56 protein-coding genes and 6 pseudogenes (1 of these 62 only partly in view) are annotated in these 56,040 nt (G+C 73.3%); 38 read left to right on the forward strand and 24 right to left on the reverse strand.

Going from position 1 to position 56,040, the window contains the following annotated elements; translation table 11 throughout:
- Positions 1-161 precede the first annotated feature (161 nt).
- Both BJF81_RS11830 and BJF81_RS17605 read left to right on the forward strand, forming a co-directional pair.
- Entirely contained in the window at positions 162-1,670 is a 1,509-nt protein-coding gene (locus tag BJF81_RS11830; RefSeq protein ID WP_143780820.1) for an HNH endonuclease signature motif containing protein, read from the forward strand.
- Entirely contained in the window at positions 1,607-2,122 is a 516-nt protein-coding gene (locus BJF81_RS17605; RefSeq protein ID WP_143780821.1) for a hypothetical protein, read from the forward strand. Before BJF81_RS11830 ends, BJF81_RS17605 begins: the two co-directional genes overlap by 64 nt.
- 20 nt (positions 2,123-2,142) lie before the next feature.
- Here BJF81_RS17605 and BJF81_RS11835 read toward each other — a convergent pair whose 3' ends face one another.
- The 4 genes from BJF81_RS11835 to BJF81_RS11850 all read right to left on the reverse strand — a co-directional run bounded on the left by BJF81_RS11835 (position 2,143) and on the right by BJF81_RS11850 (position 6,865).
- Positions 2,143-3,411, reverse strand: coding sequence for an acyltransferase family protein (locus tag BJF81_RS11835; protein ID WP_075958515.1), 1,269 nt, complete (start codon positions 3,409-3,411; stop codon positions 2,143-2,145).
- A 77-nt stretch (positions 3,412-3,488) separates the two neighbouring features.
- Entirely contained in the window at positions 3,489-4,424 is a 936-nt protein-coding gene (locus BJF81_RS11840; RefSeq protein WP_075958516.1) for an aldo/keto reductase, read from the reverse strand.
- Between the two features lie 55 nt (positions 4,425-4,479).
- A complete protein-coding gene (locus BJF81_RS11845) occupies positions 4,480-5,280 on the reverse strand; it encodes a DUF72 domain-containing protein (RefSeq protein ID WP_075958517.1) in 801 nt (266 codons plus the stop codon).
- Positions 5,281-5,386: 106 nt separating this feature from the next.
- Positions 5,387-6,865 (reverse strand): DEAD/DEAH box helicase, encoded by a 1,479-nt coding sequence (locus tag BJF81_RS11850; protein ID WP_075958518.1) that lies wholly within the window; start codon positions 6,863-6,865, stop codon positions 5,387-5,389.
- Between the two features lie 285 nt (positions 6,866-7,150).
- Between BJF81_RS11850 and BJF81_RS18075 the strand changes: the two genes are divergently transcribed.
- The gene (locus tag BJF81_RS18075; RefSeq protein ID WP_158068676.1) at positions 7,151-7,294 is read left to right on the forward strand and encodes a hypothetical protein; all 144 of its coding nucleotides are present in this window, start codon (positions 7,151-7,153) and stop codon (positions 7,292-7,294) included.
- Positions 7,295-7,562: 268 nt separating this feature from the next.
- Here BJF81_RS18075 and glpK read toward each other — a convergent pair whose 3' ends face one another.
- The 3 genes from glpK to BJF81_RS11865 all read right to left on the reverse strand — a co-directional run bounded on the left by glpK (position 7,563) and on the right by BJF81_RS11865 (position 11,748).
- Positions 7,563-9,122 (reverse strand): glycerol kinase GlpK, encoded by a 1,560-nt coding sequence (gene glpK, locus BJF81_RS11855; protein WP_075958519.1) that lies wholly within the window; start codon positions 9,120-9,122, stop codon positions 7,563-7,565.
- Positions 9,123-9,157: 35 nt separating this feature from the next.
- The gene (locus BJF81_RS11860) at positions 9,158-9,880 is read right to left on the reverse strand and encodes an MIP/aquaporin family protein (protein WP_075958520.1); all 723 of its coding nucleotides are present in this window, start codon (positions 9,878-9,880) and stop codon (positions 9,158-9,160) included.
- A 116-nt stretch (positions 9,881-9,996) separates the two neighbouring features.
- Positions 9,997-11,748 (reverse strand): glycerol-3-phosphate dehydrogenase/oxidase, encoded by a 1,752-nt coding sequence (locus tag BJF81_RS11865; RefSeq protein ID WP_075958521.1) that lies wholly within the window; start codon positions 11,746-11,748, stop codon positions 9,997-9,999.
- 102 nt (positions 11,749-11,850) lie between these two features.
- Here BJF81_RS11865 and BJF81_RS11870 point away from each other — a divergent pair, with 102 nt between their 5' ends.
- The 7 genes from BJF81_RS11870 to BJF81_RS11900 all read left to right on the forward strand — a co-directional run bounded on the left by BJF81_RS11870 (position 11,851) and on the right by BJF81_RS11900 (position 17,500).
- Positions 11,851-12,690, forward strand: coding sequence for a GNAT family N-acetyltransferase (locus tag BJF81_RS11870; protein WP_075958522.1), 840 nt, complete (start codon positions 11,851-11,853; stop codon positions 12,688-12,690).
- A gap of 117 nt (positions 12,691-12,807) precedes the next feature.
- Positions 12,808-13,866, forward strand: a complete 1,059-nt coding sequence (locus tag BJF81_RS11875) for a hypothetical protein (RefSeq protein WP_075958523.1) — start codon at positions 12,808-12,810, stop codon at positions 13,864-13,866.
- The gene (locus BJF81_RS19765) at positions 13,863-14,546 is read left to right on the forward strand and encodes a deoxycytidylate deaminase (RefSeq protein ID WP_237770219.1); all 684 of its coding nucleotides are present in this window, start codon (positions 13,863-13,865) and stop codon (positions 14,544-14,546) included. Before BJF81_RS11875 ends, BJF81_RS19765 begins: the two co-directional genes overlap by 4 nt.
- A gap of 19 nt (positions 14,547-14,565) precedes the next feature.
- A complete protein-coding gene (locus tag BJF81_RS11885; RefSeq protein ID WP_075958524.1) occupies positions 14,566-14,763 on the forward strand; it encodes a hypothetical protein in 198 nt (65 codons plus the stop codon).
- 49 nt (positions 14,764-14,812) lie between these two features.
- On the forward strand, positions 14,813-15,301 hold the full coding sequence (locus BJF81_RS11890; RefSeq protein WP_202817482.1) for a metallophosphoesterase: 489 nt from the start codon (positions 14,813-14,815) through the stop codon (positions 15,299-15,301).
- Between the two features lie 154 nt (positions 15,302-15,455).
- Complete coding sequence (locus BJF81_RS11895; RefSeq protein WP_158068677.1) at positions 15,456-16,259, forward strand: diacylglycerol/lipid kinase family protein; 804 nt, start codon at positions 15,456-15,458, stop codon at positions 16,257-16,259.
- 14 nt (positions 16,260-16,273) lie between these two features.
- Positions 16,274-17,500, forward strand: coding sequence for a saccharopine dehydrogenase family protein (locus BJF81_RS11900; RefSeq protein WP_075958668.1), 1,227 nt, complete (start codon positions 16,274-16,276; stop codon positions 17,498-17,500).
- Here the strand turns inward: BJF81_RS11900 and BJF81_RS11905 are convergent.
- From BJF81_RS11905 to BJF81_RS11920, 4 genes are all read right to left on the reverse strand, one after another.
- Entirely contained in the window at positions 17,469-18,686 is a 1,218-nt protein-coding gene (locus BJF81_RS11905; RefSeq protein WP_075958527.1) for a hypothetical protein, read from the reverse strand. The two genes, BJF81_RS11900 and BJF81_RS11905, sit on opposite strands and share 32 nt — an antisense overlap.
- 9 nt (positions 18,687-18,695) lie before the next feature.
- A complete protein-coding gene (locus BJF81_RS11910; protein WP_237770220.1) occupies positions 18,696-19,487 on the reverse strand; it encodes an Lsr2 family DNA-binding protein in 792 nt (263 codons plus the stop codon).
- Positions 19,488-19,674: 187 nt separating this feature from the next.
- Positions 19,675-20,775, reverse strand: coding sequence for an NAD(P)-binding domain-containing protein (locus BJF81_RS11915; RefSeq protein WP_446740559.1), 1,101 nt, complete (start codon positions 20,773-20,775; stop codon positions 19,675-19,677).
- Positions 20,772-21,965 carry an O-succinylhomoserine sulfhydrylase gene (locus BJF81_RS11920; protein ID WP_075958528.1) on the reverse strand — a complete coding sequence of 398 codons (1,194 nt, stop codon included), beginning with the start codon at positions 21,963-21,965 and terminating at the stop codon, positions 20,772-20,774. Before BJF81_RS11920 ends, BJF81_RS11915 begins: the two co-directional genes overlap by 4 nt.
- Before the next feature lie 466 nt (positions 21,966-22,431).
- Between BJF81_RS11920 and BJF81_RS11925 the strand changes: the two genes are divergently transcribed.
- Positions 22,432-23,232, forward strand: a complete 801-nt coding sequence (locus tag BJF81_RS11925) for an alpha/beta fold hydrolase (RefSeq protein WP_075958529.1) — start codon at positions 22,432-22,434, stop codon at positions 23,230-23,232.
- Positions 23,232-23,945 carry a maleylpyruvate isomerase family mycothiol-dependent enzyme gene (locus tag BJF81_RS11930; protein WP_075958530.1) on the forward strand — a complete coding sequence of 238 codons (714 nt, stop codon included), beginning with the start codon at positions 23,232-23,234 and terminating at the stop codon, positions 23,943-23,945. The genes BJF81_RS11925 and BJF81_RS11930 overlap by 1 nt, the downstream gene beginning before the upstream one ends.
- Positions 23,946-23,968: 23 nt before the next feature.
- On the opposite strand, the gene BJF81_RS11935 is transcribed toward BJF81_RS11930, so the two are convergent.
- From BJF81_RS11935 to BJF81_RS11945, 3 genes are all read right to left on the reverse strand, one after another.
- On the reverse strand, positions 23,969-24,688 hold the full coding sequence (locus tag BJF81_RS11935) for a flavodoxin family protein (protein ID WP_075958531.1): 720 nt from the start codon (positions 24,686-24,688) through the stop codon (positions 23,969-23,971).
- A gap of 173 nt (positions 24,689-24,861) precedes the next feature.
- Positions 24,862-25,125: a hypothetical protein gene (locus BJF81_RS19770; RefSeq protein ID WP_075958532.1), complete on the reverse strand. Its 264-nt coding sequence runs from the start codon at positions 25,123-25,125 to the stop codon at positions 24,862-24,864.
- A 56-nt stretch (positions 25,126-25,181) separates the two neighbouring features.
- A complete protein-coding gene (locus tag BJF81_RS11945; protein WP_075958533.1) occupies positions 25,182-25,724 on the reverse strand; it encodes a carboxymuconolactone decarboxylase family protein in 543 nt (180 codons plus the stop codon).
- A 119-nt stretch (positions 25,725-25,843) separates the two neighbouring features.
- On the opposite strand from BJF81_RS11945, the gene BJF81_RS11950 reads away from it, so the two are divergent.
- The gene (locus tag BJF81_RS11950) at positions 25,844-27,172 is read left to right on the forward strand and encodes a bifunctional alpha/beta hydrolase/OsmC family protein (RefSeq protein ID WP_083664189.1); all 1,329 of its coding nucleotides are present in this window, start codon (positions 25,844-25,846) and stop codon (positions 27,170-27,172) included.
- Positions 27,173-27,191: 19 nt separating this feature from the next.
- On the opposite strand, the gene BJF81_RS11955 is transcribed toward BJF81_RS11950, so the two are convergent.
- Both BJF81_RS11955 and BJF81_RS11960 read right to left on the reverse strand, forming a co-directional pair.
- Complete coding sequence (locus tag BJF81_RS11955) at positions 27,192-27,476, reverse strand: zf-HC2 domain-containing protein (protein ID WP_075958534.1); 285 nt, start codon at positions 27,474-27,476, stop codon at positions 27,192-27,194.
- Positions 27,473-28,015, reverse strand: coding sequence for an RNA polymerase sigma factor (locus BJF81_RS11960; protein ID WP_075958535.1), 543 nt, complete (start codon positions 28,013-28,015; stop codon positions 27,473-27,475). The genes BJF81_RS11955 and BJF81_RS11960 overlap by 4 nt, the downstream gene beginning before the upstream one ends.
- A gap of 79 nt (positions 28,016-28,094) precedes the next feature.
- Between BJF81_RS11960 and BJF81_RS11965 the strand changes: the two genes are divergently transcribed.
- The 10 genes and pseudogenes from BJF81_RS11965 (at position 28,095) to BJF81_RS12000 (ending at position 35,377) form a co-directional block, all read left to right on the forward strand.
- Positions 28,095-28,772: a haloacid dehalogenase type II gene (locus tag BJF81_RS11965; RefSeq protein WP_075958536.1), complete on the forward strand. Its 678-nt coding sequence runs from the start codon at positions 28,095-28,097 to the stop codon at positions 28,770-28,772.
- 103 nt (positions 28,773-28,875) lie between these two features.
- A pseudogene (locus BJF81_RS21105) lies at positions 28,876-29,283 on the forward strand (alcohol dehydrogenase catalytic domain-containing protein); the annotation flags it as partial.
- Between the two features lie 63 nt (positions 29,284-29,346).
- Positions 29,347-29,981: pseudogene (locus BJF81_RS21110) on the forward strand (zinc-binding dehydrogenase).
- Between the two features lie 161 nt (positions 29,982-30,142).
- On the forward strand, positions 30,143-30,727 hold the full coding sequence (locus tag BJF81_RS11975) for a sigma-70 family RNA polymerase sigma factor (protein WP_083664191.1): 585 nt from the start codon (positions 30,143-30,145) through the stop codon (positions 30,725-30,727).
- Between the two features lie 184 nt (positions 30,728-30,911).
- A complete protein-coding gene (locus BJF81_RS11980; RefSeq protein WP_143780823.1) occupies positions 30,912-31,814 on the forward strand; it encodes a hypothetical protein in 903 nt (300 codons plus the stop codon).
- Complete coding sequence (locus BJF81_RS11985; protein WP_237770222.1) at positions 31,787-32,626, forward strand: alpha/beta fold hydrolase; 840 nt, start codon at positions 31,787-31,789, stop codon at positions 32,624-32,626. Before BJF81_RS11980 ends, BJF81_RS11985 begins: the two co-directional genes overlap by 28 nt.
- Positions 32,623-32,805, forward strand: coding sequence for a hypothetical protein (locus BJF81_RS19775; RefSeq protein ID WP_237770223.1), 183 nt, complete (start codon positions 32,623-32,625; stop codon positions 32,803-32,805). The genes BJF81_RS11985 and BJF81_RS19775 overlap by 4 nt, the downstream gene beginning before the upstream one ends.
- Complete coding sequence (locus BJF81_RS11990) at positions 32,799-33,383, forward strand: TSUP family transporter (protein WP_237770224.1); 585 nt, start codon at positions 32,799-32,801, stop codon at positions 33,381-33,383. The genes BJF81_RS19775 and BJF81_RS11990 overlap by 7 nt, the downstream gene beginning before the upstream one ends.
- A gap of 33 nt (positions 33,384-33,416) precedes the next feature.
- A pseudogene (locus BJF81_RS11995) lies at positions 33,417-34,307 on the forward strand (NAD(P)-dependent oxidoreductase); the annotation flags it as partial.
- Between the two features lie 2 nt (positions 34,308-34,309).
- A complete protein-coding gene (locus BJF81_RS12000) occupies positions 34,310-35,377 on the forward strand; it encodes a tartrate dehydrogenase (RefSeq protein WP_075958672.1) in 1,068 nt (355 codons plus the stop codon).
- Positions 35,378-35,454: 77 nt separating this feature from the next.
- On the opposite strand, the gene BJF81_RS12005 is transcribed toward BJF81_RS12000, so the two are convergent.
- Genes BJF81_RS12005 through BJF81_RS12020 form a run of 4 tightly spaced genes read right to left on the reverse strand, consistent with a single transcriptional unit; the run spans position 35,455 to position 38,830 of the window.
- Positions 35,455-36,588 (reverse strand): aminotransferase class V-fold PLP-dependent enzyme, encoded by a 1,134-nt coding sequence (locus BJF81_RS12005; RefSeq protein WP_075958540.1) that lies wholly within the window; start codon positions 36,586-36,588, stop codon positions 35,455-35,457.
- A 57-nt stretch (positions 36,589-36,645) separates the two neighbouring features.
- A complete protein-coding gene (locus BJF81_RS20360; RefSeq protein WP_075958541.1) occupies positions 36,646-37,350 on the reverse strand; it encodes an enoyl-CoA hydratase/isomerase family protein in 705 nt (234 codons plus the stop codon).
- Positions 37,347-38,144 (reverse strand): putative hydro-lyase, encoded by a 798-nt coding sequence (locus BJF81_RS12015; protein WP_075958542.1) that lies wholly within the window; start codon positions 38,142-38,144, stop codon positions 37,347-37,349. Before BJF81_RS12015 ends, BJF81_RS20360 begins: the two co-directional genes overlap by 4 nt.
- Positions 38,141-38,830 carry a GntR family transcriptional regulator gene (locus BJF81_RS12020; RefSeq protein ID WP_158068679.1) on the reverse strand — a complete coding sequence of 230 codons (690 nt, stop codon included), beginning with the start codon at positions 38,828-38,830 and terminating at the stop codon, positions 38,141-38,143. The genes BJF81_RS12015 and BJF81_RS12020 overlap by 4 nt, the downstream gene beginning before the upstream one ends.
- 213 nt (positions 38,831-39,043) lie before the next feature.
- Between BJF81_RS12020 and BJF81_RS12025 the strand changes: the two genes are divergently transcribed.
- Genes BJF81_RS12025 through BJF81_RS12045 form a run of 6 tightly spaced genes read left to right on the forward strand, consistent with a single transcriptional unit; the run spans position 39,044 to position 43,141 of the window.
- On the forward strand, positions 39,044-40,192 hold the full coding sequence (locus BJF81_RS12025; RefSeq protein ID WP_083664192.1) for an NRAMP family divalent metal transporter: 1,149 nt from the start codon (positions 39,044-39,046) through the stop codon (positions 40,190-40,192).
- Positions 40,193-40,197: 5 nt separating this feature from the next.
- Complete coding sequence (locus BJF81_RS12030) at positions 40,198-40,962, forward strand: LamB/YcsF family protein (RefSeq protein WP_075958673.1); 765 nt, start codon at positions 40,198-40,200, stop codon at positions 40,960-40,962.
- Positions 40,963-40,965: 3 nt separating this feature from the next.
- The gene (locus BJF81_RS12035) at positions 40,966-41,571 is read left to right on the forward strand and encodes a 5-oxoprolinase subunit B family protein (protein ID WP_075958545.1); all 606 of its coding nucleotides are present in this window, start codon (positions 40,966-40,968) and stop codon (positions 41,569-41,571) included.
- On the forward strand, positions 41,568-41,738 hold the full coding sequence (locus tag BJF81_RS19790; protein WP_237770236.1) for a hypothetical protein: 171 nt from the start codon (positions 41,568-41,570) through the stop codon (positions 41,736-41,738). Before BJF81_RS12035 ends, BJF81_RS19790 begins: the two co-directional genes overlap by 4 nt.
- Complete coding sequence (locus BJF81_RS12040) at positions 41,687-42,448, forward strand: 5-oxoprolinase subunit C family protein (protein ID WP_237770231.1); 762 nt, start codon at positions 41,687-41,689, stop codon at positions 42,446-42,448. Before BJF81_RS19790 ends, BJF81_RS12040 begins: the two co-directional genes overlap by 52 nt.
- 57 nt (positions 42,449-42,505) lie before the next feature.
- Complete coding sequence (locus BJF81_RS12045) at positions 42,506-43,141, forward strand: SHOCT domain-containing protein (protein ID WP_075958546.1); 636 nt, start codon at positions 42,506-42,508, stop codon at positions 43,139-43,141.
- Between the two features lie 16 nt (positions 43,142-43,157).
- Here BJF81_RS12045 and BJF81_RS12050 read toward each other — a convergent pair.
- The 3 genes and pseudogenes from BJF81_RS12050 to BJF81_RS21585 form a co-directional block, all read right to left on the reverse strand.
- Positions 43,158-44,530: pseudogene (locus BJF81_RS12050) on the reverse strand (aminotransferase class III-fold pyridoxal phosphate-dependent enzyme).
- 288 nt (positions 44,531-44,818) lie between these two features.
- Positions 44,819-45,139: pseudogene (locus BJF81_RS21580) on the reverse strand (LLM class flavin-dependent oxidoreductase); the annotation flags it as partial.
- A 3-nt stretch (positions 45,140-45,142) separates the two neighbouring features.
- A complete protein-coding gene (locus BJF81_RS21585; protein ID WP_075958547.1) occupies positions 45,143-45,469 on the reverse strand; it encodes an LLM class flavin-dependent oxidoreductase in 327 nt (108 codons plus the stop codon).
- Between the two features lie 166 nt (positions 45,470-45,635).
- Between BJF81_RS21585 and BJF81_RS12065 the strand changes: the two are divergent.
- From BJF81_RS12065 to BJF81_RS12100, 8 genes and pseudogenes are all read left to right on the forward strand, one after another.
- Positions 45,636-46,948: pseudogene (locus BJF81_RS12065) on the forward strand (ABC transporter substrate-binding protein).
- Positions 46,949-46,950: 2 nt separating this feature from the next.
- A complete protein-coding gene (locus BJF81_RS12070; RefSeq protein WP_075958548.1) occupies positions 46,951-47,934 on the forward strand; it encodes a carbohydrate ABC transporter permease in 984 nt (327 codons plus the stop codon).
- The gene (locus BJF81_RS12075) at positions 47,931-48,746 is read left to right on the forward strand and encodes a carbohydrate ABC transporter permease (RefSeq protein WP_075958549.1); all 816 of its coding nucleotides are present in this window, start codon (positions 47,931-47,933) and stop codon (positions 48,744-48,746) included. Before BJF81_RS12070 ends, BJF81_RS12075 begins: the two co-directional genes overlap by 4 nt.
- On the forward strand, positions 48,743-50,188 hold the full coding sequence (locus BJF81_RS12080; RefSeq protein WP_075958550.1) for a GH1 family beta-glucosidase: 1,446 nt from the start codon (positions 48,743-48,745) through the stop codon (positions 50,186-50,188). Before BJF81_RS12075 ends, BJF81_RS12080 begins: the two co-directional genes overlap by 4 nt.
- Before the next feature lie 8 nt (positions 50,189-50,196).
- Complete coding sequence (locus tag BJF81_RS12085; RefSeq protein WP_075958551.1) at positions 50,197-51,204, forward strand: LacI family DNA-binding transcriptional regulator; 1,008 nt, start codon at positions 50,197-50,199, stop codon at positions 51,202-51,204.
- A 616-nt stretch (positions 51,205-51,820) separates the two neighbouring features.
- The gene (locus tag BJF81_RS12090) at positions 51,821-52,756 is read left to right on the forward strand and encodes a hypothetical protein (RefSeq protein WP_237770225.1); all 936 of its coding nucleotides are present in this window, start codon (positions 51,821-51,823) and stop codon (positions 52,754-52,756) included.
- 54 nt (positions 52,757-52,810) lie between these two features.
- Positions 52,811-53,341: an acyl-CoA thioesterase gene (locus tag BJF81_RS12095; protein WP_075958552.1), complete on the forward strand. Its 531-nt coding sequence runs from the start codon at positions 52,811-52,813 to the stop codon at positions 53,339-53,341.
- 5 nt (positions 53,342-53,346) lie between these two features.
- Positions 53,347-53,979: a hypothetical protein gene (locus BJF81_RS12100; RefSeq protein ID WP_075958553.1), complete on the forward strand. Its 633-nt coding sequence runs from the start codon at positions 53,347-53,349 to the stop codon at positions 53,977-53,979.
- Between the two features lie 10 nt (positions 53,980-53,989).
- Here the strand turns inward: BJF81_RS12100 and BJF81_RS12105 are convergent, their stop codons facing one another.
- Positions 53,990-55,636 carry an esterase/lipase family protein gene (locus BJF81_RS12105; protein ID WP_075958554.1) on the reverse strand — a complete coding sequence of 549 codons (1,647 nt, stop codon included), beginning with the start codon at positions 55,634-55,636 and terminating at the stop codon, positions 53,990-53,992.
- A 109-nt stretch (positions 55,637-55,745) separates the two neighbouring features.
- On the opposite strand from BJF81_RS12105, the gene BJF81_RS12110 reads away from it, so the two are divergent.
- A protein-coding gene (locus BJF81_RS12110; protein ID WP_202817483.1) for a serpin family protein crosses the window boundary here: on the forward strand, positions 55,746-56,040 show its 5' end (the start). Its footprint extends 986 nt past the window's final position; the window shows 295 of its 1,281 coding nt (coding positions 1-295); the start codon lies at positions 55,746-55,748; its stop codon lies beyond the right edge, outside the window.

Consider the following 56,040-nt stretch of genomic DNA (forward strand, 5'->3'; position numbering starts at 1 on the left):
CTGGCATGATGTCACCCGTCAACTACGAGCAGTCCACCGCAGCGTCCGTCCCGGACGCCGCGTAGCCCGAAACCCTCCACGATCTGGGGGGAACCACAGAGAAGGGGATCCAGGACGCGGCGGGGTTGTCGGCCACGGCCTGGGGGAAGTGGCGGGCACGGGTGAAGTCCCTGGTGGCCGCCGAGCTGGAGGTGGCCCTGGGCCTGGGCCGCGGAGAGGCTCGGGACATGGTGGCGGTGGCCTGTGCGCCGGACGGGATCGGTGCCCCGGTGCTGGAGGCGTTGCGCCGTGGTGAGGTCCCCTGGCATCTCGTGCGCCGGTTCTGGACCAAGGCAGGGTCGTTGCCGGTGGAGGACGTCACCACGATCGCGGCGGTGCTCTTCGGCAGCGACGTGACGTGCGCCGCGCCGGAGCGGCTGGACCCGGACGGGCAGCTGCACGGACGGGCATGGGCGGTCAAGGAGTTCTACGCCGCGCTCGACCGTGAGGTGGTCCGTGCCAAGGGCAAGGACGAGCGGTCGGCCAGGGCCGCCCGCGACGAGGCGGTCGCGGCGCGGGACGCGTGGCTGCGGGTGCACGACGACGGGACGGCGACGCTGGGCGTGCGGACTGCGTTGATCTCGGGGGTGGGGGTGTTCGCCCGGGTGGACCGGATGGCCCGGGCGTTGCGGGGGGCTGGGGAGGAGCGGTCGCTGGCGCAGCTGCGTTCGGACCTGTGCGCCAGCCTGCTGCTGCACGGCACCGTGGAGGTTCCCGAGGTCGTCGACGAGCTGGTCACGCCGCAGGACCTGGACGGCCTGGCCGCCGTCACGACGGCGACCCCACCGGTGAACCTGCAGGTGGTCGTCCCCTGGGACTGCCTGACCGGCACGGTGGCCTGCCCCCGGTGCGCGCACACCGGCCGCAGCACGGGCCGCCCGGGCCTGGAGCATCCGCACGGCCTCAGTGGTCTCGTCGGCACCCGTGACGAAGCCGGTGATGGTCGCACCGGGCTCGGGCCGTTCACCCTGGCCGACCCTGGCTGGCCTCCGCTGCCGGACTGGCTGGCCCGCAGATGCGGGGACCAGTCTGCCCGGTTGCCCTCGGCAGGGCCGCCGACCCCGCCAGGAGCCTCGCCGCCCTCGCCGGACGCGCCGCACTCTCCGCTGTCGACGGACGCGCCGCCCTCACTGGACGCGCCGCTCTCGCTGGACGCGTCGGCACCTGCGGCCGTCCCACAGGGCGGGCCGGTGGTGGGGCAGGCTCCGTTGCCGGGGGTGGCCTGGTCGGGCACGGTGGCCGAGCTGTTGGGGCTGCACCCTGCGTTCCTGACCCCCGGGCAGGCGCGGGACCTGGCGCTGGCTCCGGGGACCACGATGCACCGGATCCTGGTGGACCCGGCCGACGGGCGGTGCATCGAGCGGACGATCGCCTCCTACCGTCCCGACGCGGACATGCGCCGCCAGATCGTGGCGGCGGATGTGTACGGGCGTGGTCCGGGGGAGCGGACCCCGCCCCCGCGGTGGCAGATCGATCACGAGCACGAGTACCAGGACGGCGGGCCGACGGCCGAGACCAATCTCAACGGCAAGGGTGTCTTCTTCCACGCGGTCAAGACCGCCCGGCTGTGGTCCTCGGTGATGAACCAGCGCCGCGACCTGACCTGGACCACCCTGCTGAGGCAGGTCTGACGACCCGGGGGCACGACTACCGCCAGTACCTGGCCCGCCTCGACACCCTTGCCCCCGGTCCCCACGCGAACGCCCAGGGCCAGGCCGACCCGGCCGACCGGGTCGACCAGCGCGGCGACCGGGCCGACCTGGCCAACCAGCTGCTCTACGCCGCGATCGTCCACCGCCACTCCGGTGCCCCGGCCCGGGCCACCGACGACATCGTCGACGCCGAGGCCTACGACCTGCGCCTGGCCGGCTGGGCCAGCATCGACCCCCGGCTGGCCCTGGCCCGCGAAGGCCGCCGCGCCGACCTCAAGGGCCCGACCCCCGAACAGCTGCTCGGACTGCCCTCCACCTCGGGGGATGTCACCGTCGCACCGTGCACCGCGGACGGCACCGCCGGTAGAGCGAAGCAAGGGGACACCAGCTGGGATACCCGGCCCGGCCCCGGTGAGCCGCCGCCCTTCTGACGATGCCGTCGCGGTTCAGCTCACGAGACGGCTGCAGGGTCGCCGTAGCCGTCAGATGCCCGGTCATTGTCCGTGGTCGTGCGCTGCACCAGCAGGATCATGGCGACGAGCAGGCAGGCCACCCCGACGAGCGGAACCGGACGCGGTCCGATCCCGGCGTGCCAGGCGATCGCCGTGCCCGCGATCCCCAGCACGGTGGCCGTGAGGACGGCGGGCCGCGACGTCGACACCTTCCACGAGCGGACCGTGCGTTCCCAGGCGATCACCGGGACCAGCACCAGCCCCATGAGCAGGACGGCCAGGACGAGGTAGAACGGCCGGAGGGCCAGCCAGGCCCCGGTGCCGGCAGGGAGCAGGACGTCCGGTGCGATCAGTCCGACGAAGGTCACCGCACCGAGGGCGGGCACGTGCCACAGGTAGACGAGCAGCAGCCGGGGCCCGAGCCACCGCGTCGCCGTGCCCACCCACGGCCGGGGCGGACGTGTCCCCACGGCCCGGCCGACGAGGGTCAGCACGGCGAGCTGCGCGACGCCCACCACCGAGAGGGCCGAGTTGGGTGGGGTGAGGTTGGACACGGGCCGGTCGGCCATGCCGACGTTGGTCGCGGCGTAGGGCCCGAGCTGCACCATGACCACCAGGGTCAGCACCGCCAGCAGGAGGACGACCACAGGGACGGGCGTCGGGAGGCGCTGCACCGTCCCCCGGGCGTGCAGCACGCCGAGCTGGTGGCAGAAGAGCCACACCAGCACCAGGTTGGGCCAGCGCGCCTGCTCGTAGCCCAGGCTCCCGGAGAACCACGCGAGATCCACCAGCAGCGACCCGCCGAGGAGCACGGCGGGAAGGACCCACCACCCGGCCAGGTCGTGCACGCGCACAGCCGAGGGCCCCACGACGACGCACAGCAGGTACACCGCCATGAACCACAGGTGGTTCCCGGTCACCGCCGTCAGCCGCGCCCCTGTCCCCGGCGAGGAGATCGTCACGACCACGACCACCGCCAGGGAGACCACGACCAGGGCGAGGACGGGGCTGACGAGGCGCAGCAGCCGAGGGGCGAGGTAGTCGGTGTAGCTCCACCCCGCGGCGCCCTGCAACCGGTCGACGACCCGTGTCCCCGCGAAGCCGGCGGCCACGAAGAACAGGGGCAGCACCATGAGCACCCAGGTCAGCAGCGCGACGACCGGCCCCGCCAGCGCCGGCTCGGACCGCATCGTGCCCTCGACGACGGTCACCCTGAGGAACAGCCAGTGCAGGACGACGACGACCACCATCGACCCCGTCCGGGCCACGTCGACGACCCAGTCCCTGGCACCGTCGCCCGGGGCCTCGCCCAGGACAGGCAGGCCGGTCGGGGCGGAACCGGCGCTCAGAACCCCTCCGACGCCTCGTCCAGGCGACGCACGTCCTCGTCGGTCAACGTCGTGCTGGCTGCCGCCAGCAGCGGCTCGAGCTGCTCGGGTCGGGAGACGGACGCGATCGGAGCCGTCGCACCCTTGGCCAGCAGCCAGGCCAGGGCGACCGTCGCGGGCTCCACCCCGTGCCGACCGGCGACGTCCACCAGCACGTCCACCACCCGAAGTCCACCCGCCTCGAAGTATCGCCGGGCGGCCCCGCCCCGGGCCGCCCCCTCGAAGTCGGCCTCGCCGCGGTACTTGCCGGTGAGGAAGCCCGAGGCCAGCGCCGGGTAGGGGAACACCATGACCTGCTCGGCGGCCACGATCGGGGCGTAGTCCTGCTCGTACGTCTGCCGCGACACCAGCGACCACCGGGGCTGGACCGCCACCGGCACCGCGGCACCCTCCCGGTGCGCCGTCGCGAACCACTCACGCATCCGCTCGGGGGAGAAGTTCGACAGACCCACCGCACGGGCCCTGCCCGACCGCACGACCTCGTCGAAGGCCGCGACCTGCTCGCCCACGGGCACGTCCTCGTCGTCGAAGTGCGCGTAGTAGAGGTCGACGTGGTCGGTCTGCAGCCGCTCGAGCGACTCGTCGACCGCCGCCAGCACGTTCGCCCGTGACAACCCCTCACGGCCGGGCTTGCGGGCCACCTTGGTCGCCACGAGCACGTCGTCGCGCCGCCCCCGCGCCGCCAGCCACGAGCCGATGATCGTCTCCGACTGCCCGCCGCGCCCGTCCAGCCAGGCGGCGTACGAGTCGGCGGTGTCCACGAAGGTGCCGCCCGCCTCGACGAAGCGGTCGAGCACCGCGTGCGAGGTCGCCTCGTCGGCGGTCCAGCCGAAGGCGTTCCCGCCCAGGTTCAGGGGGAAGATCTCCAGGGGGCTGCCCGGCAGCTGCGGCATGCGTGGTCCTCTCGGGTATGCGGTGCGCTGGCAGCACTGTAGGCCCGCCGGCCGCTCACCCGCCCCAACCGCGCGGACCCCTCTCCCCGGGCCGACGTGTCGACGCCGTCACCCCCAGCAGGTCGGCCAACCGCATGGCGTCGTGCGGGGCGTGCACCTTGACGTCGTTGTCGAAGTAGACGAACACCTCCGCCTGCTCCGCCCAGCCCCGAATCCGCTCGGCCCACACGCCCAGGGCCTCCTCGCCGTACCCGCTCGTGTAGAGCTCGGTGTCCCCGTGCAGACGCACGTAGACGACCGGGGCGGTCACCACGTCGTAGTAGGGCCACAGCCCCGCGGCGTCGGCGACGACGATCCCGACCTCGTGCCGGCGGAGCAAGTCGAGCAGCTCGACGTTGTCGGCGAAGGTGGGGTGCCGCACCTCGAGCACGTGCCGCAGGGGTCGGTCCGGGTCCGGACCGGGGTCGGTCCACGCCGGCTCGCGCAGGCGGTCGTCGTGCCCCGCGGCCAGGACCGAGGCCTGGTATGCCGTGCGCGGCAGGCGCCCGAGGAAGTCGTCCAGCCGCTCGTGGTCGTACCGGAACCGCGGGGCCAGCTGCCACAGGAAGGGGCCGAGCCGGTGCTCCAGCGCCAACGGCCCGGACGCGAAGAAGTTGGCCAGCGCCGTGTCGACGTCGCGCAGCTTCTTCATGTGCGTGATGAACCGGCTGCCCTTGACCGACAGCACGGTGTCGTCCGGCGTCTGCTCCGCCCACGCCCGGTAGCTGCTGGGCCGCTGCAGCGAGTAGAACGACCCGTTGATCTCGACGGTGTCCAGGCAGCGGGAGGCATACTCCAGCTCGCGCCGCTGCGGCAGCCCTGGCGGGTAGAAGACACCGCGCCCAGGGCGCGTAGCGCCAGCCGGAGATGCCGATCCGGATGCGGTGGGTGCTCACCCCACCGACGGTAGGACAGCCGGGCCGTCAGCGACGGCCGGAACGACCTCCGCCGCTGGAGGTGGAGAACGCGACGGCCGAGCCGCTGCCGGCGCCGCTCCGCGAGCGACCCGCGCCGCCCGAGCGACCGGAACCACCGCCCGAGCGACCGCCGCCAGCCGACCGACCGGCGCCACCGCTGCCACGGCCGGAGCCGCCGGTGCGACGTCCACCGCCACCGTTGCCGCGACCGCCGCCGTTGGCGCGACCGCCGCCGTTGCCACGGCCACGACCCTGCCCCTGGCCACCGGGCTGCTCCGGCGTGGCCAGCTGCAGACCGCCGGGGACGAGGGTGCGCTCGCCGGGGGCCAGCTCCACGAGCACGGGGTGCTCGGGGTGGGCCTTGGTGATGGTCGGCCGGATGCCGGCGGCGCGGGTCAGCGAGCGGACGTCGCGGACCTGGTCGTCGGTCATGATCGTCACGACCGTGCCCGAGGCGCCGGCCCGGGCCGTGCGGCCCGAGCGGTGCAGGTAGGCCTTGTGCTCGACCGGCGGGTCGGCGTGCACGACGAGGGCCACGTCGTCGACGTGGATGCCGCGGGCCGCGATGTCGGTGGCGACCAGGGTGGTGGCGGCGCCCGTCTGGAAGGCGTCGAGGTTGCGCACGCGGGCGTTCTGGCCGAGGTTGCCGTGCAGCTCGACGGTCGGGACGCCCGCCCCGTTGAGCTGCTTGGCCAGCTTCTTGGCACCGTGCTTGGTGCGGGTGAACATCACGACCCGGCCCGGCGCGGACGCCAGGTCCGTGAGCACCGGGAGGCGGTGGCCGGCGTCGATGTGCAGCACGTGGTGGGCCATGGAGGACACCGGCGACTGGGCCGAGTCGGCGTGGTGGGTCACCGGACGGTCCAGGTATCGCTTGACGAGAACGTCGATCCCGGCGTCCAGCGTGGCCGAGAACAGCATCCGCTGTCCCTGCCGCGGCGTCCGGTCGAGAAGACGCTTGACAGCCGGCAGGAAGCCCAGGTCGGACATGTGGTCGGCCTCGTCGAGGACGGTGATCTCGACCGAGCCGAGGTCGGCGTGGCGCTGACCGATGAGGTCCTCGAGCCGCCCGGGGGTGGCCACGAGCACGTCGACCCCTGCCTGCAGCGCCCGCACCTGCGGGTTCTGGCCGACGCCGCCGAAGATCGTCAGCGTGGACAGGCCCGCGGACCGGGCGAGCGGCGCCAGCGCCTCGTCGATCTGCCGGACCAGCTCACGGGTCGGCGCCAGGATGAGGGCCCGGGGCGCGCGGCCCCGGACGGAGGAACGGCGCGCGGCCTCGCCGGCGGTCAGCCGGGTCACCAGCGGCAGCAGGAAGGCGTAGGTCTTGCCGGAGCCGGTGCGGCCCCGGCCCAGGACGTCCCGGCCGGCGAGGGAGTCGGGCAGGGTGGCGGCCTGGATGGGAGTGGGCACGGTGATGCCGCGCTCGGCCAGGAGGGAGGACAGGGAGGCGGGCACGCCGAGGTCGGCGAAGCTGGAGGTCACAGAGGAGTCTTTCGAGACGTATGCGGTGTCTCACCCGGCGCGCAGGCTCCGGTGGGGCGGCGCGACCTTGAGGGCGGCCCGGGGCCGCGCACAGATCAAGCGCCCCGAGGCGAGACGGTGCGGGGCGCTGGGACCATTGTAGCGGTCGCAGGGCCTCCTCCGGACAGCGACGGTCCGTCGCGGCATGGGGCCTACCCTGGGAGCGACGAAGGAGGAGCCCTGCCCGCCGACGACCTCCCCGACCCCCGTCCGGACCACCACCCGGACCGGCCCCGACCGCTCCTCGTGCTGGCCAAGCCCTCCCACGACGCCGAGGGGCGCGAGCAGGTCGACCGCGTGCGGCGTGCCCTGACGACGGCCGCAGGCGGTGCGCACGTGGAGGTGCGGGCCCCGGCCTCGGACGAGGAGTATGCCGCGAGCAGACCGTGAGGCTGCCGTCGGTGACGAGGTCGAGGTCGGCGGCCGCCGCGGTGTCCTCGCCGCCGGAACCGGCGTCGCCGCCGGAACCGTCCTCCGAGCCACAGGCGGACAGGGTCAGGACGAGGGTGGCTGCGCTGAGCGCGGCGAAGGTAGAGCCCCGAGGCCCGCTGGTGGGGGACCTTGGCCAAAAGTGACCATATCGCAACCTTTTCCGGGGGTATGCGTCGGGGGCGGCGACCGGTCCGGTCGCCGCCCCCGGGGGCCGGGGGAGCAGGCCTCAGCCGTCCTGCGCCTCGCCCTCGGCCTCCTCGACCGCCTCCTCGGCGCGCTCGGCGTCCTCGTCGACCCAGTCGAAGGTGCGGGTGACCGCCTTCTTCCACTGCCGGTAGAGGCGCTCGCGCTCCTCCTCGCCCATCTGCGGGCTCCACCGCTGGCCCTCCTCCCAGTTGTCGACGACGTCCTGGACCCCCTCCCAGAAGCCCACGGCGATGCCGGCGGCGTAGGCGGCGCCGAGCGCGGTGGTCTCGGCCACCTTGGGCCGCACGACATCCACGCCCAGGATGTCGGCCTGGAACTGCATGAGGGTCTCGTTGGCCACCATCCCGCCGTCCACGCGCAGCTCGGGCAGGTCGACGCCCGAGTCGGCGTTCATCGCGTCCAGGACCTCGCGGGTCTGGTAGGCCGTGGACTCCAGGGCGGCCCGGGCGATGTGGTGCTTGTTGACGTAGCGGGTGAGGCCGACGATCGCGCCCCGGGCGTCGTCCTTCCAGTACGGCGCGAACAGCCCCGAGAAGGCGGGCACGATGTAGCAGCCGCCGTTGTCGTCGACCTGGGTCGCCAGGTCCTCGATCTCCGGCGCGTCCTGGATCAGGCCGATGTTGTCGCGCAGCCACTGCACGAGCGACCCGGTGACCGCGATGGAGCCCTCGAGGGCGTAGACGGCCTCCTCCTCGCCGATCTTGTAGCAGAGCGTCGTGAGCAGACCGTTCTCGCTGCGCACGATCTCGGTGCCGGTGTTGAGCAGCATGAAGTTGCCCGTGCCGTAGGTGTTCTTCGACATGCCCTTCTCGAAGCACGCCTGGCCGAAGGTGGCGGCCTGCTGGTCACCGAGGATGCCGGCGATCGGGACCCCGAGCTTCGTGCTCTCTCCGTAGACCTCGGAGCAGCTGCGGATCTCCGGCAGCATGGACATCGGGATGCCCATCGCCTCCGCCACCTCCTCCGACCAGGACAGGGTCTTCAGGTCCATCAGCATGGTGCGGGAGGCGTTGGTGACGTCCGTGATGTGCACCCCGCCCTCGGTCCCGCCGGTGAGATTCCACACCACCCAGGAGTCGGTCGTGCCGAAGAGCAGGTCGCCGGCCTCGGCCTTCTCCCGCGCTCCCTCGACGTTGTCGAGGATCCACTTGACCTTGGGGCCGGAGAAGTAGGTCGCCAGCGGCAGTCCGCAGATGTCCTTGAAGCGGTCGGCGCCCTCCTCCAGGTCCCCGCCGGCCAGCTCGGTGATGATCTTGGAGGTGCGGGTGTCCTGCCAGACGATGGCGTTGTAGACGGGCTCGCCGGTGTTCTTGTCCCACACCACCGCGGTCTCACGTTGGTTGGTGATGCCGATGGCGGCCAGCTGGCTGTTGCTGATGTTGGCCTTCCCGAGGGCGGTGCCGATGACCTCCCGGGTGTTGTCCCAGATCTCGGCGGGGTCGTGCTCGACCCAGCCTGCCTTGGGGAAGATCTGCTCGTGCTCCTTCTGCCCCACGGTGTGGATCTCTCCGCCGTGGGTGAAGACGATGGCACGGGTGCTGGTCGTGCCCTGGTCGATCGCGAGGATGTAGTCAGCCACGATGCTGTTCCTTTCGTTGCGGTGGGACGGGGCGGTCAGGAGATGGCCGCGAAGAGCAGCGCGGCGAGGACGGCGCCCAGGAGCGGGCCGACGACGGGGACCCAGGAGTAGGCCCAGTCGCTGGAGCCCTTGCCCGGGATGGGCAGCACCGCGTGCGCGATGCGCGGCCCCAGGTCACGAGCCGGGTTGATGGCATAGCCGGTGGGGCCACCCAGGCTGGCACCGATGCCGACGACGAGCATGGCCACGGCGAGCGGGCCCAGCTCGGAGGGTGTGTTGCCGAACATGAGGACGATGAAGACGAGGACGAAGGTGCCGATCACCTCGGTCAGGGTGTTCCAGCCGTAGGAGCGGACCTCAGGGCCGGTGGAGAACACCCCCAGCTTGAGCGCCGGGTCGGCGTCCAGGTCGAAGTGCTTCTTGTAGGCCGCCCAGGCGAGCACGGCGCCCAGGAAGGCGCCGATGAGCTGGGCCACCCAGTAGGCGATCAGGTTGCCGAACGAGGCCTCGATCCCGGGCGCGAACTCCTCCGCGCCGGAGACGAACAGGCCCAGGGTGACGGCCGGGTTGATGTGTGCGCCGGTCTTGTAGGCCGCGTAGACACCGGCGAACACACCGAGACCCCAGCCGAAGTTGATCAGCAGCCACCCGCCCCCGTTGCCCTTGGTGGCCGGAAGGATGGCGTTGGCCACCACTCCGGCACCTAGGAGCAGCAGCATCGCCGTGCCCAGGATCTCGTAGAGAAAGATGTCGCCCATGCGGGTTCCTTTCGGATCGTGAGTGCGGGCACGACGTCGTGCCCGCCGTGGCGGGTAACCTAGCGCGGAACTGACCTCGCGTCACCCCGTGCGGCGCGTCGGCGGAGCCGTCGTCGTCACCCCTGCTGGGTGAGATCGAGCATCTCGACCAGCCCCCCTGCCTCGCTGCGCAGACGGGCCGCCTCCTCGTCCGTCGGCTGGTCCATGGCCGCCAGCTCGGCCTCGGCGAGGCGGCGGTAGGCCGCCACCTCGCTGCGGGTCCGCTCCTCGTCCCAGCCGAGCAGGGGGGCTGCGATCCCGGCGATCTCCTCGGCCGCGTCCAGACCACGTCGCGGGATCTCGTAGACCAGCCGGGTGCGCCGGTAGAGCAGGTCGTCGAGGTGCAGCGCACCCTCGTGCGTGCAGGCGTAGGCGATCTCGGCACGCAGGTAGGTCGGCGCCGCGGCGAGCGGCTGCGCCAAGGACGGGTCCTCGGCGATGAGCTCGAGCAGCTCGTCCATGAGGGAGCCGTAGCGGTGCAGCAGGTGGTCCGCCAGCTGCTCGGTCCACCCGTGCTCGGCGCGCCACCCGCGCATACGCTGGCGGGCGACCTGCTCGCCGACCGCGCCCAGCAGCGGGATCTCGTGCGTGACGGACGGACGGCGCCCTGCCTCGTCCTCACCCAGCGCGAAGTCGACGGCGTCCTTGGCCATCACGCGGTAGGTCGTGAGCTTGCCACCGCCGATGGTGGTCAACCCGGCGGCCGGGCTGGCCACGGTGTGCTCGCGGCTCACCTTGGCCGAGTCGGTGCCCTCCTTGGTGCCGGGCTGCAGCAGCGGCCGCAGGCCGGCATACGCTCCCACGACGTCCTCGCGGGTCAGCGTGGTGGTGAGCACCTCGTTGGCGTGCTCGAGGACGTAGTCGATGTCCTGGGACGTCGGGACGGGGTAACGCGGGTCCAGGTCCCAGGCGGTGTCGGTGGTCCCGAGGATCCAGTAGCGGGACCACGGGATGAAGAAGAGCACGGACTTCTCGGTCTGCAGGAACAGCCCGGAGTCCCCGTCGATCCGGTCCCGGGGGATGACCAGGTGGATGCCCTTGGAGGCCAGCACCTGCAGCCCGCCCTCGGTGCCGCTCAGCTGCTCGACGTCCTCGGTCCACACGCCGGTGCAGTTGATGACGTGCCGCGCGCGGACCTCCAGGTCCGTCCCGGTCTCGAGGTCGCGCAACCGGGCGCCCACCACCCTGTCTCCCTCCCGGGCCAGGTCGACCACCTGGGTGCGGGAAGTCGCGTGGGCGCCATAGCTGACGGCGGTGCGCACCAGAGTTCCGACCAGCCGTGCGTCGTCGACGGTGGCGTCCCAGTACTTCACCGCGCCGATGGCGGTCTCGTGGCGCAGCTGGGGGAACTGCTTCTTCAGACCCGCCCGGCTGGTGTGCTGATGGATCGGCAGCGCCCGGCGTCCCGGCATGGCGTTGGCAAGCACGTCATAGAGCGTCACCCCCGCCCCGTAGTAGGCCCGTTGCCAGACCCGGTGCTCCAGGGGGATGAGGAAGGCCATCGGCTTGACCAGGTGGGGTGCCAGCCGGGTCAGCAGGAGGCCACGCTCGGTGAGGGCCTCGTGCACGAGCTTGAAGTCGAGCATCTGCAGGTAACGCAGGCCGCCGTGGACGAGCTTGGTGGACCAGGACGAGGTGCCGGAGGCCCAGTCCTGGGCCTCCACCAGTGCGGTGTCCAGTCCGCGCGTGACGGCGTCGAGGGCCGCGCCGGCACCGGTGACCCCACCACCGATCACCAGGACGTCCAGCTCACGGCCGGGCTCGGTGCTGGCGCGCAGACGCTCAAGCGCCTGGTCGCGACCTTCTGGGGTCAGGGGCAGTGGTCTCACGGCGGTCCCTCCTGTGCGCTCGGCGGTCCTGCCACTGTATCGCGGGGTCGCCGCAGCGATACCGGTCCCGCTCCCACAGAGGCCGGGTGGCAGCATGGGCCCGTGCTGCGAAGCCGACGTGCTGCCCGGGCCCTGGGACCGTCGGAGGTCGACAGGGCGCTGGAGGTGTGCGCCGAGGACCCGGTCATGAACGTCTTCGTCGCCGCCCGCATCATCGAGACCCAGCTGCGGGGCGACCGGGGGCCGCTGTTCGGTCACGACCTGGAGGGGGAGGGGGCGCTGTGCTGGTGCTCGGCCAACGTCGTGCCGGTCCACGCGGGGCCTCGGTCCCTCGCGGCGTTCGCCGACAAGGTCGTCCGCCGGCGCCGCTGGGCGAGCTCGGTCTTCGGGCCGGTCGACCAGGTGCTGGATCTGTGGGCGCGTCTCGAGCCGTCCTGGGGCGCACCCCGGGAGGTGCGCGCGGAACAGCTGGTGATGACGGTGCGACCGGGGGATGTGCTGGGGGTCCCGGCGGACCCGCACGTGCGCCTGGCCCGTCCCGACGAGGTCGACCGGGTCGTGCCGGCGTCCGAGGCCATGTTCACCGAGGAGATCGGCTACCCGCCCTACCAGGGCTCGTCGGCGGGCTACCGCCGCTCGGTCCTCGGACTGATCGAGAAGGGTCACACCTTCGTGCGCACCGACCACACCGGTGCGGTGATCTTCAAGGCCGACCTGGGGTCCGTGGCGCTCGGTGTGGCTCAGGTGCAGGGCGTCTGGGTGCATCCTCGGTGGCGTGGGCAGGGCCTGGCGGCGCCTGCGATGGCGGCGGTCGTCCAGCAGACCATGGCACGCGTCGCCCCGGCGATCACCCTCTACGTCAACGACTTCAACACCGCCGTGGCGACCTACCGACGGGCGGGCTTCGTACGAACTGGCACCTTCGCCACCGTGCTTCTCTGAGACTGGCTCTTCTCTGAGCGCGGCGCGGCGCGCCGTGGCGGGGTGCTGGCCTGGGGTTTTGTGGTGGGTGTGGATGGGGTGGGGTGGTGTGTCGGTGGCCCGTGTCATAGTAGACACATGTTCGAACCACGGGAGTGGTTCCGACGGATCGAGACGTCCTGGCACGACAAGACCCCGAAGAAGGCCCGGGTGCTCTTCGACGCCCCCGTGGAGTACTTCCCGGCCGACTGGGTCGCCGCGTCCACCGCCCGCGGCCCGATGGTCGCCAAGCTGCAGCGGTCCCGGGCCCACTACTCCGACGGGCACCACGAGAGGACCCGCAGGAAGGTCCAGTCGCGCGACAACTGGACGGTCGACACCCCCGACAGGGAGGCCAGCCTGCGGGAACGGTTCGCCGACACCCCGTACTACGACGTGGCCGAGCAGGTCGAGGAGACCAGCTACGGCAGCCGTGTCCTGCCGGTGTACGAGTTCAAGGTGGCCCCGCGCTACACCCACCCCGGTGACGGGCCGGCCCCGCGCGGTCGCGGCTGGGAGAGGTGGGTGTCCGAGGACGGTGAACAGTCCGCGTGGCGCCGTCCGAGGACCAGGATGGAGACGGTCTCCACCGAGAAGGTCGCCGAGATCAAGTCCTACGTCGTCGGCTCGGACTTCGACCCGTCCGACCCGACGACCAACGCCTACGCCACCGCCGTTCACGAGTGGCAGCACCGCTTCGAGTACTCCGTCCCCGGCATCACCCTCATGGAGAGGGAGTTCCTGGAGCGGCGGGCCGGCGACGAGAGACTGGAGCCGATCTACAAGGGCCGCAAGGAGATGGGCTACCGGGACGACTTCGTCGAGCACTACATGGGCAAGGTCTACACCGGCAACGCCTACGAGGTGATGTCGATGGGCGCCGAGTCCCTGTTCAGCGGGCACAACGGCGGCCTGGTCGGTGCCCACAGCGGCGGGAAGATGCACTCCGACGACGACATGAGGGCCTTCGTGCTCGGCGTCTACGGCTCGGCCGGCCGCACCGACGTCGACCCGGACGAGGTGGTGGACACGCTCACCCCGGAGCAGCAGGAGAGGTACTTCCGCACGCGCGACCTGCTGCAGTCCTACCGCGACGAGGACGAGGCCCGGCTGCGCGAGGCCCAGGAACGCCGTGCCGCCACACCGGTTGACGCATGACCGCGCAGACACCCACCTCGACCCGTCCGTCCCGGTTCGCCGACGTCCGCAGGTCCGTCCTGGAGGCGATCGAACGGCAGCCGGAGATCGCCCCCTTCCTCGGTCGGGTGCTGCACCTGACCCGGGAGCAGGTGGACGAGCTCCTGGCCGACGAGTCCTGGGACTACCGGACCGCGTGGGTCGCCGCGCGGGTCGCCTCGGACTTCGTCCAGACCGGCCCGTCGTCCTACGTGCCGCGGGTGGACCGGCGACCCGGCTGGGACGAGTACTTCATGGGGATCGCCGAGGCGGTCGCCACCCGTGCCGACTGCACCCGCCGCAAGGTGGGTGCAGTCCTCGTCGACGAGCAGCACCGTATCGTCGGCACCGGCTACAACGGCGCCCCCTCGGGCGTGACCGGCTGCCTGGACGGCGGCTGCCCGCGCGGGAAGCTGACCACGCAGGAGCTGGCCCCGATGACGGACTACGACGCCGGCCCGGGTCGGTGCGTGGCGCTGCACGCCGAGGTGAACGCGGTCCTCTACGCGGTCCGCGCCGCCCGGGGGACCACCTGCTACGTCAACCACGAGCCGTGCGGGCCGTGCCTGCGCACCCTGGCCGGTGCCGGTGTCGCCCGGGTGGTCTGGCCGACGGGGGAGTGCGAACCGGTCGCCGAGCACACCCGCCGGACCGGTTCCTGAGCCGCCACACCCCCGGGCCATGAGCGCACCGACCCTGACCCCGGCCGTCACCGACGAGGACGCCGCCGGCCTGCTCCGCACGATGGACGCCGAGTTCGTCGAGCTGACCGGCCGCAGCGCCTACCTGTACCCGCACGCCGTCTCCGGGACCGACCCGTGGCGGTACGTCTTCACCGATGCACCGCCCCCGGCCCGGAGCGCGCCGTGGAGCACATGACCGAGCTGCTGGAGGCCGCCCGGTCCATGGACTTCTCCACGCTGTCGTGGTGCTGGTCGTGACCCGCACCGCGATCATCGGCGACGTCGGCGGACACCTGGCCGAGCTGGAGGCCGCCCTGACCGACCTGGGCGCCGACCCGGCCACCGGGACGCTGCCGGAGGACCTGGAGGTCGTGCAGCTGGGTGACCTGGTGCATCGTGGCCCGGACAGCCCGGGCGTGCTCGCCTTGGTCGCCCGCTTCCTGGACGCCAGCCCCGGCCGGTGGCACCAGCTGACCGGCAACCACGAGGCCCAGTACCTGCGCCCCGGTGGTCCCGCGTTCGACTGGCCGGCGCAGGACCGTCTCGACGACGAGCACGCCGACCTGCTCCGCTCCTGGTGGGAGCAGGACCTGGTCAGGGTCGCCCACCACGTCCCCACCCCCGGCCCCGGGACCCTCGTCACGCACGCAGGCGTCACCCCCGGCTTCGCATCATGGTCCACCAGGGCGTCGCCACGGCCGGCGTGTCGTGCGCCGACATGGCCGACACCCTGAACGACCTGCCGCGCGCACACCCCCAGGACGCCCTGTGGAGCCCCGGCGTGATGCTCACCGGGCACCCCTCGCCGGTCGCCGGTCCGCTGTGGGCCGCCGCGTCCGAGGAGCTCTACCCGGCCTGGTTCTGGTCCCAGGGCGCCGGTCCGATGCCGTGGCCGTCGCCTCCGCCGTCGAGCCCGTCCCGCGCGACGTGGTCGTCCTCGGGGGTGACGGGTCGGTCCACCGGCTGCTGCAGGAGCTGCACGACCAGCGGCTGCTGCCGGCCACGGTCGGGCTGGTCCCCGCCGGCACCGGCAACGACCTGGCCCGCTCGGCCGGGATCCCGCTGGAACCGCAGGACGCCGCCCCGGTCGCGGCGACGGGTCGTCCCGCGCCGCGCGGGCTGCTCCTCGACGACACCGGCGGCGTCGTCGTCAACGCCGTCCATGCCGGCGTCGGCGCCGAGGCGACCGCCTCCGCCGGCGAGGTCAAGGGGGTGCTGGGCAAGGCGGCCTACGCCGTCGGCGCCCTCCGGGCCGGGCTCACCACTCGCGGCTGGCACCTGCGCGTCGTCGTCGTCGACGGACGGACCGTGGCCGACGGCTCCGAGCCGGTCCTCATGGTGACCCTCGCCCTGGGCTCCTCGGTCGGCGGCGGGACCCGCGTGGCCCCGACCGCCCGTCCCGACGACGGCCTCGCGGAGGTCGTCCTCGCCCGGGGCACCTCCGCCATCGCGCGCACGAGCTTCGCCCGCGACCTGCGCAAGGGACGGCATACCCGACGTCGCGACGTGACCGTGACCCGCGGCCAGGAGGTGCTCGTCGAGGCGGTGGGGCCGCAGGACGCGTTCCACGTCAGCGTCGACGGCGACGTCCCGCCCGGCCGGATCCGTCGACGGACCTGGCGGGTGGAGCCGGACGCGTGGCGGCTGCGGGTGCCCACGGCCCCGCCGGCCACGGTGCCGCCGTCCCCATGACCGACGATGGACCCATGACGCAGAGCGCACGCGACCTGGACATCACCCTCTACGGCGCGACCGGCTTCGTGGGCCGGCTCGTCGCCGAGCACCTGGCCGCAACCGCCCCCGAGGGCGTGCGCGTGGGCCTGGCCGGCCGCTCCCTCGACCGGCTGGCCCAGGTCCGGGCGACCCTCGGTGCGCGGGCCGCCGACTGGCCCCTCGTCCGGGCCGACGCGACCGACGAGGCGAGCCTGCGCGCGATGGCCGCCCGCTCCGCGGTCGTGGTGAGCACGGTGGGGCCCTACCAGCGCTACGGCATACCCCTGGTCGTGGCCTGCGCCGAGGAGGGCACCGACTACGCCGACCTCACCGGGGAGGTGCTCTTCGTCCGCGAGGCGATCGAGCGGGCGCACGAGACCGCCCGCGGCACGGGCGCGCGCATCGTCGTCTCCTGCGGGTTCGACTCCGTCCCCTCCGACCTGGGCGTCCACCTGCTGCACCGCGCGGCGCAGGCCGACGGCGCGGGCGGGCTGACCGACACGACGCTGTGGGTGCGGCGGCTGCGCGGCGGGATCAGCGGCGGCACGATCGACTCCCTGCGCGCGCAGCTGGAGCGGATGCGGCAGGACCCGTCCCTGCGACGCGTCGTCCTGGACCCCGAGGCGCTCAGCGGCGGGGCGACCGGCGCGCCCGGCCAGCGCGACCCCTGGCGGCCGTTCGTGGAGGAGGGCAGCGGCCGGTGGGCGGCACCGTTCTTCATGGGTCCGTACAACACCCGCGTCGTCCGGCGCTCGCACGCGCTGACCGGGGGTGGCTACGGCCGGCGGTTCCGCTACCGCGAGCTGGTCCCCACCGGGCGTGGCGCGAAGGGCGCGCTGCGTGCGCAGGCTCTGGTCGGCGGGCTCGGTGCGCTCATGGGCTCGCTGGCGCTGCCGGTCGTCGGTCGGGTGGTCGACCGGCTGCTCCCCGCGCCGGGGGAGGGGCCGGACAGGGCGAGGCGGGAGGCGGGCTCGTTCCGCACCGAGACCGTCACCACCACCGAGGACGGGACCCGGTATGCCGCCACCGTCGCCGCCCAGGGCGACCCCGGCTACGCCGCCACGTCGGTGATGCTCGGGCAGGCGGCGCTGACGCTGCTCGCCACCCGCGGCTCGGGACCCGGCGGGGTGCTCACCCCCGCCGTCGCGCTCGGCGACGCGCTGGTCGAGGCCCTGCGGGGGCAGGGGTTCACCCTGGACGTACGCCGCCTCGACGCCTGATCCGCAGGACCGCCTCGACGAGGTGGGCCAGCCCGCCGAGCGCGAAGACGGCGGCGAGGACCCACCGCCACCAGTGGCCGTCCCCGGCGAGCACGCTCACCGCCAGCAGGGCCGCGACGAGCAGCTCGAGGATCCCGAGGCCGACCGCTGCCCCGGGGTGGCGCCACAGCAGCCGCTCGAGCGCCGCCCACGGCGTGCGGCCGGTCGGTTCCTCGTCGTCCAGCCCCGCCATCGCCTCGGCGACGAACTGCGTGCCCGTCGCCGCGGGCCGCAGGACCGTGCCGCCCTCCGGCTGGGGGTCGCCCGGGCGGCTCTCCACCAGCTCGGCCGCCACCGGAGGCAGGCCGAAGGCCGCGGAGACCTCGCGCAGGAAGTCCGTGCCGACGCGGTGCGCGCCGCGCCAGCCCAGCAGGACCCGGTGCTGCTCGTCGGTCATGCCCTCGGGCCGCTCCGGAGCCTCGGCCGGATCCGCCGGGTCGGCCAGCCAGGCCGCGAGGTCCACCGCCGCGGCGTCGGCGCCGTCCGGCGGGGCGGGGACCAGGCGCGGCTGGTGGTCGGCGGCCACGCGCAGGTCGGACTCCTTGGCCGAGGCCGCCCAGAGGAAGACGCGTCGCTCGCCGCGCCGGTCGAGGACGGCGAACGGGTAGCCGCCGGTGAACCGGCGCGGCGGCCCGGCCAGGACGCGCTCGGGCCCGAACCCGGTCGCCACCACCACCCAGCCGTCCACCCGGTGGGCCGTCAGCGGCATCCCGAGGTCGCGGGCGAAGGCGGCCGCGAGGACGGTGTCGTCGCCGCGGTAGGCGTAGACCACCCGGCTGTCCTCCTCCGGCCGGCGTGCGGCCTCGACGATCTCCGGGACCGGCAGCCACGGCGGCCCGACGAGCTCCTCCGGGCCCACGGCCGCGCACGTCCGCAGCTCCGCCAGCAGCTCCTCGACGAACTCCTCGACCGGCGGACCGGGCACCGGCGCGCCCGCCTCGTCCAGGAGGGCCACCCGCCCCTCGGGCGAGACCGCCAGCCGCAGCAGGACCAGGTCCCGGGTGGCCAGGGCGGCACCGGGCAGGTAGGCGGCCACGGCACGGCGGGCCGCCAGCGCCGTCAGCAGCTCCTCGTCGTCGAGGAACTTCCACGACGCGTGCGACCGGTCGCGCATGACCTCCAGCGTCAGCTCCAGCCAGTCGGTCATCCGCGCAGGCTACCGGTCCGGTCCGACGGCACGTCCGCCGCTCCGCTCGAAGGCGGCCCAGACCTCCTGGGGGATCCGACCGCGGTCGGAGACGGCATACCCCTCCTGCCGCGCCCACGCCCGCACCTGCGCAGGGGCGGGCGGCCGCGCGGACGGCAGAGGGCTCGCCTCGCCGCCGACGTGGGCCTCCTCGGCGGCATGGGTGAGCGCCGCGCCCAGGAAGCGGTAGGTCCACTCCTGGGCCAGGGACCGGTTCTCGCAGAACACGATCGGCACGGCCGGGAAGCGTGCCTGGCACTCGCCGAGGGCGTCGGCGACGACGGCAGGACGGACCCGGTCGAGCGTGAACACGGCTGAGTAGCGTTCCTCCACGACGACGGCGGCCGCGGGGAGCACGGCCAGGTCGGCCAGCACGTAGCGCATCCGGCCGCTCGTGAGGGTGGCGACCAGGTCCGGCAGCGACTTCCGCTCGACCGAGGCGACGAGCCGGCCGTCGACCTCGACGCCGTAGTCGCCGGCGACCAGCGAATGGCGGCGGGTGAGGACCTGCTGGTGGTCGAACGTCCAGGCGTAGCGCTCGTGGCTGTCGACGAGCACCTCGAGGTCGGCGACGCCGGAGGCGCGGGCCGTGGGGAGGGCGACCGCGGGCCGCGCCTGCCTCGCCGTCCGAGCGGTCTGCCAGAAGATCGCCTCGCGGCCGCCGCGGACGCGGGTGAGCACGAACTGCGAGCGGTTCTCCCGGCCGCGGGCCAGGACGAGCTCGATGCTCGCCCCGCGGCGCACGCACGAGCGGGTCGGCACGGCCTCGACGATCTCCGGGTCGCGGGGCCAGCCCGCGGCGCGGTGGCAGTAGACCTTGCCGGTGCGCGGCCAGGTGTCGCGCGCCTAGAGCACCACGCCCTCCGGCCCCAGCGGGACGCGCAGCAGGTAGGGCAGCGAGGTGCCCTCCTCGGGGTTGCGGGCGATGAGGAAGTCGTCCGGCACGAGGTCAGGGTATGCCGAGCTCGTTCGCCAGGGCGGTGACCGCCGCGCGCCCGGCCCGGTTCGCGCCGATCGTGGACGACGAGGGCCCGTAGCCGACGAGGTGCACGCGGGGCTCGTCGGCCACCTGCGTGCCCTCCATCCGGATGCCGCCGCCGTGGCCCCGCAGGCCGAGCGGTGCCAGGTGGTCCAGGGCGGCCCGGAAGCCGGTGGCCCACAGGATCACGTCGACCGCCAGCACCGACCCGTCGACCAGGCGGACCCCCTGGGGGACGATCTCGGTGAACATCGGCCGGCGGTCGAGGGCGCCGCGTTCCTGGGCCGCCCGCAGCGTGGGGGTGCGCAGCAGGCCCGTGACCGAGACCACGCTCTGCGGGGGCAGGCCCTGCCGGACCCGTTCCTCGACCATCGCCACGGCCTGCCGACCAGCGTCGGCGTCGAAGTCGTCCTCCCGCCAGACCGGCTCCCGGCGGGTGAACCAGCTGGTGGTCGTCACCCGGGAGATCTCGTCGAGCAGCTGCACGGCCGAGATGCCGCCGCCGACGACGGCCACGTGCTGCCCGACGAACTCCTCGGCCGCGACGTAGTCGGCCACGTGCAGCTGTCGGCCGGCGAAGGTCTCCTGCCCGGGGTAGATCGGCCAGAAGGGCTTGCGCCAGGTGCCGGTGGCGTTGACGACCGCGCGGGTCGAGAAGGTCCCGGCCGAGGTCTCCACCCGCAGGCGTCCGCGCGGGTCGTCGTCCTCGCGCTCCACCCGCCGCACCTTCACGGGCCGCAGCACGGGTAGGTCGAACTCGTCCTCGTAGCGGGCGAAGTAGTCCACGAGGAACTCCGAGCTCGGCGCGCACGGGTCCGGCTCGGGCACGGGCATCCCCGGCAGCTGGGCGATCCCGTTGACCGTGGCCATCCGCAGGGAGCGCCACCGGTGCCGCCAGGCGCCGCCGGGACCCTCCTCGCCGTCGAGGACGAGGTAGGTGCCGGGGGCCTTCGGGTCGTCGTCACCCTCGCCGCCCGCGGGCACGAACCCGCGCCGCCGCAGGTGGTAGGCCGTGGACAGGCCCGCCTGACCGGCACCGAGCACCAGCACGTCGAGGTGGTGCACGGTCAGCCGAACGCCGCGGCCAGGCCCCTCGCCACGTCCTCACGCAGGTCGTCCAGGTCCTCCAGCCCCACCGACAGGCGCACGGTGCCCTCCTCGATCCCGGCCGCGGCCCGTGCCTGCTCGGGCAGCCGGCGGTGGGTGGTCGTGGCCGGATGGGTGGTCAGCGACTTCGCGTCCCCGAGGTTGTTGGAGATGTCCACCACCTGCAGGGTGTTCATGAAGCGGAACGCCTCGGCCCGTCCGCCGTCGAGGGTGAAGGTGACGACGGTCCCACCGCCGGTCATCTGCCGGCGCGCGAGCTCGTGCTGGGGGTGCGAGGGCAGCCACGGGTGGAACACCCGCCGCACCCGTGGGTCGGCCTCGAGCTCGGTCGCCAGGGCCAGCGCGCTCGCGGCCATCCGCTCCACCCGCAGGGTGAGCGTCTCCATACCCTTGAGGGTGACCCACGCGTTGAAGGGGGACAGGGACGGGCCCGTGTGGCGCACGAGGGTGCGGATCGGGCCGCCGACCAGCTCGGCCGGCCCCACGATCGCCCCGCCCATCACGCGGCCCTGGCCGTCGATGTGCTTGGTCGTGGAGTAGACGACGACGTCGGCCCCGTGGTCCAGGGGACGGGAGAAGACGGGCGTGCCGAAGACGTTGTCGACCACCACGACCGCCCCGGCCGCGTGCGCGAGCTCGCTGACCGTGGCGATGTCGACGAGCTCCTGCGTGGGGTTGGACGGCGTCTCGAAGAACACGGCCGTCGCCGGCGTCGACAGCGCCTGCGCCCACTGGTCCAGGTCGGTGCCGTCGACGAACGTGGCCTCCACGCCCCAGCGCCGCAGCACCTCGTCGACGACCACGAAGCAGGAGCCGAACAGCGCTCGGGAGGCGACGATCCGGTCGCCCTGCGCGCACAGCCCGCCGAGGGTGGTGAAGACCGCCGACATGCCCGAGGCCGTCACCTGGCACGCCTCGGCCTGGTGCAGCAGCCGCAGCCGTTCCTCGAGCATGGCCACCGTGGGGTTGCCGTAGCGCGAGTACACGAACCGCTCGATCTCGTCGCCGAACGCCGCGTCGGCCTCCTCGGCGCTGGAGTAGACGTAGCCGGAGGTCGGGTAGAGCGCCTCGGCGGTCTCGTCGAACCCGCTGCGCATCAGCCCGCCGCGGACGGCCAGGGTGTCGGGTCTCCAGGCGGCGGGAGGCTGCTCCATGGGAGGTCAATCTAGGGCGCGGACGGGTCGGGGGAGCAATCCTCGGTATGCCGTCGTCCGGCCCGGTCCGCCGGTGGGCCTCGCCGGTCTGCGGGTGGGGGACGCGGATCCGAGGTCCAGCCGGGGACCGGCCGCACCATGGTCGGAGGAGGGTGGGGACCGACGAATTTTCGCCGTGCTCGCACGCCTCGCGCGATGTGAGCGACGTCACCGCAGCATCCGGCGGCCACATCCTGTCGGTGAAGCGGGAACGGGAGCATTCTTGGGGGGAGGAAGGAGAACGACCAGAGGACGTTGTCATGTGCCCCGGCTGCGCGACGAGCCTCCTGGAGGTCACGACGAACCAGCTCGCGGAGCTGCCTGCCCTGGTCGATGGGGTGCTGGCGGCCTCGCCGGTGACCCGGGACGTCCACGCCACCCCCGAGTCGTGGGAACCTGTCCTCATGACCAGGACGGACGGACCGCGATGACAGGACCGGTGCTGACGGGGCAGTGGCTGACCCCCGACCGCGGACGACGCCTGCTGGTGGTCGGTCCCTCGCTGGGGACAGGTGTCGTCGCCCTCTGGCAGGAGTGCTCCCGCCACCTGGGGGACCACGAGGTGGACGTGCTGGGCTGGGACCTGCCGGGGCACGGGGACGGGGAACCGTCCGGCGAGGTGTTCACGGTCGAGGACCTCGGCCGCGCCGTCGTCGACCTCGTGGAGCGGCACCGACCGGGAGCGCCGTTCGCGTACGCGGGGGTGAGCGTGGGTGGACTCGTCGGCCTGGCCCTGGCCACCGGCCGCGCGGGGGCGGACGACCGGCTCACGGGCAGCGCGGTCATCTGCTCGGACGCCAAGGTCGGGACGGCCGACGGCTGGCACGAGCGGGCCGCCGCCGTCCGCCGCGACGGGACGTCCAGCATGGTCGAGGGGTCCAGGCAGCGGTGGTTCGCCCCAGGGTTCGTCGAGCGGGAGGCCCGTGACACCGCGGCCCTGCTGACCAGTCTCGAGCACGCCGACGACGAGTCGTACGCCCGCGTGTGCGAGGCCCTGGCGGTGGCCGACCTGCGCCCCTGGCTCACGAAGGTGTCCGTGCCGGTGCTCGTACTGGGCGGGCGGCACGACCAGGTCGTTCCCCCCGAGTCGCAGGAGCGGCTGGCGGCCGCGATCCCGGGGGCCACGCTGGTCATCGCCGAGCAGTCGGCCCACCTCGCCCCGGCCGAGCAGCCACGCGAGGTCGCCGAGGTGCTGGCCGGCTGGCTCGACGAGGAGGCCCGGTCCTGATGGCACCGCCGCTGACCCGGTCGCTCGCCTGGGCCGACGAGGGCACCGACATCTTCGCCAGGGTCCTGTCCGGGCTCGCCGACGAGGAGCTCCGCGCGCCGTCGCGCCTCGAGGGATGGAGCCGGGCGCACGTGGTCGCGCACGCCGCGGCCAACGCCGAGGCCCTGTGCAACCTCGTCACCTGGGCGCGCACGGGGGTCGAGACGCCCATGTACGCCTCCCGGGAGCAGCGCGACGCCGACATCGAGACCGGCTCGTCCCGGCCCGCCCCGGAGGTGCGTGACTGGTTCACCACCTCCGCCGCTGCCCTGCGGGCCGACCTGGACGAGCTGTCCCAGGAGCAGTGGGAGCACCGCGTGCGCACCGGCCAGGGGCGGATGGTCGAGGCCACCGAGGTGCCCTGGATGCGGGCCCGGGAGGTGATGATCCACGCCGTCGACCTGGGGGCCGGGGTGTCCTTCGACGACCTGCCCGAGGGGTTCCTGCACGACCTGGTGGACGACGTCGTGGCGCAGCGCACGGCGGCCGTGGCCGAGGGCGGGCACCCCGTCCTCTGGCTGCACGACGAGGCTGGGGAGCGCACCTGGCGCATCGGCGAGCCCGACGACCCGCCGGCCTCGCCCGAGGCGCGGGGCACGGCCGCCGAGCTGGCGGCATACCTCACCGGGCGGGGCGACGCCGGTTCGGCGCCCGCACTGCCCCGCTGGCTCTAGCCGGTCCGGTCAGCCGTCGGTCTTCACCGGTTCCGGGTCGCGTAGCCGAACCGTTCGCCGCCCTGGAGCGCGTCCCGGTCGTTGCCGTAGGTCGGCAGGCCGCCTGCCCGGCGCAGCAGGTCGGCGGTGTGCATGAGGTTCCAGGACATGATCGTGGCGTTCGTGCGGGTGAAGTCGCTGTCGAAGCCGACCGGCACGTCGTCCTCGCGCGGGTCGCCGTAGGAGGGGCCGGGCCCGATCTCGCCGATCCATCCGACGTCGGCCTGGGGCGGGATGGTCAGGCCCAGGTGGGACAGCGCGAACAGCAGCGACATCGCGGTGTGCTTGACGCCGTCCTCGTTGCCGGTGATGACCGCCCCGCCGACCTTGCCGTAGTAAATCGACTGGCCGGCGTCGTTGAGCTGGCCGGACATGGCGTAGAGCCGCTCCACGACGCGCCGGCAGACGGAGGACTCCTCGCCCAGCCAGATCGGGGTGCCCAGCACGAGGATGTCGGCGGCCCGGACCCGGGGCCACAGGTCGGGCCACTCGTCGGTCTCCCAGCCGTGCTCGCGCATGTCGGGCTGCACGCCGGGGGCGATGTCGTGGCCGACCGCGTGCAGGCGGTCCACCGTGACGCCGGCGCCGGTCATGAGGTGGGCCACGACGTCGAGCAGCCGGCCGGTGTGGGAGCGGGCCGGGTCCGGCGTCAGGGAGCAGTTGACGAGCAGGGCGGTGAGGTCTTCGTAGCGGGGTGCGTCCATGGTGGCTCCTCGGGGTGGGTGGCGGGACCTCCCAGCCTGCCACCGCCGGCCGTTCCGTGGGGACCGGTCGGCGGTGACGGCAGGGGTCGGGTGCCTGGGGTTTCAGGGACGCCGCGTGAACGCCACGACGAGACCGAGGACGCCGCCGAAGACGAGATGGCCCATCAGGCTCATCAGGCTGGTGCCGTCGAGCTGGGCGACCGGCATGCCCAGCGCGACCGGCATGGCCAGGAGCGCGCCCAGGACCCACCAGACGACGCCCCAGCCGAGGCCGGGGACGTGGAGCCGACGAGCTGGGCGACCATGGGGATCATCCCCATCACGTGCATGAGGATGCCGAAGACCAGGCCTCCGGCCAGGCCGCCGAGCGCGCCGTGGGTGACGGAGGTCAGCAGCGGGGTGGACGTGGTGCGGGGGACGGTGGCGGTGGTGCTCATGACGGGACTCCTTCGTCGTGGGTCTTTCCCGGCCGGGGTTCCCGGTCGCTGGTGCGTCAGGCGGCGGGAGCCGCCGGCAGGTCGATCTCGGTGCCGGCGTAGTGGTTGAAGTAGTTCGTGAAGACGTTGGCCATGACGTGGGTGAACGTCTCGGTGAGCTGTTCCTCGGTCCAGCCGGCGGCCAGCGCGGCCTCCCAGGTGGCGTCCTGGACGTGGCCGGCGCTGGTGGTGGCCTCCCTGGCCAGGTCGGCGATGGTGCCCAGCCGGGGGTCGTCCAGGCGCTGGCCGGTCCGGGCCGCGACCATCTGCTCCTCGGACAGGCCCGCGCGCCGGCCGGCGGCTGTGTGCGCCGCCTCGCAGTAGTCGCAGTCGTTGGCACCGGCCACCGTCAGGGCGATGGTCTCGCGGGTGGCCGCGTCGAGCGTGCCGTGCTCGCCGAGGGCGCCGACGAGCCCGGTGTAGGCGTTGATGACCGCCGGCGAGGACGCCATGGTGGCGTGGATGGCCATGGTCCGGCCGGTCCGCCTGCTCATGGCCGTCAACGCCGCGGTCGAGGCCTGCGGTGCGGTCCGGGTGGTGACGGCGGGGATGCGCTGCACGGTGGTCCTCCTCGTTCACGGGGTTCCCGGGGATCGGGAGCCGCTCGGGACGGGAACCCGGTGACCCGCCCACCCGCTTCCCGGGTACGGTCACCGAGGAGACGACGCGGAGGTACGACGTGGGACAGACCCAGCAGCAGCGCAGCGACGGCGACCGGACGACCGTCCGGGACGTGAGCTTCCCGGGGGCGCAGGGGCACGATCTGGCAGCCACCCTCGAGCTCCCCGACGGGCGACCGCGCGGCTATGCGGTCATGGCGCACTGCTTCACGTGCACCAGCGACGCGCACGCCACGACACGCATCTCCCGGATGCTGGCCGAACGGGGGTATGCCGTGCTGCGGTTCGACTTCACCGGCCTGGGCGACTCCGCGGGCGACTTCGCCGAGACGACCTTCACCACCAACGTCGAGGACCTCGTGGCGGCCGCGCGGTGGATGGGGCGCGAGTGGGGCGAGGTCGGGCTGCTCGTCGGGCACTCGTTCGGCGGCGCGGCGGCCATCGCCGCCGCCGGGCAGATCGACACGGTCCGGGCCGTCGTCACCGTTGCCGCTCCGGCGTCGACCGACCACGTCCGCCACCTGCTGCGCGGGGCCCGCCCCAGCGACGAGGGCGAGGACCGGCTCAAGGTCGACATCGGCGGCCGCCCGTTCGTCATCGGCCGGCGCTTCCTGGACGACATCTCCGAGCAGTCCCAGGCCGAGCGGCTCGGGGCGATGGACGCGGCGCTGCTCGTGCTGCACTCGCCGCAGGACCGGGTCGTCGGGATCGAGCAGGCGGGCAAGATCTTCGCCGCGGCCAGCCACCCCCGGTCGTTCGTCGCCCTGGACGGTGCCGACCACCTGCTCTCCGACCACGCCGATGCCGAGTTCGCCGCCGGGATCATCGCCACCTGGGGCGCACGCTACGTGCCCGAGCCCACCGCCGCCGACCCTGTGGCGGAGTCGCAGGCCCCGGCGGACGAGGCGGCCCGGGCGGTGTCGACGGCCCTGGCCACCGAACCGGTCCTGGAAGGGGTGCGGGTGATCGAGCGCGACGCGGACTCGGGTTACGCGCACACCGCAGAGGCGGGACGGCACACCTGGGTCCTGGACGAGCCGACCGCCGCCGGGGGCGACGACGAAGGGCCCGATCCCTACCAGGTGATGCTGTCGGCGCTGGGCGCCTGCACCTCGATGACGATGCGGATGTATGCCCGGCGGAAGGGCTGGGACTACGGGTCCACGACAGTCACGGTGCGGCACAGCAGGATCCACGCCAGGGACTGCCAGGAGTGCGAGACCACCGAGGGACGTCTGGAGCGGATCGACCGGACCATCACCGTGGATCCGGACCTGTCGGAGGGGCAGCGGGAGGCGCTGCTGCGGATCGCCGACAAGTGCCCGGTCCACCGCACCCTGACCGGCACCGTGGAGATCTTCACCGAGCTGGGGCCTGAGGACGCCTGAGCAGGCTGGGGGTGCCGGCTCAGGACGGGGGCCCCTCCTCGTCGAGGCCTGCGACGAACCGACGCAGACGGTCCACGGCGTCCTCGTCAGGCAGGCTGGTCGGCCCCAGCGTCAGGGTCAGGGCATGGTGCAGGGCCCGGTGCTCCTGGACCACCTGCGTGCAGCGCGCGCACACGTCCAGGTGCTCCTCGAGCCGCTGCACCTCCTGCGGGGTCAGGGACGCCGAGGGGTCGGCGTCCAGGTAGCGCTGGACGTGCCTGGCGGACCAGCGGCACTCCAGCATCTGCCGCAACGACTGCTTCATGAGGATCCTCCCTGCGTCAGGACATCGGGTCCGAGCCGTCGGCGCAACCGGTCACGGGCGCGCGACAAGCGAGACATGACCGTGCCGACCGGCACTCCGAGCACGGCGGCGGCCTCGGCGTAGGACAGGTCGTGCACGTCCACGAGCAGCACAGCCGCCCGGAACCGGGGATCCAGCTCCCGGAGGGCGCGCACCAGCTGCGTGGGTAGGGTCGCGTCCAGGTAGGTCTGCTCGGAGCTGGCCGTCGTGGCCGCGCCGAACGCCGGGCGGTGACCCTGCAGCACCGACCAGTCGTCGACGAGGTCGGGGCGGGTGCGCCGCTGCATGTTGAGGTGGGTCCGGCGCAGGATCGTCAGCAACCAGGCCCGGGGGTGGCGCCCGTCGAACCGGTCCAGCGCCCGGTAGGCACGCAGCAGTGCCTCCTGGACCAGGTCCTCCGCGTCGGCGTGCCGCGACGTCAGGGAGTAGGCGACGCGCAGCATCACCTCGATCTCAGGCTCGACGACCTCCGCGAAGGTCTGCGAGCGGTCAGACCCCACGGTCCCTTGCTCGTTCCACACCGGGGTAACCCGGTGGCGGCGCCTCCTGCTTCCCGGGTGCAGGCGGTAGCGTTCCGGGATGCAGAGTCGACCAGACCTCATCGTGTTCGACGTCAACGAGACGCTGTCGGACATGAGCCCGATGGGGGAGCGGTTCGACGCCGTCGGAGCACCCGAGCATCTGGCGAGGACGTGGTTCGCCGCGCTGCTGCGGGACGGTTTCGCCCTGACCGCGGCCGGGTCGAACCCTTCGTTCGCCGAGGTCGGCAGGGACGTGCTGGGCAGCATGCTGGCCCCGCACGTGGACGACGTGGCGACGGCCGTCGAGCACGTGATGGCCGGCTTCGGCCAGCTCGGCGTGCACCCGGACGTGGTCGAGGGCGTGCGGGCGCTCGGCGAGCTGGGCGCCCCCCTGGTGACCCTGAGCAACGGTTCCACCTCGGTGGCCCGGGGGCTGTTCGAGCGTCACGGCCTGAGCGACGCCTTCGACCGGCTGCTGTCGGTGGAGGACGCCCCGCGGTGGAAGCCTGCGCCAGAGGCGTACGCCTACGCCCTCGACGTGTGCGGTGTCGCCCCGGCCGACGCCCTGCTGGTGGCCGTCCACCCATGGGACGTCCACGGTGCCCACCAGGCGGGCCTGGCGACGGCGTGGCTGGACCGGAACGGCACCGCATACCCCGCCCATTTCGCCGCCGCCGACCGGCAGGTGGGTTCGCTGGTCGAGCTGGCGTCCGTGCTGGCGGGCGCGACCGCGTAACGTCCGCTGCGCCCGGTGCCGAGCCCGCCCACGGCATGATCGGGGGCAGTCCGCCAGACCGACGAGGGAGACGATGATGACAGCCGAGTCACTGCCCACGACGATGCGCGCGGCCGTGTGCCGCGAGGACGGCCACCTCGTCCTCGAGGACCTGCCGGTGCCGCAGCCGCAGCGGGACGAGGTTCTGGTGAAGGTCACCGCCTGCGGGGTGTGCCACAGCGACCTGCACGCGCTGGACGGGCACATCGCCTTCCCGCGGCCGGCGGTGCTCGGGCACGAGATCTCCGGCACGGTCGCGGCCCTCGGACCCGGCGCCGGGCGGGACGGCCTCGCCGTCGGGCAGCCCGTCGTGGGCGCCTTCCTCATGCCCTGCGGCCGCTGCCGGTACTGCGTCCAGGGCCGGGACGACCTGTGCGAGGAGTTCTTCGCCAGGAACCGGCTGGGCGGCCAGCTCTTCGACGGCACCAGCCGGCTACGCACGACCGACGGCGAGACGGTGGCGATGTACTCCATGGGAGGGCTGGCCGAGTATGCCGTCGTCCCCGCCACCGCGGTCGCGCCCGTCCCGGAGGGGATGGAGCTCGCACCCGCCGCGGTCCTCGGGTGCGCCGGGCTGACCGCGTACGGGGCGGTGCGTCGGGCGGCCGACCTGCACCCGGGGGAGAGCGTGGCCGTGGTCGCCGTCGGTGGCGTCGGGTCCAACGTCGTGCAGCTGGCCCGGGCCTTCGGTGCCTCCGAGGTGGTCGCGGTCGACGTCGACGCCGAGAAGCTGGCTGCCGCCTCCCGCATGGGGGCGACGGTCACGGTCGACTCGCGTGACCCCGACGCCCGGGAGCAGGTCCTCGCCGCCACCGGGGGACGTGGGGTGGACGTGGCCTCGAGGTGCTCGGCCGCCCGGAGACCTTCGAGCTCGCGCTGCAGCTCCTCGCCCCCGGCGGCCGGATGGTCCCGGTCGGCCTGGGCCGCGCCGGCCAGGACGCCCCGGTGGAGATCAACCTCATGGTCCGCCGCAGCCTGCGGATCATCGCCAACTACGGCGCCCGCACCCGGACCGACCTGCCGGCGGTCGTCGACCTCGCCGACCGTGGCGTGCTGCGCTACCGGGACGTGGTGACCCGGACCTTCGACCTGGCCGACGTCGACACCGCCTACGCCGCGCTGCGGGCCGGGGAGGTCACGGGCCGGGCCGTGGTGACCATGGGGACCTGAGGGGTATGCCGCACCGCCCCGTCGAGGAACACCTCGCCGGAGCGGACGTCCCCGGTTCCCGCCGGACGCGTATCCCCACCGGTCGGCCCAACGTGTCAACCTGATGGGGTCGGATGCGACTAGTGGGCATGAGGGACGTAGCCGAAGAGGCGGTGACAGGCATGTCGCAGGCGGGGCGGGAGCCGCGTGCGCCCGCGGACGCGGACGCCGCCACCACCCCCGTCGGCCAGGTCCGGCCCGAGGCCGTGGAGCTCACGAGGGACGAGGTGGTCGAGAGCCTGTTCCGGGAGCACTACGAGGGCCTGCTGCGCCTGTCGTACTGCCTGCTGGGGGACCGGTGCAGCGCGGAGGACGTGGTCAAGGAGGCCTTTTGCTCGCTGCAGAGCCACTGGTCGACCCTCCGCGACCGGACCGCACCCCTGGGCTACCTGCGCGTCAGCGTGCTCAACCTCTCCCGCTCCCGGATCAGGACCCTCGTCAGGGAACGGTCCCGTCCCGGGTGGCTCGAGCCGAGCCCGCCACCGGACACGAGCGTGTCCGTCGTCGACCGGGACGAGGCGCACCGGCTCGTCGAGGCCGTGCGTGCCCTGCCCCGGCGGCAGTGCGAGGTCATCGTCTGCCGCTACTTCCTCGAGCTGAGCGAGGCGGAGACGGCCTCGCTGCTGGGACTGAGCACCGGGTCGGTCAAGCGCCACGCCCGCCGTGCCCGCGCGACCCTCTTGACCACCCTGGAGGAGACCCGATGAACATCGACGAGTCGCTGCGCAGCTCGCTGCAGACCGTGGCCCGCGAGGTCTCGGTCACGGACGAGGAGCTCGTGCACGCCGAGCACGGTTCGTCCACCGGCGGGAGCAGGCAACCTCACGGCGGCGCTGGAGCACGGGCCTGGTCGCGGCCGCGGCCGTCGGCGCGTTGGTGCTGGCGGGGGTCGTGGGCTGGCGAGAGCTGCAGGAGACGGCGGCGCCGCAGCCGGCGGCGCCCGTCCCCGAGCCCGTGACCGAGCTGCCGCTGGACGTGGAGAGCCTCGCGGGCGTCTGGCTGACCGCAGACTTCAGCGGCGAGCTGTGGAACTTCCACCGCAACGGCACCGTCACCCTCGTCGACCCCACCCACGAGGGGACCGACGTCGAGGGGCCGGTGTCCTACACCTTGACCCCGACGGGGATCGAGCTGCCCGAGGAGATGTGCGACTGGGCGCTCCGCCTCACCGACGACGGCCGCCTGGGTGGGCGGGTCGTCCGGACCGCCGCCTCCGACAGCCCCTGCGCGGGCGTGGACCAGATGTCCTGGATCCGGCTCTCGCCGATGTCCGAGGCCGGCGCGGACCTGGTGTGGACCGGCACCACTCCGGAGGGGAACGCCGAGAGCGCCAGGGTGCACCACGCCCCCACTGAGGTCAGAGGCCTCCCGCACGTCTCCCGCGCCTGGCTGCAGCAGGGGACCGGGCGTGTGCTCGTCGTGACGACGCCGGAGGACTCGGAGACAGGCCGCTACGTCCTCGACGACGACGGCGAGCTGCTCTCGACCCCCGACGACGTCGGCGAGGTCTCGATCGACCCCTCGGGCGACCTCGTCCTCACCAGCAGCGAGGAGTCCCTGGGGTGCCCGGCAGGGTCCACGGCCGTCCTGGCGGAGCCCGTGCTCCGCGGGACGGGCGGCACCATCCCGCCGCGCCCGCCCCCGCGCTCATGGTCAGCTCCGGCGCCTCCGAGTGCGCCGAGCACGCCGAGCTCGGCGGGGTGTGGATCAGGGTCTCCTGACCGCGTCCGCACCCCGGACCGGGCCACGTCGGTAGCATCCGCCGGGTGGACACCTTCACCCGCGACGGCCTGACCTTCGAGGTCCTCGACGCGGGCCCGGGCGACGGCGAGACCGTCGTCCTGCTCCACGGCTTCCCGCAGGACGCCACCGCCTGGGACCGGGTGACGCCCCTCCTGCATGCGGCCGGCCTGCGGACCCTCGCCCCCTCCCAGCGCGGGTACTCGGCCGGCGCCCGCCCGCGGCGCGTGACGGCATACCGGATCCCCGAGCTCGTCGCCGACGTCGTCGCGCTCCTCGACGCGGCCGGCGTGGAGCGGGCGCACGTCGTCGGGCACGACTGGGGCGGCGCGGTGGCCTGGGCGCTGGCCGCCGTGCATCCCGACCGGGTCGCGAGCCTGGTGGTGCTGTCCACGCCGCACCCGTCGGCGCTCGCCTGGGCGTTCCGGCACGCCGACCAGGGGCGCCGCAGCTGGTACATGCTCGCCTTCCAGCTCCCGGTCCTGCCCGAGCGCGGGCTCGCCCGGATGCTGCGCTCCGGTGGCCTCCGACGCACGGGGCTGCCGGACCAGGACGCGCGGCGGTATGCCGCGCGGCTGGGCCGGGCGCGCGCGCTGCGGGGTCCGCTCAACTGGTACCGCGCCGCCCTTCGGCCGGCCCGGGACGGCCGGGGCGGCCTGCGGGTCGGGCCGGTGGCCGTGCCCACGACCTACGTGTGGGGGTCCCGCGACCCCTTCCTCGGCCGGGCCGCCGCGGAACGGACGGCACGCCACGTCAGGGGGGACTACCGGTTCGTCGAGGTGGACGCCGGCCACTGGCTGCCCGAGCGGCAGCCGGACGCCGTGGTCCGCGAGGTGCTGGCGAGGGTGCGAGACTGCCGCCCATGACCCTGACGGCCCCGATGATCGCCTTCATCGTGGTCGCGATCGTCGTCGGGGCGACCCTGCAACGGGTGTCCGGCCTGGGGATGGGCCTGGTGGTGGCGCCCCTGCTCGCGGTGCTGCTGGGGGCCGGGCCGGGCGTGCTCGTGGCCAACGCCACCACCACCGTCTCCGCTTCATGCTGACCGTCGCGGTGCGGCGCGCGGTCGAGTGGCGCCGGGCGCTCCTCATCGGGGTCGCGGCGGTCCCGGGAGCCGTCCTGGGGGCCCTGCTCGTCGGGGCGCTGCCCGGCCCGGCCCTGCAGATCACCGTCGGGGCCGTCGTCCTGCTGGGCCTGGGCACCGGCTGGCTCGTCGACCACCTCGGCCGGCTCCCGCACGTGCGGCGCTGGTGGGTCACGCCCGGGGCCGGGCTGGTCGGCGGCGCCCTCAACACGATCGCGGGCGTGGCCGGGCCGGCGATGATCGTCCACGCCCGGCTGGTGCGGTGGGGGCAGGCCGGTTTCGCCGCCACCATGCAGCCGGTCTTCATGGTCATGGGCGGGCTGTCCGTGCTGGCCAAGACCTTCGTCGCCCCGGTGACGGCCTGGGTGCCGCCGTGGTGGCTGGCCCTCGTCGTCGTGGGCGGGGTGCTCGTCGGGATCGCCCTCGGCGGTGCGCTCGCGGACCGGGTCTCGGCGACCGCGGCCCGGCGCACGGCCACGGTGGTCGCGGCCCTCGGCGGTGCCGCCGCGCTGGGAAGGGGTCTTCTGCTGCTCGGGTGAGGCCCGTAGGGTGTCGGTCACCGACCCCGTGGACAGGAGCGAGCGATGAGCACGATCGCCTTCGTCGGCCTGGGGATCATGGGCAGCCCCATGGCCGTGCACCTGCAGCAGGCCAGGCACGAGGTGCGCGGCCACAACCGTTCCCCGGAGAAGACCGGGCCGCTCGTCGAGGCCGGCGGGACCGCCTGCGGCTCGGCCGTCGAGGCCGTGGAGGGTGCGGACGTCGTCTGCCTCATGCTGCCGGACGGCCCCGACGTGGAGGACGTGCTGCTGGGGGACGGGCAGGTCCTCGAGCACGCCCGGCCCGGCACCCTGGTCGTCGACTTCTCCACCATCCGGCCTGACGTCGCGCGCCGCATGGCCGACGAGGCGCGCGAGCGGGGCCTGCGCATGCTCGACGCCCCCGTGTCCGGCGGCGAGGCGGGTGCGCGCAACGCCACCCTGTCGATCATGGTCGGGGGCGAGGCGGAGGACGTCGAGACCGCGCGGCCCCTGCTCGAGGTGGTCGGGCGCACCGTCGTCCACGTCGGGCCCTCCGGCGCGGGCCAGACCGTCAAGGCCGCCAACCAGCTGATCGTCGCCGGGCACCTGCAGGTGCTGGCCGAGGCGGTCGCCCTCCTCGAGGGGTATGACGTCGAGCTGGGTCCCGCCCTCGACGTCCTGGGCGGGGGGCTGGCCGGGTCGGCGGTCCTGGAGCAGAAGCGGGCCAACATGGCCGAGCGGCGGTTCGAGCCCGGCTTCCGGGTGGAGCTGCACGACAAGGACCTGGGCATCGTGACCGGCGCGGCCCGAGAGGCCGGCGTGGTGCTCCCCGTCGGCGGGCTGCTGGCCCAGCTGATGACCTCCGCCGTGGCGAACGGCGACGGACGACTGGACCACTCGGCGCTCCTGCGCGGGGTGCTGCGACTGAACGGAAGGCTGTGACGATGGGCGAGCAGGTGAGGGTGGCCGTGATCCCCGGCGACGGGATCGGCACCGAGGTGATGGAGCCGACGCTGGGCATCCTCGAGGCGGTGGGGCGCCGGCACGGCATCACCTTCGCCTGGCAGCACCACGACTGGAGCTGCGAGCACTACACCAGGACGGGCCGGATGATGCCCGAGGACGGGCTGGAGCAGCTGGCGCAGGCCGACCAGATCCTGCTGGGGGCGGTCGGCTACCCCGGGGTGCCGGACCACGTGTCCCTGTGGGGCCTGCTCATCCCGATCCGGCGGGCGTTCCGGCAGTACATCAACCTGCGGCCGGTGCGGCTGCTGCCCGGGATCGAGTGCCCCCTGCGGCTGAAGGAGGGCACCGAGATCGACTTCCTCGTCGTGCGGGAGAACAACGAGGGGGAGTACTCCGAGGTCGGGGGCCGGATGTACCGCGGCACCCCGGAGGAGTTCGCCGTCCAGGAGTCGGTCTTCACCCGGCGGGGCGTCGAACGCGCCGCCCGCTACGCCCTCGACCTGGCCGCCTCGCGCCGCGGTGGCCTGGCCTCGGCGACCAAGTCCAACGGCATCATCCACACGATGCCGTTCTGGGACGAGGTCGTCCACGAGACCGCGAAGGACTACCCGGGCGTGGAGGTCCGCGACTACCACATCGACGCCCTGTCGGCGATGTTCGTGCTGGACCCCGGCCGGTTCGACGTCGTCGTGGCCTCCAACCTCTTCGGCGACATCCTCACCGACCTGGGCGCGGCCATCATCGGCAGCATCGGCATCGCCCCGTCGGGCAACCTCAACCCCGAGGGCGAGCACCCCTCGATGTTCGAGCCGGTGCACGGCTCGGCCCCGGACATCGCCGGGCAGGGCATCGCCAACCCGCTCGGCCAGATCTGGGCCGCCTCGATGATGCTCGACCACATGGGCCACCCCCAGGCGGCCGCCGAGCTCGTCTCCGCGATGGAGGCGACCCTCACCGGCGGGGTCCGCACGCCCGATCTCGGCGGGACGGCGAGCACCACCGAGGTCGCCGACGCGGTCCTGCAGCAGATCGGGAGCGACGACTAGGGCGACGGCTCGCCGCCAGCTGTGACACATCGATCGTCACGGCGACCGATGTGTCACAACTGAGGGGGGGGGGGCAGCTACAGCGCCAGCGCCCGGTCCAGCCCCTCGGCCAGCCGCGACACGGTCCCGTCGACGTCGCCGAGCTTGTCCAGGCCGAACAGGCCCAGGCGGAAGGTCGACCAGTCCTCCGGCTCGCCGCACATCAGCGGCACCCCGCCGGCGACCTGCAGGCCGACCTCGGCAAACTTCGCCCCCGACTTCAGACCCGGGTCGTCGGTGTGGACGACGACGACGGTGGGCGCGGCATACTCCTCCGCCGCCACGGAGGTGAAGCCGCGTTCTGCCAGCAGCGACCGCACCCGTGCGCCCAGCTCGACCTGCGCCTCGCGCAGCGCCGGCAGCCCGCGCTGGGTCCCCTCGAGCATGACCTCGAGGTTGTGCGCCAGGGTGTCGGTGGGCATCGTCGCGTGGTAGGCGTGCTTGCCCTCGACGTAGCCCTCGGAGATCGACAGCCACTTCTTCAGGTCGGCCGAGAAGCTCGTCGACGTGGTGGCGTGGATCGCCTCTCGCGCCTCCTCGTTGACCATCACGTAGGCCGCGCCGGGGCTCCCGCTCCAGCCCTTCTGGGGAGCGGTGATGAGCACGTCGACGCCGACGTCCTTCATGTCGACCCACAGCGCGCCGGAGGCGATGCAGTCGAGCACGAACAGGCCACCGGCCTCGTGTGTGGCCTGCGCCACCGTGCGCAGGTAGTCGTCGGGCAGCACGATCCCCGCGGAGGTCTCGACGTGCGCGGCGAAGACGATCTGGGGGTTGTGCTCCTTGATGGCGGCGGCGACCTCCTCGGCGGGCGGCGGCGCCCAGGGCGAGGGGGAGGTGTCCGCCGTCGGACGTGCGGTGAGCACGGTGACGTCCTCGGTGATCCCGCCCATCTCGAAGATCTGGGACCAGCGGTAGGAGAAGAAGCCGTTGCGCACGACCAGCGCTCGACGCCCGGTCGCCAGCTGGCGGGCCACGGCCTCCATGCCGTAGGTGCCGCCGCCGGGCACGACCGCCACCGCGTCCGCGGTGTAGGTGCTCCTCAGCACCTCGTTCAGCTGCTGCATCACGCCGACGAAGCGCTTCGACATGTGGTTCAGGGAGAGGTCGGTGAAGACGACCGAGTACTCCAGCAGGCCGTCGGGGTCGATGTCGGGGCGGGGAAGCGTCATGGAGGCACGATATCGGTCGGGGGCGACAGGTCGGTCCGCCACCGACCGGCACCAGGCTCAGGTATGCCGTGGGAATGCCGCCAGCATCGGCCCCGCCGCCCGGGACACCGCCTCGGGGAGCTCGTCGACCCCCGCGAGGTAGCGCTCGCCGTGGGCCGCCGGGGCCACCGGGGCAGCAGCCCGACGTCCCCGCTCGGCGCCCGCCAGCGCCGCGAGGTCGTCGTGCCGCTCGTCCAGCAGCCCCAGCCGCACGGCCTCGTCGGTGCCCACGACGTGCCGGCCGTCCACCAGCCGCTCGGCCTCGTCGTCCCCCACGAGCCGGTGCAGCCGCCAGCGCGTGAAGCCATCCAGGGTCATCCCGTGGTGACCGAAGGGAAACACCAGCGTCGGCTCCCCGAGCGCGACCCTCCGGTCGCAGGCGGCCATGATCTCCACCCCGCCGCCGGCCGCGCCGCCCTCGACGACGGCCACCACCTCCCGGTCGACCGCGTGGATGCTCAGCAGCGAGGAGACGACCGCGTGGACGAACTCCTCGGCGTGGTCGGGGCCGGACCGGGCGAACCGCAGGGCGTCGAGGTCTGCCCCGGAGCAGAAGTACCCGCCGGCCCCCACGACATACAGGGGGTCGGGGCCGTCCCCGACCTGGCGCACGAGCGCACCCAGGTCCTGCCACATCGCCAGCGTGAGCGCGTTGCGGCGGGCGGGCCGGTCGAGGACCAGCGTGGTGCCGAGCGGGCCGTCGGTCAGCCGGACGCCCGTCACGGCAGCCGGTAGGTGCCGTCGGGCACGTCGGTGACGAACATGTGCCCGGGTGCGTGCGTGATCGCGAACGGCGGACGGGAGGCCATCAGCGCCGCCTGCGGCGTCACCCCGCAGGCCCAGAAGACCGGCACGTCGCCCGGACGCGCGTCGATCGGCTCGCCGAAGTCGGGCGCGTCCAGGTCGCTGATCCCCAGGGCCTCCGGCGCCCCGACGTGGACCGGCGCCCCGTGGACGGCCGGCATGCGGGCGGTCACCTGCACGGCCGTGGGCACCAGGGCGGCCGGCACCGGGCGCATCGAGACGACGAGCTCGCCGGAGAGGCGGCCGGCGGGACGGCACGGGCGGTCGGTGCGGTACATCGCCACGTTGCGTCCCTGCTCGATGTTGCGCACGGGCACGCCCGCGTCCAGCAGCGCCCGCTCGAAGCTGAACGAGCACCCGACGAGGAAGGCCACGAGGTCTTCCCGCCACAGGTCCATGACGTCGGGCACCTCCTCGACGAGCTCGCCGTCGCGCCACACCCGGTAGAGCGGCAGGTCCGTGCGCAGGTCGGCCTCCGGCGCCAGCGGGGTCCGGGGTGACCCCGGCTCGGTCACGTCCAGCAGCGGGACGGGCTGGGGGTTGCGCTGGGCGAACAGCAGCATGTCCCAGGCCCAGTCACGCGGCAGGACGACGAGGTTGGCCTGGGTGGACCCCGGTGCGTGCCCGCTGGTGGGGGAGACCAGGCCGGCCCGGTATGCCGCGCGCGCGGCGGCGGGGGAGTCGAGGCGGTCGGCGGAGGGGGCCTGGGTCATGCGGTGAGCTCCTGGCGGGAGAAGGCGGTGAGGATGGCGTCCTCGGAGTCGGCGAGGTAGGTCTCCAGGGCCGTGGCCGCCTCCAGGAAGCGGCCTGACAGCAGCAGGTCGGCGATCCGGGCGTTGCGCTCCACGAAGGGACCGAACAGCTCGGCCGGGTGCTCGACCACGGCGAAGACGAGGCGCAGCTCGGCCATGAGCCGCCGCATGGTGGCGTCGAGCCGTACGCTGCCGGCGAGGGCCACCAGCGACCGGTGGAAGCGCATGTTGGCCGACCCGGCGTGCGGCCAGTCCTGCCGGGCTGCGGCCGACCGCGCCGCGTCGACGGCAGCGGTGAGCGCCTGCATCCGGGGCACGTCGAGCTCGGTGAGCCCGCGCACGACCGCCGGCTCAAGGACGCGGCGCACCCGGTAGATGTCGCGCACGTCCAACGGCGTGACCTGCGGGACGAAGGCCCCCCGGTTGGGCTCGTGGACGAGCAGCCCGTCGTGCTCCAGCAGCCGGAAGGCCTCGCGCACGGTGTTGCGGGACACCCCGGACTCGGCCGCGACCCAGGTCTCGGACACCTTGTCGCCCGGCGCCAGCCGCCCCTCGGTGATCCACTCGCCCACGAGGACCACCACGGTCCCCGCGGCGGTAGGGGTGACGCTGCCCCGTCCGCCGCCGCCCCTGCTCCCTGCTCCCATGCCCCCGATCATCGACCACGGTCACAACTTGTTCAACACCTCTGGACGGATCGTTGAACAATCACTACTGTCGTGCAACATCCGGGCCGCCCCTGGGCCCCGCACAGGCAGGACGACGTCGATGGCAGAGCTGCACGACTCCCCGCACAAGGCCGCCGACGCCGCGCGCCTGCGGCCACCGGCCGGGGCACGCTGCTGGGGGCCATCTTCCTCATGGCCACCTCGGCCATCGGGCCGGGCTTCATCACGCAGACGACCAACTTCACCGTCCAGCTGGGGGCGGCCTTCGCGTTCGCGATCGTCATCTCGATCCTCGTGGACATCGCGATCCAGACCAACGTCTGGCGGGTCATCGGGGTCTCGGGGATGCGGGCCCAGGAGCTGGGCAACGCCTCGCTGCCGGGGCTGGGCTACGTCATGGCCGGGCTGCTGCTGGTCGGCGGCCTCGTCTTCAACATCGGCAACGTCAGCGGTGCGGGCCTGGGGCTGAACATCATGACCGACCTGGACGCGCGGATCGGGGCCGTGATCCTGGCCGCCGCGGCGGTCGGGATCTTCCTGTCCAAGCGGGCGGGGGTGGCGATGGACCGGATCGTCGTGCTGCTCGGTGCGGTCATGATCCTGCTGACCCTCTACGTCGCGGTCACCTCCGGCCCCCCGGTCGGCGACGCGCTGCGCAACTCGGTCCTGCCCGAGCAGGTCAGCGTGCTGGCCATCACCACCCTCATCGGCGGCACGATCGGCGGCTACATCATCTACGCCGGCGCCCACCGGCTCCTCGACGCCGGCGTCAGCGGCGAGGCCCACCTGCGGGAGATCACCCGCAGCGCCGCCACCGGCATCATCGTCACCGGCGTCATGCGGGTCATCCTCTTCCTGGCGATCCTCGGCGTGGTCAGCACGGGTGCCGAGCTCGACCCGGCCAGCCAGGCCGCCAGCGCCTTCCAGGCCGCGGCCGGCAACGTCGGCTACCGCCTGTTCGGGGTCGTCTTCTCCGCCGCGGCGCTGACCAGCGTCATCGGCGTCTCCTACACGACGATCACCTTCCTGACCTCCCGGACCAAGACCCCGCCGCGCACGACCAACATCCTGGTGGTCGGCTTCATCGTGCTCTCGACCGTGCTCTTCCTGGCCATCGGCGCGGCCCCCGCCCAGCTGCTGGTCTTCGCCGGCGCCTTCAACGGCATCCTGCTGCCGGTCGGCATCGGTGTCATGATGTGGGTGGCCTGGCGACGGCGCGACCTCCTGCACGGCTACGACTACCCGAAGTGGCTGGCCGGCATCGGCACCGTGGCCTGGTTGGTGACCATCTACCTGGCCGTCAACTCGGTCCGGCCCGCCATCGAGCTCGTCACGGGGTGAGCGACATGACCATCGACCTGAACTCCGACCTCGGCGAGGGCATGGGCAGCTGGTCCATGGGCGACGACGAGGCGCTGCTGTCCATCGTCACCAGCGCCAACGTCGCCTGCGGCTTCCACGCCGGCGACCCGCCGATCATGCGCGAGGTCACCGCACGGGCGGCCGCCCTCGACGTGGCGATCGGGGCGCACGTGGCCTACCGCGACCACACCGGCTTCGGGCGCCGGTTCATCGACATGGAGCCGGGCGTGCTGACCGACGAGGTGATCTACCAGATCGGCGCCCTCGACGGGATGGCCCGGCGGCACGGCCACCGGGTCACCTACGTCAAGCCGCACGGCGGTCTCTACAACGCGATCGTCACCCACGAGGAGCAGGCCCGGGCGGTGGTGCGGGCCGTGCACGAGTTCGACGCCCACCTGGTGCTCATGGGGCTGCCCGGGTCGGTGGTCCTCCGGCTCGCGGAGGAGGCGGGGGTGCCGACCGCGCACGAGGCCTTCGCCGACCGGGCCTACACCCCCGAGGGCCACCTCGTGCCGCGCAGCCGGGAGGGCTCGGTGCTGCACGACCCCGAGGAGATCGCCCGCCGGTGCGTCGCCATGGCCACCGGCGAGCCGATCTCCGACGTCAACGGCGACCCCCTGACGCTGCACCCGCACTCCATCTGCGTGCACGGCGACACCCCCGGGGCGGTCGAGATCGCCCGCCGCGTGCGCACCGCGCTCGAGGGCGCCGGCGTCACCCTGGCCCCGTTCGCCCCGGCGGGCTGAGCCGTGCGCGTGCTGCCGAGCGGCTCCCGCGGGCTGCTGCTGGAGCTGGACACCCTCGAGGAGGTGCTGGCCCGCTACGCCGCGCTCCAGGAGACGGAGCTGCCGGTCCTGGACCTGGTCCCCGCCGGACGCACGATCCTCGTCGTGGCCGACCGCGGCACCGACCTGCGCGAGCTGGAGCAGCAGGTGCGCCAGGTCGGCCCGGGGGAGCACGCGGGCACCGAGCGCGAGCCCGTCGAGGTGCCGGTCCGCTACGACGGTGAGGACCTGCACGACGCCGCCGAGGCGCTGGGGTGGTCGCCGGAGGAGCTGGTCCGCCGCCACCAGGAGGAGGAGTGGACCGTCGCGTTCTGCGGGTTCGCCCCCGGCTTCGGCTACATCGCCGGCACGCGGTTCGCCTGGGACACCCCGCGCCGCTCCTCGCCGCGCACCCGGGTGCCGGCCGGTGCGCTGGCGCTGGCGGGGGAGTTCACGGCCGTCTACCCCCGGGAGTCGCCCGGCGGCTGGCAGCTCGTGGGCCACGCCCTCGTGGAGATGTTCGACCTCGACCGGGACCCGCCGTCGCTGCTCCTGCCCGGCACGCCCGTGCGCTTCGTGGAGCGACCGTGACCACGCTCACCGTCGTGGAGGCGGGGGCGCTGACCACCGTGCAGGACTTCGGGCGCTCGGGCAGGCCGCCCTGGGCATCGGCCGGTCCGGCTGCTGCGACCGTGGTGCCCACCGGCTGGCCAACGCGCTCGTCGGCAACCACCCGACGCTGGCCACCCTGGAGGTGACCCTCGGCGGGCTGGTGCTGACCACCGACGAGGACGTCGTCGTCGTCACCACCGGGGCCCGGTGCCCGGGCGCACCCCACCTGGGTCCCACCCACCTGCGCGCCGGGGAGGAGCTGCGCCTCGGCATACCCGAGGCTGGTCTGCGCACGTATGTCGCGGTGCGCGGGGGGATCGACGTGGAGCCGGTGCTCGGCAGCCGGGCGACCGACGTGCTCTCCGGGCTGGGACCGAAGGTGGTCGAGGCCGGCGACGAGCTGCCCGTGGGGACCACGCCCCGGCCGGTGCCGGGCGTCGACGTGGCCCCCGTGCCGGAGCCGACGAACGACCTGCTCGTCGTGCCGGTGACCGCGGGGCCGCGGCGCGACTGGATCGACGACGAGGCCTGGGGGCAGTTCCTGTCCCAGACCTACGTCGTCGACAGCCGGTCAAACCGGGTCGGGGTCCGGCTCGAGGGCCAGCCGCTGACCAGGGCGCAGGAGGGGGAGCTGACGAGCGAGGGGATGCTGCGCGGCGCGGTGCAGGTCCCGCCGTCGGGGCAGCCGGTGCTCTTCCTGGCCGACCACCCGGTGACCGGCGGCTACCCGGTCGTGGCCTACGTCGACGACGAGGCGGTCGACCGGTGCGCCCAGCTGCGGCCGGGGCAGGAGGTGCGGTTCACCGCGCGGTCCGGCGGAACCGGCGGCGCCGACGGGCCGTCCACGCGGCGGTAGGGTCGACGTCGCGCCACGGGGGGACCGTGGTCGGACGAGATCCAGGGAGGAAGGCGCGTGCGGGAGCAGACGTCCGGGTGGCCGGTCGAGGACACGGCGTACGTCGACCCCAAGGTGCGGTGGCTGCTGCCGGTCGCCCGCCAGTCGTTGCGGCTCAACCTGCTCCCGGGGGAGGCGGTGCTCGGGATGTTCCCCGTGACCCGGTTCCGACGATCGGTGGCGCTGCTCGTCGTGACGGACCGGCGGCTGCTGACGCTGGGCGACCAGCACGTGGGCATGCCGGTCGTCGACGAGGTCGACCGCGCCCGGGTCACCGACGTCCGCATCGAGCGGGAGAAGGTGTTCAGCGCCGGGCTGGTGACGGCAGTCATCGGCGTGGACGTGGACGAGGTCAACCTGGGGACGCTGACCTACAACGGGCAGACGTTCATCCGGCTGGAGGAGGTGCTGGCGCGTACCGGTCCTGCGGGGATGCCCCTGATCCCCGTGGGTGCACCCCCGGTCGGCGGGCGGGACCGGGAGGGCGGGCCGCCGGAGGACGACGTCCCGTGGCCCGGCAGTCCACCGGTCCGGTCGGACCACCCGTTGGTGGTGCACCTCAGGGCGCTGGCCGACCTGCACGAGCGGGGAGCGCTGACCGACGAGGAGTTTGCCGCGGCCAAGGCGCGGCTGCTGGCGGACCCGAAGGGCTGAGGTGAGGGTCGGCGCCTCACACCGTGTGGGCGTCGGCCACCTCGAGCGCCTCGTCGAGCACGGCCAGGCCGGCGAGCAGGTCCTCGTCGGCGATGTTCAGCGGCGGGACCACGTGCACCCGGTTGAAGTTGACGAACGGCAGCACCCCGCCGTCCTTGAGGGCCTTGGTCAGCTCGGTCATCGCGGGCGAGCTGCCGCCGTAGGGGGCCAGCGGCTCCCTGGTCTCCCTGTTCTTGACGAGCTCGACCGCCCAGAAGCAGCCGACGCCGCGGACCTCGCCGACGCTGGGGTGGCGCTCGGCGATCTCTCGCAGGCGGGGTCCGATGACCTCCCGGCCCAGGCGGGCGGCGTTCTCGACCATGCCCTCCTCGCGCATCGCGGTGATGGTGGCCACCGCGGCGGCGCAGGCCAGCGGATGGCCGGAGTAGGTCAGCCCGCCGGGGTAGACGCGCTCGGCGAAGGTGGCCGCGATCTCGTCGCTGATCACCACGCCGCCCAGCGGCACGTAGCCGGAGTTGATCCCCTTGGCGAAGGTGATCAGGTCCGGGGTGAGGTCCCAGTGGTCGAACGCGAACCAGGCGCCGCTGCGGCCGAAGCCGGCCATCACCTCGTCGGCGATGAGGACGATGCCGTGCCGGCGGGTCAGCTCCCGGACGCGGCGAGGTAGCCGGGCGGCGGCAGGTAGATGCCGGCGGTGCCGGGGATCGTCTCCAGGATGAGGGCGGCGATGTTCTGCGGGCCCTCCAGCAGGATCATGTCCTCCAGGTGGCGCAGCGCCCGCTCGGACTCCTCCTCCTCGGTGGTGGAGCCGAAGTAGCTCCGGTAGGTGTAGGCCGGCATGAAGTGCACGACCCCCTCGCCGAAGTAGTCGTTGGCGAACCGCCGCGGGTCGCCGGTGACGTTGACCGCCAGCTGGGTGCCGCCGTGGTAGCTGCGGTAGGCCGACAGCACCTTCTGCCGCCCCGTGTGCAGGCGGGCCATCCGGATGGCGTGCTCGTTGGCGTCGGCCCCGCCGTTGGTGAAGAAGACCGTCTCCAGCCCCTGCGGGGTCAGCTCGGCGACGAGCCGGGCGGCCTCGGAGCGCATGTCGTTGACGTGCTGCGGGGCGATGGTGCACAGGCGGCCGGCCTGCTCCTGGATGGCGGCCACCACGGCGGGGTGCTGGTGGCCGATGTTGGTGTAGACCAGCTGGGAGGACAGGTCGAGCAGCCGGTTGCCCTCCCCGTCCCAGACGTGGGAGCCGGAGGCGGCCAGCACGGTCATCGGCTGGAAGAGGGCCTGGGCCTGCCAGGAGTGGAAGACGTGGGCGCGGTCCAGCTCGTAGGCCCGCCGGCCGTTCTCGATGTCGGCGGGGGAGACGGCTGCGGCGGTGCGGGTCTCGGTGGTCATGGGACGAGAATCGCACGGCCTCCCGGCCGGGGCGACGCGGGGCCGCTCACCAGGCGGCGGTCCCCTCCTGACCAGTTCGAGGTTCTCCTCCGTGGACCGCCCGCCCGAGATGCAGTCGGACGCCAGCCAGGTGATCCCGAGGTCGCGGTAGGAGTCGACCCGGGCGTCGGTCAGGCCCGCGCCGTCGACGTAGAGGAAGACCTCGCCGGGCTCGTCGGCCACCTCGCGGTAGTAGGTCATCAGCGCGGTCAGGTCCGGTCCGTCCGGGTCGGGGTCGACGACGGGCATGAGCCCGTCCCACCGGGCGGCCCGGCGGACCGGCCTGCGGTTGGGCCAGAACGCCGCCACGAGGACCGGGATGCGGGGACGCTGCTCGGGCGTGGGGAGCAGGGCCACGTCGTCGACGTCGAAGAACTCGCCGTGGAAGGTCACCCGCTCGCCGCTCCAGAACCGCGCCAGCAGCTCCAGGGTCTCGTCGTAGCGGCGGGCGATCCTCCGGGGGTCCCACTCCTCGCCGAAGAGGTCGTACTCGGCGCGGCGGCCCAGGCCGACTCCGAGCACCACCCGGCCGTGGGAGAGCCGGTCCAGCGTCGCCAGGTCCTTGGCCAGCTGTCAGGGCTGGCGCCTGGCCGCGGGCACGATCCAGGTCCCCAGGGCGATCCGGTCGGTGCGGGTGGCGATGCCGGCCAGGGTGATGATCGGGTCGATCTGGGCGGCGTACTCCTCGGGCCGGAAGGGTTCGGGGTCGCCCGCCCGCCCCAGGTCGTCCGGGGCGGCGGGCCAGACCAGCACGTCCCACAGGAAGACCCCGTCCCACCCCGACTCCTCGGCGGCGACGGCATACTCCACCATCGCCGGGGCGTCGTCACCCACGGCGGGGTTCGGCAGGACGAGGGCGTGCCGGGGCGGGGGGACGTGTCGTGCGTGCGTCGGGTCCATCGCTGCTCCTCGACCGGGGGTCCCGAGATGGTCGACGACGCTAGCAGCCTCCGGGGGAGGCAGGGGGTTGACAGGGGGTGGGCGGCACCCTCATAGTGAGTCGTGAGAGCGCTCTCACGGCGAGACAAGGGAGTCGGGCGCTCCACCTGGACCAAAGGAGCTCGGCATGCAGCGCAGCAAGAACACCTACTACCTCCTCGCCTCGAGCGCGGCGCTCGGCCTCGTGCTCGCCGGCTGCGGCGGCGGGGCGGACGGGACGGCCACCGACGCGGGCGACGACGACGGCGGCACCGCGGCCGCCGGAGGCGGCGAGGAGGTGACCCTCAGCGTGGCCACCTTCAACGAGTTCGGCTACGAGGAGCTGCTCGAGGAGTACGAGGCCGCCAACCCCGGCGTCACCGTCGAGCACGTCAAGGCCGACACCGCCGACAACGCCCGCGCCGCCCTGCGCAACAGCCTGGGCGCCAACTCCGGGGCCGCCGACATCGAGGCCATGGAGGTCGACTGGGTCACCGAGTTCAAGCAGTACCCCGACAAGTTCGCCGACCTGAACGACCCCGAGCTCGAGGGCCGTTGGCTGGACTGGAAGACCGAGGCGGTCACCCTCGAGGACGGCACCCTCATGGGCTACGGCACCGACATCGGCCCGGAGGCGGTCTGCTACCGCGCCGACCTCTTCGAGGAGGCCGGGCTGCCGAGCGACCGGGACGAGGTCGCCGAGCTGCTGGGCGAGACCTGGGAGGACTACTTCGCCGTGGGCGAGGAGTTCGTCGCGAGCTCCGACGCCGCCTGGTACGACTCCGCCGGTGCCCTGTGGCAGGGGATGATCAACCAGGTCGACTACGCCTACGAGGACGAGAACGACGAGATCATCGCCCTGGAGAACCCCGAGGTCCGGGCGCTCTACGACCAGGTCCTGTCCGCCTCCGTCGACGACGAGCTCTCCGCCGGCCTGGGCCAGTGGAGCGCCGACTGGGCCTCGGCCTTCCAGGGCGACGAGTTCGCCACCATGCTCTGCCCGGGCTGGATGCTCGGCGTCATCGAGGGCAACGCCGCGGGCGTCGAGGGCTGGGACGTGGCCAACGTCTTCCCCGGCGGCGGCGGCAACTGGGGCGGCTCCTACCTCACCGTGCCGGCCCAGGGCGAGAACGTCGAGGAGGCCAAGAAGCTGGCCGCCTGACCGCCCCCGAGCAGCAGATCAAGGCGTTCGAGGCGAAGGGCACCTTCCCCAGCCAGGTGGAGGCGCTGGAGTCCGACGTCCTGCTCGACTCCACCAACCCCTTCTTCAACGACGCGCCGACCGGGCAGATCCTCGCCGACCGCGCCGAGGCGGTCACGATGATGCCGCACAAGGGCCCGCACTACTTCGAGATCAACACCGCGATCCAGGACGCGATCACCCGCGTCGACGTCGACGGCACCGACGACCCCGACAGCAGCTGGGCGAAGTTCGCCGACGCCGTGGAGTCGCTGGGCTGACCGTGGGAGCCACCACCACCGCGCCGCCACCACCGGCGCCCCCGGTCCCGGCCCCGCCACGGCGCGCGGGCCGGGGCCGGGCCGGCCGGTTCGGGCGCCTCGACGCCCGGGTCTCGCCGTACCTGTACATCGCCCCGTTCTTCCTGCTCTTCCTCGTCACCGGTCTCTTCCCGCTCGGCTACACCGGGTGGGTCGCGATGCACGACTGGGACCAGATCATGGGCAAGGGCGAGTTCGTCGGGATGGCCAACTACGTCGACGTCCTCACCGGCCGCGGCTTCTGGCGGGCCCTGGCCAACACCGTCAGCATCTTCCTGCTCTCCTCGGTGCCGCAGATCCTGGCGGCGCTGGCGATCGCGGCCCTGCTCGACCGCAACCTGCGGGCCAAGACGGTGTGGCGGATGGGCGTCCTGCTGCCCTACGTCGTGGCGCCGGTGGCGGTGGCCCTCATCTTCTCCAACCTCTTCGCCGACCGCTTCGGCCTGGTCAACGCCCTGCTGCAGACGGTCGGCCTCGACCCGGTCCGCTGGCACTCCGACCGGCTGGCCAGCCACGTCGCGATCGCCACCATGGTCAACTTCCGCTGGACCGGCTACAACGCGCTGATCCTGCTGGCCGCCATGCAGGCGGTCCCGCGGGACCTCTACGAGCAGGCCGCGATCGACGGGGCCAACGCGTGGCGGCAGTTCTGGTCGGTCACCGTGCCGATGCTGCGCCCCACCATCATCTTCGTCATCATCACCTCCACCATCGGGGGCCTGCAGATCTTCGACGAGCCGAAGATGTACGACCAGTTCGGCCGTGGGGGCGCCGACCAGCAGTGGCAGACGCTGACCATCTACCTCTACGAGCTCGGCTGGACCCGGGCCGACTTCGGCATGGCCTCGGCCGTGGCCGTCCTCCTGTTCCTGCTCATCGTCGTGTTCGGCATCGTCAACTTCCTGCTGACCCGACGGATCGCCCACGACGAGGGGAGGCGCACATGAGGCGCCCAGGCTGGACCGTCTACGGGCTGCTCGCGGCGGTCGTCCTCGGCAGCATGTTCCCGCTGTGGTGGTCATTCGTCATCGCCAGCCACGACTCCACCGTCCTGGCCCGCACCCGGTTCCCGCTGCTGCCCGGAGGCAACTTCCTGGTCAACGCCGCGACGGTCCTGGACACGGTGCCCTTCTGGAAGGCGACGCTGAACTCGATCATCGTCTCCACCACGGTCGCCGCCTCGGTGGTCTTCTTCTCCACCCTGGCCGGCTACGCCTTCGCCAAGCTGCGCTTCCGCGGCTCCAAGCCGCTGCTGGTCTTCGTCATCGCCACGATGGCGGTGCCGACCCAGCTGGGCGTGGTCCCGCTCTACCAGGTGATGGCCCGGCTGGGCTGGACCGGCGAGCTGACGGCGGTCATCGTCCCGGCCCTGGTGACGGCCTTCGGCGTCTTCTGGATGACGCAGTACCTCAGCCAGGCGGTGCCCACCGAGCTCATCGAGGCCGCCCGCGTCGACGGGGCCAGCATGTTCCGCACGTTCTGGCACGTGGGGCTGCCCGCGGCCCGGCCGGCCGCGTCCATGCTCGGGCTGTTCACCTTCGTGGCCACGTGGACCAACTTCTTCTGGCCCTTCATCGTGCTGGGCCCCTCCAACCCCACCCTGCCCGTGGCGCTGCAGCAGCTGCAGGCGGCGCACTACGTGGACTACTCGCTCGTCCTCGCGGGGGCCGTCCTGGCCACCATCCCGCTCATCCTGCTGTTCATCTTCGCCGGCCGCCAGCTCGTGTCCGGCATCATGCAAGGAGCCGTCAAGCAATGACCAGCGCTCCCCTGTCCTTCCCGGACGACTTCCTCTGGGGCGCGGCCACCGCCTCCTACCAGATCGAGGGAGCCGTTGACGCCGACGGCCGGTCCGACAGCATCTGGGACACCTTCGCCCGGCGGCCCTGCGCCGTCCTGCACGGTCACGACGGATCCGTCGCCTGCGACCACTACCACCGCTACCGCGAGGACGTCGCGCTCATGCGCGACCTCAACCTCTCGGCCTACCGGTTCTCGCTGGCCTGGCCGCGGGTCATGCCCGACGGGCGCACCGTCAACCCCACGGGCCTGGACTTCTACTCGCGGCTGGTCGACGAGCTGCTCGGGGCAGGGGTCACGCCGTGGCTGACGCTCTACCACTGGGACCTGCCCCAGGTCCTCGAGGACGCCGGCGGCTGGCCCGAGCGCGACACCGCGCTGCGGTTCGTCGACTACGCCGCCGCCGTGCACGACGCGCTCGGCGACCGGGTGCACTACTGGACCACGCTCAACGAGCCCTGGTGCTCGGCCTTCCTCGGGTATGCCGCGGGCGTGCACGCGCCCGGGCGGACCGAGCCGCAGGCGGCCCTGCGGGCCGCCCACCACCTGCTGCTGGGGCACGGGCTGGCCACCCGGGAGCTGCGTCGGCGGGACCCCGAGCTCAGCCTGGGCCTGACGCTGAACTTCACCGGCACCCACCCCCTCGACCCCGCGTCCGAGCGGGACCAGGACGCCGCCCGGCGCATCGACGGACTGGCCAACCGGTTCTTCGTCGAGCCGATCACCCTGGGGGCCTACCCCCAGGACGTGCTCGAGGACCTCGGGGAGCTGTGGCCGGGCGACCTCGTGCACGACGGCGACCTGGACGTGGTGTCCACACCGATCGACGTCCTGGGGGTCAACTACTACGCGTCCCAGGCCGTCACCGCCGGGTGCCCCCCGGACCGGGCGCCCGTGGCCGCGGCCCAGGCCCGCCGGTACGACCTGCCCTCGCCCTCGGTCGGGTCCGAGCACGTGGCCTCGGTGCGGCGCGGCATACCCGTCTCCGACATGGGGTGGGAGATCTCCCCGGACGGCCTCGCCGACCTCCTGCTCCGCCTGCACAAGGACTACACCGGGCCCCTGGGGGTCTCCCTCGCGGTGACCGAGAACGGTGCCGCCGCCGACGACCGCCCGGACGAGGCCGGCGCCGTCCAGGACGAAGACCGGGTGGCCTACCTGGACGGCCACCTGCGGGCCGTGCACGACGCCATCGAGTGCGGCGCGGACGTCGACGGCTACTTCGTCTGGTCGCTGCTCGACAACTTCGAGTGGGCCTGGGGCTACACCAAGCGGTTCGGCATCGTCCGGGTCGACTACGACACGCAGGAGCGCATCCCCAAGGCGAGCGCCCGCTGGTACGCCGACGTGGCAGGATCGGGGCGGATCAACGGGAACGGGGCAGGGGCCCCAGGGCAGTGAGGACCTGAGTGAGCGCGCGACGACCGCCGACGCTGGAGGACGTCGCCGCCCGGGCCGGGGTGTCGCGGGCGACCGCCTCGCGGGTCGTCAACGGCGACCCGCGCGTGCGGGAGTCGGCCAGGACCTCGGTGACGGCGGCGGTCGCCGAGCTGGGCTACCTCCCCAACCGGGCCGCGCGCTCGCTCGTCGTCCGGGAGCCGGACTCGGTCGCCGTCCTCGTCCAGGAGCCCGACGAGCGCATCTTCGCCGACCCGTTCTTCAGCGGGATGCTGCGCGGGGTGAGCCAGCGGCTTGCCGGGACGCCCCTGCAGATGGTCCTGCTCATGGGGGAGCCGGAGCGGGACGCCGAGCGGATGGAGCGCTACCTGCGGGCCGGGCACACCGACGGCGTCATCGTGGTCAGCGCCCACCGCGGCGACGGCCTGGTCTCGGTCCTCACCGAGACCCGCCTGCCGACCGTGTTCGTGGGCCGGCCGCTGACCGAGGACACCTCCTTCGCCTACGTCGACGTCGACAACCGGGACGGCGGCCGCTTGGCGGCCCGCCGGCTCATCGAGCGGGGATGCCGCCGGATCGGCACCGTCACCGGGCCCACCGACATGGCGGCCGGCATCGACCGGCTGGCGGGGTGGCGCGACGCGCTCATCGAGGCCGGGATGCCCACCGACGCGGTCCAGCACGGCGACTTCACCCCGCAGGGCGGGGCCGAGGCCGTGCGCCGGCTCCTGGCCGCCCACCCGGACGTGGACGGCATCTTCGTGGCCTCGGACCTCATGGCGGCCGCGGCGATGGCAGAGCTGCAGGCAGCCGGGCGTCGGGTGCCGCAGGACATGGCCATCGTGGGGTTCGACGCCTCCACGGCCGCGGCGATGACCAGGCCCCCGCTGACGACCGTGGCCAACCCGGTGTCGCAGATGGCCGCCCGCGCCACCGAGCTGCTCCTGCAGCTGCTGCGGGGCGAGCCGGTGCGGCCGGAGGTGCTGCCGACCCGGCTGGTCGAGGGCGGCACCGCCTGAGGGCGGTTGCCTCCCGCGTCGTCCGTGTGACCGGTAGGACCCGGTGTCGGACGCTTGTGCGTGAGAGCGCTCTCACAATAGGCTCTCGACATCAGGGACGGCCCTCCTCCGGGAACGCTCGGCCGTTCGGTCTCGACGACGACGGAGTTCTCATGACCCTGCTGCCCCACCGTCCCCAGCTGGGACGCCGGACCTTCCTCACCGCCGCCACGATCGGCGCGGCGACGCTCGCGGGCGCCTCGTCCGCGGTCGCCGCGTCCGGCGCGCCGGGCGACCTCCTGCGGGCCGCCGCCCCGCGGGGCCGACCCGGCCTGCGGTCGGCGGTCGACTTCCTGCGCGTGACGACCGACGCCTACCCCGACCTCACCGACGCGCCCCGCCTGCCGCAGAGCTACGCCGACGAGCTCGGCCTCTTCTCGACCGCCTTCGTCTACGACTCGGCCCTTGCGACCGTCGCCGCCCTCGCCGCGGGCCGGCACGACCTCGCCCGCACGATCGGGGACGGACTGGTCTTCGCCCAGACCCACGACCCCGCCCACGACGACGGACGGCTGCGCCAGGGCTACAACGTGGGGCCCTACACCTTCTACGACGGAGTCCCCAACCCGTACGGCTGGTGCTGCCCGACGGCACCGCCAACATCGGCTGGCAGTTCGGCTTCCTCGGCACGGCCGTCGGCGACATGGCCTGGCCCGGCATCGCGCTGGTCCAGCTGCACGACGCGACCGGGGACACCGCATACCTCCGCGGCGCGCAGCGGATCGCACGGTGGATCACCACCCGGGCGGTCAACCCGGGCACGCTCGGCGGCTTCCGGTTCGGCGTGGACGGAGCGGACCGGCCCGTCCCCAACGTCTCCACCGAGCACAACATCGACGCGGTGTCCTTCTTCACCATGCTGCACCAGGTCGACGGCGACCCGGCGTGGCTGGAGGCGGTCGCCCGTGCGCGGAGCCTGGTCGAGCGCATGTGGGAGCCGGAGGGCGGCTTCTTCTACACGGGGTCCAACGACGGCTCGACGGTCAACCAGGAACCGCTGCCGCTCGACCCGCAGACGTGGAGCTGGTTGGCCCTGCAGGACGACAGGTACGCCGCGTCCGTGGACTGGGCCGCCGGCGCCCTCGCGACCACGGACACCCCGTCGTCGCCGAACTCCCAGCTGCCGCCCGGGGTGAGCATCTCCGGGGTGACCTTCAGCTCGGCGAGCCTGATCTCGACGGGCACCTACAACGGGATGCAGGTCGACCCCGAGGGCGTCTGGCTGGAGGGCACCGCGCAGCTGGCCACCGCGCTGGCTGACCGGCACGCATCTCGGGACCGGGCCCGGGCCAACCGGCTCCTCGACCAGGTGCGCCTGGCCCAGGCGGAGCTGGGCGGCGGCCAGCACGTCGGCGGGACGCCGCTGGGCGTCGGCGGTGTGGTGGCGGCCTCCAGCCTGATCGACAGCGGGTTCGGCTTCGGCTACTTCCAGGTGCAGCACGTCGGGGCCACGGCGTGGTACGTCATGGCCGAGCTCGGCGTCAACCCGATGCTCCTCGGCGGTCTGCGGTAGCTCCCGCGGGGGCGGTGTGCGGACCCGACGCCGGGTCGCGGGTACGGTGACGCCGTGGCCCGGCAGATCCAGCTCATGCGCGTCAGCACCCGTCCCCGGCGACCGGTCCCGGGGCAGGGTCTGCTCGACCCGTCGGTGACCCGGATGCGGGTGCGCCCGGCCGACCTCGACTTCTACCTGCACGTCAACAACGGCGTCTACCTGCAGATGATGGACGTGGCGCGCAGCAACTACATCGCCGACGTCGGCGGCTTCCCGCCGCTGCGGGAGAAGGGGTGGTACCCCGTCGTCGCCGCCCAGACGGTGACCTACCGGCGGTCGCTGACGCTGGGCCAGCGCTTCGAGATCGTCACCCGGGTCCTCGGCTGGGACGAGCGGGTCGTCTACCTCGAGCAGCGGTTCGAGCGCGGCGACCGGCTGCATGCCCGCGGCCTGGTCGCCGGACGCTTCCTCACCCGCGGCAGCGGGGAGCGGGTGGCCGCCCCCCGCATCGCCGAGCTGCTCGACCCGGGCGTGGCCTCCCCCGAGCTGTCGGCCGACGTGGCGGCGTGGGCCCGGGCCGTGGACGTCGCGCACCGGGGGTAGCCGACGTGCCGGCGGCCCACCCGGACCCCCGCGGCTACCCCTGGCCCGAGCCTGCCCGCCCCGGGGTCCTGGGTCCTGCGGGGTTCGTCGAGGACGCACCGGACCTGCAGGGGCGCACGCCGGTCGTGGCCGTCGGCTCCAACGCCTCGCCGACCGTGCTCCGGGCCAAGCTGGGCGGGCTCCTGGGGACCGGCCTGCCGATGACCCTGACGAGGGTCGAGGGCCTCCAGGTCGGGCACTCGGCCCACGTCAGTGCCCGGGGGTATGTCGCGGCCGCCCCCGTGCGGGCCCGTCCGGGGACCGACGTGGGGGCCGGGACGTTCGTCGTGTGCTGGTTCGACGAGGCCCAGCTGGCCCGGGTGGACGGGACCGAGCCCAACTACCGGCGGGTCCGGCTCGACCGGACCGGGGAGCGCACGGCGGCGCAGGTCTACACCTCGGTCCACGGGGTGCTCGGCGAGGGCGGGACGCCCCTGGACCTGCTCGACCAGGGCGAGGTGCTGGGCTGGCTGGCCGCGCGCCTGGGGCCCGGCCTGCGGGAGGACCTGGACCACCGCCGGCTCACCGATCCCGCCGTGCGGGAACGGGTCCGGGCGGCGATGGTCGAGGCGAGCCTCGTCATACCCGCGGGGTGGTGAGCAGGAGGCGTCAGCCGCGGTGGTCCCGGTTGGCGGCGATCGCCACCCGCATCCGGGCGCTGAAGCCGGTGCCCTCGACCGCGAAGGACCAGCCGGGACGCACGCCCACCTCCTGCAGGTGCAGCACGGGGGCCTTGACGCCCAGGTGGGCGTGGTCAGCGGCGACCTGCCGGAGGCGCTCGAGGTCGTTCTCGCCCCGCGCGCTGAGGTACTGCTCCCCGGTGTGCAGGAACAGCTCGGCGGAGGTGCCGGGGAAGACCTGCACGTAGTACTGCTTGCGGAAGATGACGTTGTCGGAGAACCCGATGCCGTGCGAGTCGCGCTCGCCGACGTAGACGTCCAGCCGGAAGACCATGCCCCGCGCCTGCGTGCTCGGCTTGATCCGCCCGTCGATCCAGCCCTGCCAGATGAGCCGGTCCGGCCCGGCCCACCCGGTGGTGCGGTCGCCCGGCTCGGCCAGCGGCTTCCGCAGCTCCTCGGCGAGCTCCGGCAACGGGTCGGACAGGTCGGCGCGGCTGAACGGGCCGTAGCAGTTCTCCGCCTCCGCGCTCTGGTGGAACAGCTCGAAGTCGACGTAACGGGGCTTGATGCTCACCCCGAAGTAGAACTCGCTGTCGCCGAACCAGTCCCCGCCCCGGGTGATCTCGGCCTCCTCGAGCCAGATGGAGACCTGGTGCGTGCCGTGCAGGAAGCGCATGGCGATCTCGTAGGTCTCCCGGGAGTTGACCACCGAGTCGAAGCCGCCGTGGCTCTTGTGCACGAAGGTCCGTGGGGCGCCGGGCAGCTGGGCGGAGGAGTGCTTGACGAGGCCGTCGCTGCGGTTGGTGGCCAGCGTCCCCTCGTCGAGCAGGGACGAGAGCCGGTTGAGCACGCTCGCGGCCCCCACGGCGTAGCTGCGGTGGTTGGTGCCCACGACGGTGAGGATCCGCTCGAACGGGAAGACGTCGGCCAGCTCCAGGAAGCGGGTGCTGTCGGGGGAGAACGAGGCGAGCTCGTCCGAGCCGGACTTCGCCCCGGGGAGGGTCTCCACGAGCCAGCGGGGCAGCCGTTGGAAGGCGATGCCGCGGTGCGGCGTGCCCAGCGTGACGACCCGGTGCACCAGCCGGGAGGCCGACCCCTTCTCCTGCCGGTCCAGGGCCAGCATCGCCTCGCGCATGACGAGTCCGCCCATGCTGTGGCAGACGAGGTCGACCCCGTCGAAGGCGCCGGGCTCCTTCTGCTCGACCGCCTTGCGGATCAGCCCGATCAGCCGGGCCAACCCCTCGCCGTAGCGCTGCAACGACCGCGGGGACAGGTCGTAGAAGCGGTAGACCCACAGCGTGCCCCGGGCCGCCTCCCGCAGCACGCGCTCGGCCACCTGGTGGTCGACGACGACGGTGCCGCCGGTGTCCTCCGGGTCCCAGCCGCCCAGGTCGCCGCCGGGGGAGGAGACGGGACTGGAGTAGTAGCCGACGACGTTGGTGGCGTCGGTGTAGGGGTAGTCGCGGGACTTCATCGCCCGCAGCAGGAAGCCCTCGTAGATGTAGTTGTCCCCCCGCCGGCCCGGGTAGACGGTGCCCTCGTTGAACCCCTGGTAGGGGTTGGCCTGCTCTGCGCTGACGTCGAGCCCGCCGAACCCGCGGACGAGGATGAGCGGTCGGGCGAGCACCTCGGTCATGGCGGCCTCCTGCGCAGCGTGATCGGGCCACGGTAGCGCCCGCGTGCCCGGCGCCGCAGGGTTCTGGGCCGTGGCGGAACCGCGGTGGCACGGGCATAGTCTCAACGGCATGCGACGGCGCAGCACGGCTCCCGGACGGTGGTGGGCGCTCGCCCTGACGGCGAGCCTGGCCCTGGTGGCCTGCGGGGACGGGACGGGACCGGAGGGTATGCCGCTCGGCAGCGACGAGGTGCGCGTCACCGTGGACCCCGACGACGCGACTGCGCTGGGGGACGTCGTGGCGGCGGCGGACGTGGTCGGCCTGGAGCTGCTCGCCGGTGCGGGGGAGGAGACCACGGTCACCTCGCCGGCCAGTCTGCAGGTGGCCCTGTCGATGGCGGCCGAGGGGGCGCAGGGGCGGACGC

Source organism: Ornithinimicrobium sp. CNJ-824, assembly GCF_001942405.1.
Classification (GTDB): domain Bacteria; phylum Actinomycetota; class Actinomycetes; order Actinomycetales; family Dermatophilaceae; genus Ornithinicoccus; species Ornithinicoccus kibberensis.

Bases quoted from the DNA above. Each gene is read 5' to 3' on its own strand.
- BJF81_RS11900 (WP_075958668.1), top strand. From the start codon at position 16,274: ATGACGCAGAGCGCACGCGACCTGGACATCACCCTCTACGGCGCGACC.
- BJF81_RS11920 (WP_075958528.1), bottom strand. From the start codon at position 21,965: ATGGAGCAGCCTCCCGCCGCCTGGAGACCCGACACCCTGGCCGTCCGC.
- BJF81_RS11990 (WP_237770224.1), top strand. From the start codon at position 32,799: ATGCTGACCGTCGCGGTGCGGCGCGCGGTCGAGTGGCGCCGGGCGCTC.
- BJF81_RS11935 (WP_075958531.1), bottom strand. From the start codon at position 24,688: ATGGACGCACCCCGCTACGAAGACCTCACCGCCCTGCTCGTCAACTGC.
- BJF81_RS12030 (WP_075958673.1), top strand. From the start codon at position 40,198: ATGACCATCGACCTGAACTCCGACCTCGGCGAGGGCATGGGCAGCTGG.
- BJF81_RS21585 (WP_075958547.1), bottom strand. From the start codon at position 45,469: ATGGACCCGACGCACGCACGACACGTCCCCCCGCCCCGGCACGCCCTC.
- BJF81_RS12080 (WP_075958550.1), top strand. From the start codon at position 48,743: ATGACCAGCGCTCCCCTGTCCTTCCCGGACGACTTCCTCTGGGGCGCG.
- BJF81_RS12020 (WP_158068679.1), bottom strand. From the start codon at position 38,830: ATGGGAGCAGGGAGCAGGGGCGGCGGCGGACGGGGCAGCGTCACCCCT.
- BJF81_RS12075 (WP_075958549.1), top strand. From the start codon at position 47,931: ATGAGGCGCCCAGGCTGGACCGTCTACGGGCTGCTCGCGGCGGTCGTC.
- BJF81_RS12000 (WP_075958672.1), top strand. From the start codon at position 34,310: ATGGGCGAGCAGGTGAGGGTGGCCGTGATCCCCGGCGACGGGATCGGC.
- BJF81_RS12025 (WP_083664192.1), top strand. From the start codon at position 39,044: ATGGCCACCTCGGCCATCGGGCCGGGCTTCATCACGCAGACGACCAAC.
- BJF81_RS11905 (WP_075958527.1), bottom strand. From the start codon at position 18,686: ATGACCGACTGGCTGGAGCTGACGCTGGAGGTCATGCGCGACCGGTCG.
- BJF81_RS11965 (WP_075958536.1), top strand. From the start codon at position 28,095: ATGCAGAGTCGACCAGACCTCATCGTGTTCGACGTCAACGAGACGCTG.
- BJF81_RS11975 (WP_083664191.1), top strand. From the start codon at position 30,143: ATGTCGCAGGCGGGGCGGGAGCCGCGTGCGCCCGCGGACGCGGACGCC.
- BJF81_RS12015 (WP_075958542.1), bottom strand. From the start codon at position 38,144: ATGACCCAGGCCCCCTCCGCCGACCGCCTCGACTCCCCCGCCGCCGCG.
- BJF81_RS19775 (WP_237770223.1), top strand. From the start codon at position 32,623: ATGACCCTGACGGCCCCGATGATCGCCTTCATCGTGGTCGCGATCGTC.
- BJF81_RS11875 (WP_075958523.1), top strand. From the start codon at position 12,808: ATGTTCGAACCACGGGAGTGGTTCCGACGGATCGAGACGTCCTGGCAC.
- BJF81_RS11840 (WP_075958516.1), bottom strand. From the start codon at position 4,424: ATGCCGCAGCTGCCGGGCAGCCCCCTGGAGATCTTCCCCCTGAACCTG.
- BJF81_RS11930 (WP_075958530.1), top strand. From the start codon at position 23,232: ATGGCACCGCCGCTGACCCGGTCGCTCGCCTGGGCCGACGAGGGCACC.
- BJF81_RS19765 (WP_237770219.1), top strand. From the start codon at position 13,863: ATGACCGCGCAGACACCCACCTCGACCCGTCCGTCCCGGTTCGCCGAC.
- BJF81_RS19770 (WP_075958532.1), bottom strand. From the start codon at position 25,125: ATGAGCACCACCGCCACCGTCCCCCGCACCACGTCCACCCCGCTGCTG.
- BJF81_RS11885 (WP_075958524.1), top strand. From the start codon at position 14,566: ATGAGCGCACCGACCCTGACCCCGGCCGTCACCGACGAGGACGCCGCC.
- BJF81_RS12005 (WP_075958540.1), bottom strand. From the start codon at position 36,588: ATGACGCTTCCCCGCCCCGACATCGACCCCGACGGCCTGCTGGAGTAC.
- BJF81_RS12105 (WP_075958554.1), bottom strand. From the start codon at position 55,636: ATGACCGAGGTGCTCGCCCGACCGCTCATCCTCGTCCGCGGGTTCGGC.
- BJF81_RS11925 (WP_075958529.1), top strand. From the start codon at position 22,432: ATGACAGGACCGGTGCTGACGGGGCAGTGGCTGACCCCCGACCGCGGA.
- BJF81_RS11955 (WP_075958534.1), bottom strand. From the start codon at position 27,476: ATGAAGCAGTCGTTGCGGCAGATGCTGGAGTGCCGCTGGTCCGCCAGG.
- BJF81_RS11860 (WP_075958520.1), bottom strand. From the start codon at position 9,880: ATGGGCGACATCTTTCTCTACGAGATCCTGGGCACGGCGATGCTGCTG.